Source organism: Pseudomonas sp. P4_C1 (assembly GCF_056402155.1).
The window spans coordinates 1-57,126 of record NZ_JBFUHY010000022.1 but is presented as its reverse complement, the minus strand read 5'-3'; the positions used below and the strand labels follow the sequence as shown (position 1 = coordinate 57,126).

Sequence of the window (57,126 nt, the reverse complement as noted above, 5' to 3'; positions counted from 1 at the left end):
ATCGTGACGGTCACCAGCGCCAGTGCCACGATAATTCCAGGCAAGGAGCTGGTGATGTAGTTGCAGCTTTCCAGCACCCGCTGCAGTCGGCCGGGGTAGCGGATCGACAGCCAGGCGATCGGGATCGCCGCGCAGGTGGTCAGCGCCGCGCCGGCGATACCGAGCAACAGGGTTTGCTCCAGCGCGGGCAACAATTCGGCCATGTCCCAGACTTCCACGCCCCCGGCGATCAGCCATTTACCCAAGGTGATCAAGGGCACGCCCAGGGCCAGGGCGCAGGTCACGATTTGCAGGGTCAGTGAGAGCAGGGTGGATACCGGTTTCAGGCACACGACCCGTTGCTCCCGGGCGCTTCCCGAGCCGACGCGAGCGTAACGCGCCGAACCCCGGGCGGCGGATTCGGCCGTCAACATCGCCAGGCAACACAACGCCAGCACGCTGGCCAGCATGTGCGCCGCCGCGCCGTTGAAGGTCGACTTGAACTGGTCGAAGATCGCGGTGGTAAAGGTGTCGAAGCGGATCATCGCGTACAGGCCGTATTCGGCCAGCAGGTGCAGGCCGACCAGCAAGGCGCCACCGCAGATCGCCAGACGCAATTGCGGCAGTACCACGCGGAAAAACACTTTCCAGGGTTTTAGCCCCATGGATTCGGCGACGTCTTCAATGGCCGGGTCGAGCCGGCGCAAGGTGGCTGCCACCGGCAAATACAGGAACGGGAAGTAGGCGATGACCGAGACCAGGACACCGGCAAACAAGCCGTGAATAGGCGGCACCAGGCTGACCCAGGCGTAGCTGTGAACGAACGCGGGCACCGCCAGCGGTGCGGTGGCCAACAACGACCACCAGCGCCGTCCGGGCAAATTTGTACGTTCTGTGAGCCACGCCAGTGTCACCCCCAGCGCAACGCACAATGGAATCGTCAGCAGTACCAGCAATACGGTATTGATCAGCAGCTCGCCAACCCGGGGGCGGAACACCAGGGTCACGACGGTTGACCAGCCTGTCTGCAGGGACACGCCAATAACGTAAGCGATCGGTAGCAGTGCCAGTAATGAAACCAGCACCGATAAACCGATCACCCATACACCGCCACGTCCCGCAAAGACTCCGCGGGATCGTCGGCGCAAATGTGCGGGTGTCGCCTCAACGACCCCCGCAGGCAGGGTTTCAGGTATCAATTAGAGCAGTCCGGCCTGTGTCATCAGCTCCACGGCTTTTTTGCTGTCGAGTTTTGAAGCATCGACAGTCGGCGCATCGAGTTGCTGCAGGGGCACCAATTTAGGGTTGGATTCAGCGTTCTTGCCCACGGCGTACTCAAACGACTTGCCGTTCTTCAGGACAGCCTGGCCATCCTTGCCGGTAATGTATTTGAGAAACGCCTGGGCTTGTTCTTTGTGTTGGCTGGAAGCGAGGACGCCGCCGCCGGAGATGCTAACAAAAGCGCCCGGATCTTTGTGCTTGAAATAGTGCAGGGCGGTGTTTTTGCTGTTTTCGCCGGTCTTGGACTGATCCACCAGGCTGTAATAGTGGTAGATCACGCCGCTGTCGATCTGCCCGGCATTCACTGCTTTGAGTACCGAGCTGTTGCCACGGTAGTTGGCGTAGTTGGTTTTCATGGCCTTGAGCCACTCAAGTGTGGCGGCCTCACCCTTTTGTTCCAGGATGGCAGCGACGATGGCCTGGAAGTCAGCACCGCCTGGCGATGCAGCCCAGCGTCCTTTCCAGCTCGGATCGGCCAGGTCCATGATCGATTTCGGCAGATTGGCTTCCGAGAGTTTGCCTGGGTTGTACACAAACACCGTGGAGCGCGCGGCGATCCCGACCCATTTGCCGTGGGCCGGGCGGTAGGCGGAATCAACCTGTTCCAGCGTGGCTTTATCGACAGGCGCAAACAGCCCGGCGTTGTCGACCAGCACCATGGCCGGGGAGTTTTCGGTCAGGAATACATCCGCCGGAGAAGCCGCGCCTTCCTGCACGATCTGATTGCCCATCTCGGTGTCATCGCCGTTGCGCAGGGTGACGGGAATACCGGTTTCTTGAGTGAAGCCCTCGACCCAGGCCTTGGTCAGGCCTTCGTGTTGCGCGTTGTACACCACGATGCCGACGGAGTCGGCTGCATAGACCTGGCCAGCGCTCAGCAAAGCGGTGGCCAGCAGGGCCTTTTTCAAGAACGAGGGGATGTTGGGAATCATTCTGCGGGCTGCTCCTGGTGCATTTTTTTGAAAGTCATACGCATTGAAACGCTTGTAAATCAATGCGAATCATTTGCATGTTTTGAATTGCAGGGAATGTAGAGATCCAAATGAGAAAATAACGTAAAAAAAACCGTAAATACATGTAATTTTCATTCAGATTAGCAGGGCTGTGCCCGCTGTGGTTCGACTCGCCGATCAAACGAGGCGAAAACGAAAAAAACCGAGAGGCCGCTTTGGCCACCCGGTTTTTTTTGCGTCTTGCCTGTCAGGGCTGGATTTGCGGGAAGATCAGGACCTGCAGGTTTCCGCGCTGATAGCGTTTTCCGTCGGTGGGCAGCGCCTCGACTTCCTGGACTTCATCGACGCTGTTGACTCTCATTACCACCCCGACCGAGCCCTTTTTACGCGCCTCGGTCATCCAGTGTCCGACCTCCTGCAGGGTCACTTTGCGCGAGGCGGCGGCGGGATCCGAGAGGCCGTATTTCATTTCACCAACGACGTTGTAGAGCGCTACTTCCGGTCGCCTGGTCAGCCACGACAAGGCCGATGCCGCACCCAGGTCGTTGCTCAGCAGCGAGGTGGTCTGGTTCAAGCTGTCCAGGTGTTCGGCGATAAACCGGTCGGGCATCTTGCTGTCGACGATCTGGCCCGGCATGGCGGCGGGCAGCAGCGCCACCAGCAGCCAGATGCCGAGGGCCGGCATCGCCCATAACGTCAATGGCCGCAGGATTTGCAGGGCGTTGGCGATGATCCAGCCCAGCAGCACGATGAACGCCAGGGACAGGCTGAACATCTCGGTGTTCTCGAAAATCTCCTTGCTCAATTGCAGGTACAGCAAAGCAATCAAGGCCGTCGTGGCAATGACGACGTTGAGCCAACCGTTGAAGCGAATCGTCCGTTCCCGTGCCTGTTCCAGCAGACCGGTCAGCGCATGGCCCATCAGCAGCGCCAGCGGCAACAGGCACGGCATGATGTAGGTCGGCAGCTTGCCGCTGCTTATGCTGAAAATCGCCAATGGCAACAACAACCAGAGCAGGAGAAAACCGCTGACGGGCTGGCGCTTGTTGTTCCAGGCCTGGATGAACGTTGTCGGCAACAACACAGCCCAGGGCAGGGCGGAAACGACCAGCATCGGCAGGTAGAACCACCACGGGCGTGCGTGTTGCGCGTTGTCGGCGGCGAAGCGGCGTACGTGCTCGTTCCAGAAGAAGAAATTCCAGAAGTCCGGTTCCTTATGATGAATGGCCAATGCCCAGGGCAAGCAGACTGCCGCGGCGACCCCAACAGCCAGTGGCCCGTAACGCAACAGTTCGCCCATGCGACGCTGCCAGAGCATGTAGGGCAGGGCGATCACCGCCGGCAGCAGCCAGGCCAGAAAGCCCTTGGTCATGAAGCCCATGCCGCAGGCGATGCCCAGGACCACCCAGGCACCCAGCCGGGCACGGGTGGTGCGGCTGTCGATGGCAAACCACAGGGAAACCAGGCTCAGGTTGACCCAGAGGGTGAACTGCGGATCGAGGTTGGCGTACCCGGCCTGACCGGCAATCAGCCCGAAGCTCATGTAGAGCAGCGCGCAGGCGAAGCTTTTGCGCGGATCGCCCCAGAACTGGCGGGCAATCATATAGGTCAGCCACACGCTCAACCCGGTACTCAGCGCTGAGGCGATGCGCACCCCGAACAGATTGTCACCAAACACCGCCTGGCCGATGGCAATCATCCAGTACCCGGCAATCGGCTTCTCGAAATAACGCAGGCCCATGAAATGCGGCGAGACCCAGTTCCCGCCCTGCAGCATTTCCTGGCTGATCTGGGCATAACGGGTTTCGTCGGGAATCCACAGGCCGTGACTCATCAGTGGCAGCAAGTAGAACGCGATGAACGCCAGTAACAACGCGAATGGCATCCAGCGCTCGCTGGTCGGCGTGGATGGGGCGTGCAGGCGGGAAGAATGGCCAGCAAGATCTGGCAGTGGCTGATTTGACGTCATGTCTCGACCTTGGCGCTCAGATGGCAGGTTGAAGAGTGATGTGCAACTAGTGAGAGAGAAAACCGGAATGATATTGAACAGCGAGAAGTTCAATCAAACTTCTCGCTGTTCTGTTCAGGTTCCATTCAGTCCGGTTTGAAACAACTTAGTGCCAAAGTTATTGATCCGTAATGATTTCAGTTCTTTTCTTGTAACAGAGTGTTCCAGTCTTCGGCATTCACAATGCCGAGCACTTTCAGTTGCCCATCACCATCGATGTGGACAAACAGCGCGCTGGCGTACTCGGCGTCCTTCGCCGAATGCTTGAAGCCGGTCTGCTTTTCAAAATCAGCGATGCAGCCGCTGTGGGTCATCAGCACCAGGTTGCGGTGCGCCACCTTGTGCGCCACGACATCGTTACGCAGGGTCGTGCCGCAGGTCGCCAGCCACTCCTGGGTCCGTGGGTCGCTGTTGAACATGTAATGCGCGGTCTGCACGGTGCGCGTCACCGGGCTGGTGAGGATGTCGGTCTGCGTCAAACCCAGGCGTGCCAGGCCTTGCCCGACACCGGCGGCCGCCTCACTGCCGACACGGGTAATGCCGTCGGCCGGGCCCAGGCAGGGATTGCTGGAACGGTCGCACCGCTCGGCATGACGAACCAGCACCGCAATCTCGCCGGCACTCCATTGTTGCAGCAATTGGGCCCGGGCTTGCGCGCCCTCATGGGCCAGGTTGGCCGGTGATTTCGGCCACAGGACAAAACCGGTGGCAAGCACGGCGAGGGTCAGTGCGACAATGGCCACGACCGGTTTAGACAGGCGCGAAGACGGTTTATGCGAGACGGAGTTGACCAAGTTTGTCCACCCATTGGAGCGCCAGGGAAGTGCTGTTAAACAAAACCTGGAACAGCGCGAAAAATGACCGCCGAGACCAAGCTCAGCGAATTAACTGCAGCCCACGTTAAATCTGCGCAGGTGTCGGAGCGGTGAAAGGAATGTGAAAAAATTGCAAGGTGGACGGGTAATTTGTCGGTTACCGGGAATTGTTATCTTTTGCTCTTGCGGGGAATGCCAACGGGAAACGGAAGGGGCATAGGGGATGGGATTAACGACGAACTTGCCGCCGTTAATCCGCAGAGAGGAAACCCGTTCAGGGCGAAGGGCAACTTGCCTGTGGTCTGGCGGCAGCCTGGCTGATCAGCGCGGCCAGGCGTTTGACGTTGTTTTGCTGGGCAAGCACCAGGTCATCGATGCTCGCACCCGATGGCGTTTGCAAGGTGCTGCGGCAAATCACCCGTGCCGTGTCGCCTTCGTCGGCACTGCGCAGACGCCATTTCACATCCATCAACGCGTATTGACCGGGGACCGAGTCAAAACGCTGCACATCGACCCGCACCGAATATTTGCCTTGTGCAGGACTGTTGCTCAATTGATCGGCCAGCGCACTGCGCAATTCGTCCACGAGAGTCGCGCCCCACCATTGGGTTTCCAGGATCGCCAGGCCACTGTTGCCCTCGCGAATGACGATCTGCGCACGATCGACCTGGGGCGGCACGCTGATCGTCTCGATCTGAATCGCCCCGACGCTGGCCCTCGAGTGATCGCCCACCTGGGCCGGGGTCAGGGTGTGGAAGTGAATCGGGTCACTGCGGCAAGCGGCGAGCAGCAACAACGCGGTGGCCAGTGTGAACTTCAGCGGAAAAGCCATGGGTGATGCTCCTGTGTTCAATTGCGCGGTGGCCCTTGCAGATCCATGGGGGCGGCATTGTTCGGACGGCCGCGAAGCAGCGATTCCGGATGCCGTCCCAGGTAATCCGAAAGATCACGCAAGGATCTCGACGTGCGTCCCAGTTCATCCAGCGTCTGCCCCAGTTTTTCCCGTTGCGGCGAGTCCTCGGCCAAGGTCGAACTGGCGGATTGCAAGGTCGAATTGGCCGTTTCCAGCGTCTTGCTGACGTCCGCCAAGGTGGTCTGCACGCCAGGCAAGATCTTGCCGTTGAATTGCATCATGCCTTTGCGCAGTTCGACGAGATTGCCATCGAGATTGCCGGCGATTCGCTCGATCGGCAGTTTGTTGATCTTGTCGACCATGGATTCGAGTTTTTCCTGCAATTGCTCGAGGCTGCCGGGAAGGGTTGGAATCATGACCGGGCGTGCATTTGCATCGAAGGCGACTTTGTCGGCCTTGGGGTAGAAGTCCAGGGAGATGTACAACTGACCGGTCAGGAAATTGCCGGTGCGAGCCTGGGCACGCAGGCCGTTTTCGATAAAGGTGCCGATCAGACGTACACTCCCTGCTTCGTCATTGGGATCATGATTGAGCGCCTTGAGCATTTTGAGGTGGGCCTGGCCCAGGCGTTGCGGGTAAATCACGATGCCGACGTTGACCGGAAAGGAACGTTTTTTCTCGTCGAAATCCAGATTGACCGCCACCACCTTGCCGATTTCCACACCGAGGAATTCCACCGGAGCATCGACCTTGAGCCCGCGCATTGCCTGGTCGAAACGCATGGCCAGATACTGCGGCTTGCCGTTTGGCGGGGCGAGGGCGGTTTGCTGGTCTTCGAACAGTTCGTAGGCGTACTCGGCAGCGGCAGGTTTATCGTCAGGGCTGTAGTCGGGCGCGCGGAAGGCAATACCGCCCACCAGCAAGGAAGACAACGATTCGGTCTTGACCGCAAAACCGTTGGCGCCGACGCTCACGTCAATGCCGCTGGCGTTCCAGAAACGGGTGTTTTCGGTGACGTACTTGTCATTGGGTGCATGGATGAACAGCTCAATGTTCACGCCTTTGCCATCCGGGTCCAGCGCGTAGGCCACCACCTGACCCACCGGGATCTTGCGGTAGTAGACCGGAGAGCCGATATCCAGCGACCCCAGATCCTGTGTGAACAGGGTGAAACGCTTGCCCGGCTCGCCGTAGGTGATGGGCGGCGGACTCTCCAGCCCCATGAAGTTTTTTGCCCGGCCGTTGGCCTGGCCGATATCGGCACCGATGTAATCGCCCGACAGCAGCGTATCGATGCCGGACACACCGCCAGCGCCAATGCGCGGCCGCACGACCCAGAACTGCGAGTCTTCACGGGTAAAGCTTTCGGCCTGCTTTTCCAGTTTGACGGTGGCGTTGACGTTCTTCTGGTCAGCGCTCAGTTCCACATCGGAGACATGACCAATCACGACATTGCGGTATTTGACCTCGGTTTTATTCGCGGTCAGGCCGTCCCCGGTCTTGAACGTGACAACGATGGTCGGGCCTTGCTGCAGAATGCTGTGAACCACCAGCGAAATACCCACCAGCACCGCGACGATCGGTACGATCCAGACCAGCGAAACGCTGAAACGGCGGGTCTTGATCGGCGCCGGCCCGGGGGCTTGTGGCCCGTCAGTGGCTTGTGACTTCATCCGTGACCTCCTCATCGTGTGGGTTTTCCCGTTCTTTATCCCAGATCATGCGTGGATCGAAACTCATGGCCGACAGCATGGTGAACACCACCACCAGACCAAAAAACAGAATGCCCGGGCGCGGTTCGATGTCAGCCAGGGCCTGGAATTTCACCAGCGAGGCCACCAGGGCGACCACGATCACATCGAGCATCGACCAGTAACCGATGACCTCGACGAAGCGGTACAGCGTCGACCGCTCTTTACGTGCCCACTCGCTGTCGCGTTGCACGGTGACCAGCAGCAGCGTGATGGCGACGAACTTGATGCCAGGCACCGCGATACTGGCAATGAAAATGATCAGGGCGATGTCCCAGGCACCGGCTTCCCAGAACTCCAGCACGCCGCTCATGATCGTGCTGTCGGCGCCATGGCCGACCATTTTGGTGTTCATCACTGGCAACAGGTTGGCCGGGATGTAAAACACCAGGGACGCGATCATGTAGGCCCAGGTGCGGGTCAGTGAGTTGGTTTTGCGCCGGTGCAGCGGTGCACCGCAACGCTCGCATTCGTGGGGCTCGAAGGTCATGTCGCAGGCGAGCCCGCAGGTGTGACACAGGCACAGGTTGAGCTCGTCGGCGTAAGGAGGCGTGCTCATACAATGTCCCATAGTTCGCGGATGTCGCGCCCGGCGATGCGGATCATCATCAGGCTCAGCGCAGCCAGGGCAAACAACCCGATACCGGGCAGCACATCGAGCAGACCGGCGAGCTTGATCACCGCGACCATGGCGCCCAGCAGGCAGACTTCGAGCATGCTCCAGGGCCTCAGGGTTTCCAGCCAGCGCATGCAGAAATTGAATCCGGGCGAGCGTTGCCGGGCGAGGGCGAAGCCCAGCACCCAGATCAGCAGCAACAACTGGAAAATCGGCGCGATGATCATGGCGATTGCCGCCACCATGGCGATGAACGTGATAGGCCCCAGACTCAGGGCCAGCACCGAGTCCCAGAGCGTTGCGCTGTTCTTCACGCCCTTGAGGTTGATGCTCATCACCGGATAGAAGTTGGCGAATATCCAGAGCATCAACGCGGTGAAGGTCAACGCAAGACGCTGTTCCACCGTGAGACCGTTATAGCGCTGGAGCACGCCGCCACAGCGCGTACACAGGGTTTTCTGATGTTTGGCGAGCGTGACTTTCTGGTAAACGCTGTCGCAGTGCTCGCAGATGATCAGTTGATCAGTAGATGCCATGGGGCAAGCTCGACAGAAGGCAGGAAGTTCAGAGCACCCCCTCAATATAGAAGTGACTTGCGATTGAGCAAATCGAAAGTCGAAACCTTAACACTATCCGCCGCCCGGGGATGACTCGACCCAAGGTATTTCATGGGGGAAACGAGTGACGAACGACTTTGAATTTTTCTGCCTGCAATGCGCGTTTTGAAAATAACCGAACTAGGCTGATTCGGGTGCCTTGAGTAGCAACAGGCTTTTCATTTTTTTGGCAGTTGAGCGCTTGGAACTAATCAGAGGGCATGGTTTGGGGGTAACTCACCAGGGTCCGGTCACGGATTACTTGAAAACAGGTAGCCGGCCACAAGGATCCGTCCCGATAAAGGAAGGTCGCCATGAAAAGACTCTCGCATCGCTCAAGGTTCTACATTGCAGGTTCATTACTGATAGCGCTTAACGGTATGGCCCAGGCTGCACAAACAGAAAAGCCCAATATCCTGTTCATCGTGTCCGACGACACCGGTTACGGTGATCTGGGGCCCTATGGAGGCGGTGTCGGCCGCGGCATGCCGACACCCAGCATCGATGAACTGGCCGCTGAAGGCACAACCTTTTACTCGTTCTACGCGCAACCGAGCTGCACGCCAGGGCGAGCCGCCATGCAGACCGGGCGCATCCCCAATCGCAGCGGCATGACCACCGTGGCCTTCCAGGGCCAGGGCGGCGGTTTGCCAGCCGCTGAGTGGACGCTGGCCTCGGTGCTCAAGACGGGCGGCTACGAGACCTATTTCACCGGCAAGTGGCACTTGGGTGAAGCGGACTATGCGCTGCCCAATGCCCAGGGCTATGACGTGATGAAGTACGTCGGCCTCTATCACCTCAACGCCTACACCTACGCCGACCCGACCTGGTTCCCTGACATGGACCCGGAAACCCGGGCGATGTTTGCCAAGGTGACCAAGGGCGCACTCTCGGGCAAGGCCGGAGAAAAGGCCGTTGAAGAGTTCAAGATCAACGGCCAGTATGTTGATACTCCAGTTATCGATGGCAAACCCGGTGTAGTCGGAATTCCCTACTTTGACGGTTATGTTGAAAAGGCCGCGCTGGAATTCCTCGACACCGCCGCCAAATCCGACAAGCCGTTTTTCATCAACGTCAACTTCATGAAAGTGCACCAGCCGAACCTGCCGGCACCGGAGTTCGTCCACAAGTCGATTTCCAAGTCCAAGTACGCCGACTCGGTGGTCGAACTGGATACGCGCATCGGCCATATCATGGACAAGCTCAAAGCGCTGGGCCTGGATAAGAACACGCTGGTGGTTTACACCACCGACAACGGCGCCTGGCAGGACGTTTACCCGGATGCCGGTTACACGCCTTTCCGTGGCACCAAGGGTACCGTGCGCGAGGGCGGCAACCGGGTCCCTGCAATCATGACCTGGCCTGGAAAAATCAAGCCCAATGCCAAAAATCACGACATTCTCGGTGGGCTCGACTTGATGGCGACCTTCGCCTCGGTGGCCGGCATCAAATTGCCGGAGAAGGATCGCGAAGGCCAGCCAATCTATTTCGACAGCTACGACATGACCCCGGTGATAACCGGCACTGGCCCCGACCCACGTAAAGAGTGGTTCTACTTCACCGAAAACGAGTTGTCGCCGGGGGCCGCCCGTGTAGGCAACTACAAGGCCGTGTTCAACCTGCGTGGCGACAATGGTGCGCTGACCGGCGGCCTGGCCGTGGACTCCAATCTGGGCTGGAAAGGTGAGTCGAAGTACGTGGCGGTCGTACCACAAGTCTTTGACTTGCTGCAAGATCCCCAGGAGCGCTACGACATCTTCATGAGTAACATCACCGAGCGCACCTGGACCATGGTGCCGATCAGTCAGGCGATCAACAAGCTGATGCAGACCTACATCAAATACCCGCCACGCAAGCTGCAAAGCATGGGCTACGACGGGCCGATCGAATTGTCCAAGTACCAGAAATTCCAGTCGATACGGGAAGAATTGCAGAAGGAGGGCGTCACTATCCCGATGCCAAACTAGCCCTGCTGCGGCGGTCTTGTTCAAGACTGTTGCATTCCTGTCAGCCAGTGGTGAGGGGAGCCCCCTCACCACAGCGGGTCAGATGTTTACCCGGTCAACCCAGCACTTCCCGCATCCGATACCAGAACATGCCAAGGGCCAGCAACGGTGAACGCAGGGCGCGTCCTCCGGGGAAGGTCATGTGCGGCACTGCGCTGAACACGTCGAAGCCTTTGCTGTGTCCGGCATGGATCGCTTCGCCCAACAACTTCGCGCACCAGTGAGTCACGTTCAGGCCGTGGCCGGAGTAGCCTTGGGCATAGAACACGTTCGGGTGCTGGCTCAAGCGCCCGACCTGCGGGAAGCGGTTGGCCGAGATGCCGATCTTGCCGCCCCACTGGAAGTCGATGCGCACATTGACCAGTTGCGGGAACACCTTGAGCATTTGCGGGCGCATGTAGGCGCTGATGTCCGAAGGATCACGCCCGGAATAATGGCACGCGCCGCCGAACAGCAAACGCCGGTCAGCCGAGAGCCGGTAGTAATCCAGTCCGACCTTCTGGTCGCACAGCGCGAGGTTGTGCGGGATCAGTTTTGCAGCGACCTCTTCCGACAACGGCTCGGTGGCGATGATGTAGCTGCCCGCCGGGAGCACCTTGCCGCTGAGCTTCGGTTCAAGCTCTTCCAGGTGCGCGTTGCAGGCCAGCACCAACGTGCCGGCGCGCACCGTGCCACCGGCGCAACGGACCTGCACCGTGCTGCCGTGGATCAACTCCAGCACCGGACTCTGCTCGAAGATCTGCACGCCAAGGGACTCGGCGACCTTCGCTTCACCGAGCGCCAGGTTCAGCGGATGCAAATGCCCCGAGCCCATGTCCACCAGGCCACCGGCATACACACCGGAGTTCACCACCTGCTCACGGATCTGCTCTGGCGCGACCAGTCGGGTTTCAAAGGCATAACCGGACTCGATCAGTTCTGCCTGCTCGGTCTTGAACGCGTTGAACTGGGCCGGCGTGTTGGCCAGTTCACAGAAGCCCCAGCGCAGGTCGCAATCGATGCCGTGTTCGCGGATGCGATTGGCCACGACTTGCACCGATTCGGTCCCGGCATGTTCCAGGTATTGCACGCCATCGGCGCCGATGTGCCTGGCAAAACCGCTGACGTCATGACCGATGCCGCGAATCAACTGGCCGCCGTTGCGCCCGCTGGCGCCCCAGCCTATCCGCCGGGCCTCCAGCAGGACCACCGAGAGCCCGCGCTGGGCCAGTTCGATGGCGGTGTTGATGCCGGTGAACCCCGCGCCGACCACGCAGACATCGGCCTCAAGGTCCGAGGTCAGCGCGGGATGCTGCCGCATGCCCCTGGCGGACGCAGCGTACCAGGAGAGGGTGTGTTCCTTGGTGTACTGATTCATTTGTTGGACTTCACTTTGCTCCACGAGCGGGTCATCAGGCGCATGATCGACTGCGGCGGCGTGGTGGAGATGTAGAGTTTGTCGAGGACTTCCTGGGACGGATAAACCTCGGGATTGCCGACCAGCTCAGGGTCCATGTACTGCTTGGCTGCCGGGTTCGGGTTGGCGTACCCGACCGAAGTGCTGACCTTGGCAATCACTTGCGGGTCCAGCAGGTAGTTGATGAAGGCGTAGGCTTCTTTCGGATTGCTGGCGTCGGCGGGGGTGGCCAGCAAGTCGAACCACAGGTTGGCGCCTTCCTTGGGAATGGCGTAGGCGATGTTCACGCCGTTCTTGGCTTCCCTGGCGCGGTTGGCGGCCTGGAACACGTCACCCGAGTAACCGAACGCCACGCAGATGTCGCCGTTGGCCAGGTCCGATACGTACTTGGAGGAGTGGAAGTAGGTGATGTAGGGACGGATCTGCAGCAGCTTGGCTTCGGCCTTTTTGAAGTCCTCGGGGTTTTCGCTGCGCGGGTCCATGCCCATGTAGTTGAGCATCGCGGGAAACACTTCGTCCGCCGAGTCCATCATCGACACGCCACAGGCGCTCAGCTTCTTGATGTTTTCCGGCTCGAACAGCACGGCCCAGGAATCGATGTGATCGATGCCCAGCACCTGCTTGACCTTGTCGACGTTATAACCGATGCCGTTGGTGCCCCACAGGTACGGCACCGAGTGCGCGTTACCCGGATCGTTTTTCTCCAGCAGCGCCAGCAGTTTCGGGTCGAGGTTCTTGAAGTTCGGCAGCTGCTCGCGATCGAGCTTGAGGAACGCGCCGGCCTTCACCTGGCGGGCGAGAAAGTGGTTGGACGGCACCACCACGTCATACCCGGTACGACCGGCAAGCAGCTTGCCTTCCAGGGTTTCGTTGGAATCGAATACGTCGTAGATCACCTTGATCCCGGTCTTGGCCTGGAAGTCGGCGAGGGTGGTTTCGCCGATGTAGTCGGTCCAGTTGTAGACGCTGACCTGGGGTTGGGCCTGGGCAACGGCGCTGAACAGGACCGCCAGCGCGACCGGGACCACGGATTTCAAAAGACGCATATCGATACCTCTTGGAATTATTGGATGCTTCAGGTGGTTTTTTAGTGTTCTGGCGGCCGCCATCGCGAGCAGGCTCGCTCCCACATTTGAAATGCATTCCCCTGTAGGAGCGAGCCTGCTCGCGATGAGGTCGTCACGGACAACGAAGATCTCAGACGCTGAGCATCAGGAACTCACGCTCCCACGAACTGATCACCCGTTTGAAGTTCTCGTGCTCGGCGCGTTTGACCGCGACATAGCCCCGTACGAACTTGCTGCCCAGGTAGCGGCTGATGGTGTCGCATTCTTCCATCTGGGTCAGGGCGTCCTCGATGGTGATCGGCAGGCGCAGGTTGCGACGCTCATAGGCGCGGCCCTGTACCGCGGCGCTCGGTTCGATGCGCTCGACCATGCCCAGGTAACCGCACAGCAAGCTGGCGGCGATGGCCAGGTACGGGTTGGCGTCAGCGCCCGGCAGACGGTTCTCGACGCGCATGGCATCCGGGCTTGAGGTCGGCACGCGCAGGCCGACGGTGCGGTTTTCTTCGCCCCATTCGACGTTCACCGGTGCCGAGGTGTCCGGCAGGAAGCGGCGGAACGAGTTGACGTTCGGCGCGAACATCGGCAGCACTTTCGGGATGTACTTCTGCAAGCCACCGATGTGATGCAGGAACAGCTCGCTCATGTTGCCATCGGCATCGGCAAAGATCGGCTGGCCGGTGGCAATGTCCACCACACTCTGGTGAAGGTGCATGGCGCTGCCAGGTTCATCGCCGACCGGCTTGGCCATGAAGGTTGCCGCCACGTTGTGCTTGAGCGCGGCTTCACGCATGGTGCGTTTGAATACGGTGATCTGGTCGGCCAGGTCCAGTGCGTTGCCATGACGGAAGTTGATTTCCATCTGCGCCGGGCCGTCTTCATGGATCAGCGTGTCGAGGTCCAGGCCCTGCAATTCACACCAGTCATAGACGTCTTCGAACAGCGGATCGAATTCGTTGGCCGCGTCGATGGAGAACGACTGGCGACCGCTTTCGGCGCGGCCCGAACGGCCCATCGGCGCCTTGAGCGGCAAGTCCGGGTCTTCGCAGCGCTGGGTCAGGTAGAACTCCATTTCCGGCGCGACAATCGGCCGCCAGCCCTTGTCGGTGTACAACTGCAGGACTTTCTTCAGCACGTTGCGCGGCGACAGTTCGATCGGGTTGCCGAACTTGTCGAAGGTGTCGTGGATCACGATGGCGGTCGGCTCGATGGCCCATGGCACCACGTAAACGGCGTCGGCGTCCGGCTTGCAGACCATGTCGATATCGGCCGGGTCGAGCAGGTCGTAGTAGATGTCGTCGTCGACAAAGTCCCCGGTTACCGTTTGCAACAGCACACTTTCCGGCAGGCGCATGCCTCGCTCATGCAGGAACTTGTTGGTGGGTGCGATTTTGCCGCGTGCAATGCCGGTCAGATCGCTGACGACGCACTCGACTTCGGTAATCTTGTGATCTTTCAGCCAAGTGAACAGCTGATCGAAAGGGACATTCATAAAGACCTCGTTATTGGTTTTATTAACGCCAGGGGAGGCCGGTTTCATCCGCCGGACACTTCCCCTGTAGCGCGTTGACGTCTATCTTGGGCGAGCCTTGCGGTTCCATCTATCCACTTTAAGCAGCACAAAGCGCACCAAAAGAGTGCGTAAGGTCGCCCCATGACAGGTTGCAATTCCCTCCAGGTCCAAGCGTTCAACACCGCCGATGTCGCCGAGCAAATCCGCGCCACACCGGGCTGGGTCCAGCATTACCAACAGATGTCGCCGGGGCATTTCGCGGGTAGGGTGCGCTATCTGGATCTGCAGGGCGTGGAGATTTACGAAGAGTCGATGAACACCCGGGTCGAGCAGAATTTCAGCGCACCCCAGGGTTCGTTGTCGTTCTGTTTCGATCGCGGCGACAACGCGCTGTACGTGTTGAATGGTGAAAGCCGCAACATCTGGATCACCCCGGAGAACTACCAGGAAATCGCCGTGGTGTTCGGGCCGGAGTTCGTAAAGCGCCACAGCCTGGACATCGCTCGGCTCGAAGGGTTGTTCCTGGCGCCGCTCAACTCCCGGCAGAATGCGTTGTTCTGCCGTTGGCTCAGCGGGACGTTGACGCGGTTGTCGCAGACCTTCGATCCACCGAGCCGCGAAGCGCTGACCCAGCAACTGCTGGAAGATTGTCTATTCATTCTCGATAACGCCTGCGTCGGTCTCGACCAGGGCGCCTTGCAGCGTCGGGCCGGGGAGCGGGCGATCATGAAGCGGGTCGGGGAATGGGCGGCGGACACCCCGGAAGAACACCTCAACCTGCTGGAGTTGTCCCAGGTTGCCGGGGTTTCACTGCGCCAGTTGCAGCATGCGTTCAAGACTTACACCGGCATGGCGCCGACCCAATGGCTGCGCCTGCGCCGACTCAACAGCGCCCGCCGCGAATTGCTCAGCCGCACGCCGACGCAAGCCACCGTGGCCGAGGTGGCCATGCACTGGTCGTTCTGGCATCTGGGGCGGTTTTCCAGCAGCTACCGCGCGTTGTTCAACGAGCTGCCGAGTGACACCCTCAAGCGTGCGAGTACCACTCAGGCAAGCGGTCGCAGCCGACGTTAGAACGTCGGTGGTGTAATCACCCAGATCACCACCGCATCGACATCGCCGGGATTGCCGTAGCGGTGCGGTTCCTGGCTGGAAAAGCTGAAGCTGTCGCCTTCGTTGAGCTGGAAATGGCGTTCGCCGACCCACAACTCGAAACTCCCCGAGAGCAAGTAACCGGCTTCTTCACCGTCGTGGCTGTAGCTTTGCTGGCTGTAGGTGCCGGGCGGGAAACGCGAGTGGAGCATTTCCAGTTGGCGGTTGGCTTGCGGGGTCAGCAACTGATCGACGATGCCGTCTTCGTAATGCACGTTCAGGCGGCTGTTCTTGCGCACCACCACACCATCGTCTTCGGGCGCGGTGACCGCTTCACTGGCGAAGAACCACTGGATAGTGACGCCCAGACTGCGGGCAATGTTGAACAGCGCCGGGATCGACGGGTAGGCAAGGTTGCGCTCCAGCTGGCTGATGTAGCCGGCGGTGAGTTCGCTCTGTTGCGCCAGTTCCGCCAGGGTCATGCCCCGGCGCTTGCGCAGGCCGCGAATGCGCGTGCCGAGGAAATGCGGCTCGGCGCTGCCGGTTGCGGGCTGTGATTTGCTGTTGTTGCTCATGGAAAATTCCGAACCGGGAGGAGGATCGCATCCCCTGTAGGAGTGAGCCTGCTAGCGATGCGGTGGGTCAGCCAACATTGATGTTGAATGTACTGACGCTATCGCGAGCAGGCTCACTCCTACAGGGGCGGTGTGAGCCGTTAAAGCCCCGGAGTATAAACAGCCTTAAAGCTCCCACGCGACTTTCAGTCCTTCATAGATCGCTTCTTCGGCGGTGCGCGGCGCCAGGCAGTCGCCGATGCGGCGGAACTCCACCAGCCCTTGCAGTTCAGCACCCAGGGTATCGACCGGTTGATGGCCCTGGCACAGCACCAGGGTGTCGATGTTCTCCATCAGCATCGGCTCACCGCTGGCGGTGTGTTGCAGGTACACCGTGTTGTCGTCGCAGCCATACAACCGCGCGTACGGCGTGATCGGTACCCCGAGTTTATGCAGCTCCCCGGCCAGTTGATCGCGCACGTACAGCGGCAAGTTTTCCCCGCAATGGGTGCCGTTGACCGCCAGTTGCACCTGGTGCCCGGCGCGAACCAGACGTTCGGCGATGCCGGGGCCGATCCAGTCGCAACGCCAGTCGACCACCACCACTGAACGGCCGATCTGGACTTCATCGCGCAACACCTGCCAGGCGTCCACCACCTGCAATTCACCGCCACGCTCGAAGGGCGGCCAGTAGGGCTCGGCACCGGTAGCGACGATCACCATGTCCGGTTTTTCCTGCTCCACCAGTGCCCGGTCGACTCGGGTATTGCGCACCACGCGCACACCGGCCAGTTGCATTTCCCGTTGCAGGTTGGTGCTCGCACCGCCGAATTCGCTGCGTCGTGGCAACAGTTGCGCGAGCAACACCTGACCACCCAATTGCGAACTGGCTTCGTACAGCGTCACCTCATGGCCACGCTGGGCCGCGACGGTGGCGGCTTTCATCCCGGCCGGACCGCCGCCGGCAATCATGATGCGTTTGCGCTGTGGCGCTTGTCGGCGTTCGCCGAAGATCAGTTCGCGCCCGGTTTCCGGGTGCTGGATGCAGGAAATCGGCAAGCCCTTGTGGAAGTGGCCGATGCACGCCTGGTTGCAGGCAATGCACGCCCGCACGTCTTCGACGCGGCCGGTGTCGGTCTTGTTGGGCATTTGTGGATCACAAATCAGCGCCCGGGTCATGCCGCACACATCGGCCTGGCCGCGAGCCAGAATCAGCTCGGCTTCCTGGGGCTGGTTGATGCGCCCGGTGACGAACAGCGGAATGTTCAAATTCGCCTTGAACGTCCCGGCTTCTCTGGTCAGGTACGCCGCTTCGATCGCCATGGGTGGCACGATGTGCACCGCGCCGCCAAGGGATGCCGAAGTGCCGGCGACGATATGCACGTAATCAAGCTGCGTTTGCAGTGACTGCACGGCGGCCAGGGATTCGTCTTCGGTCAGTCCTTCCGGGTCGCGCTCGTCGGCGGAAATGCGCAGGCCGACGATGAACTGCTCGTCGGTCGCCGCACGCACCGCGGCGATCACTTCACGGAGAAAACGCAATCGCTGTTCCAGCTCACCGTTGTAACCATCGGTACGCCGGTTGACCCGCGGATTGATGAACTGCGCCGGCAGGTAACCGTGGCTGGCCACGACTTCGACGCCATCGATGCCTGCCTGATGCAGGCGCCGGGCGGCAGCGGCGTAACCGGCGACGATCTCATCGATCATGGCCTGGTCCAGCGCGCGGGGCATCACCCGGAAGCGTTCGTTGGGCACCGACGAGGCGGAGTAGGCCACCGCCAGCAGGCCATCGCTGGACTCCATGATCTCCCGGCCCGGATGGAACACCTGGGACAACACCAGGGTGCCGTGGGCATGGCAGGTTTGCGCCAGTTTGCGGTAGCCCTCGATGCACGCATCGTCGGTGGCCATCAGCACGTGGGAGGTGTAGCGCGCACTGTCATGCACCCCGGCCACCTGCAGCACGATCAGCCCGGCACCGCCTTCGGCACGCGCCCGGTGATAGGCGATCAATTGCTCGTTGACCAGGTTGTCGGTGGGCATCGAGGTGTCATGCCCGCTGGACATGATGCGGTTCTTCAGGCGCTTGCCACGGATCTCCAGGGGTTCGAACAGGTGCGCGAAGGCGGGTGTCGAGGTCGGCATGGGGCGGGTACTCCTGGCAGGCTGACCTTTGTAGGAGCGAGCCTGCTCGCGATGGACTTGAGGGCGATGCGTTCATCCAGACAACACGCGTCATCGTTAACGTCCATCGCGAGCAGGCTCGCTCCTACAGAGGAATCAGGTTTTCGGTTGTTATTATTGGCCTATAGAAATTTACCTTAAGTAAAAAATCAACTTGTTTTTTTACTGTGCCTTGCAGTAGTTTCGTCTCGAGCCCGCTCCCGGGCCGAACCTCACAACAATAAAAAAGGGCTGCGCGGGCCTTGGGTCCTGTGGCACCTGCAAGAGGAACCACTGATGAAATCGCACACGCTCAAGCACGGTTTTTATCCCTTGGTGTTGTCCGTGGCCATGGGCCTGGGCAGCGCTCAGGCAGCATCGGACATGGTGGTGGTCGGATACGGCGGAGCCGGACAAAAAGCCCAGGACGTGGCGTTCTTTCAACCCTTTGCCGCCGTGGATCAAAGCAAGGTGATCCAGAGTGAATACAACGGCGAGATGGCGAAAATCAAAGTGATGGTCGACACCGGCAACGTCGACTGGGACGTGGTGCAGATCGAAGGCCCGGACCTGATGCGCGGCTGCGAGGAAGGCATGTATGAGCGCCTGGACTGGACCCGTCTGGGCCACGCCGACCAGTTGATCCCCGAAGCGGCACAGGAATGCGGTTCCGCCGCGCTGGTGTGGAGCGTGGCGATTGCCTACGACACCGAAAAACTGGCCCAGGCTCCGACCTCGTGGGCCGACTTCTGGGACGTGAAGAAAACCCCCGGCAAGCGTGGGCTGCGTAAACGTGCGGTGTACAACCTGGAATTCGCCTTGCTGGCCGACGGGGTGAAAACCGAAGACGTCTACAAGGTGCTCGGCACCCCGCAGGGCGTGGACCGGGCATTCGCCAAACTCACTGAACTCAAGCCTTACATCCAGTGGTGGGAGGCGGGGGCGCAACCGCCGCAATGGCTGACCGCCGGCGATGTGGTGATGACCTCGACCTACAGTGGACGCATCGCCGACGCCGCGCAAAAAGGCAGCCACCTCGGCCTGGTCTGGCCCGGCAGCCTGTACGGCATGGATTACTGGGCGATCCTCAAAGGCTCCAGACATGTGGATCAGGCCAAGCGCTTTATTGCCTTCGCCAATCAGCCGGACGCCCAGGTCAACTACGTGCAGCAGATCCCCTACGGCCCGACCAACACCCAGGCCGCCGCACGGCTGGACGACAAACTGGCGCAATGGGTGCCCACCGCGCCGCAGAACCTCAAGGGTGCGCTGTCGATGGACGTCGGTTTCTGGGTCGATCATGGCGAAGAACTCGAAGAGCGCTTCAACGCCTGGGCCAGCAAATAAACGCGGACGGCTGGACGTGTCCAAGCGTCCAGCCTTACTGTCTGCCCCAGCCGATCAGCCTGGAGAACCACAAGAATGAACAACATCGCCACCCACCGGGCACCCGAACGCAGCGCCACCGAGCAGCGCCTGCGTGAGGAACTGGCGGCCTGTTACCGTTTGATTGCGCACTTTCGCATGACCGATCTGATCTTCACCCACATCTCGGTGCGCATTCCGGGGCCGGAGCATCACTTTCTGATCAACCCTTACGGGCTGATGTTCGACGAGATCACCGCGTCCAATCTGGTAAAAATAGACCTCGATGGTCACGCCGTGGAGCCGTCGCCGTACCCGGTCAACCCGGCCGGTTTCGTGATCCACAGCGCCGTCCATGGCGCCCGCAAAGATGCGCAATGCGTGCTGCACACCCACACCAGATCCGGGTGCGCGGTGGCGGCGTTGAAGTGCGGGTTGTTGCCGGTCAATCAGATTTCCATGGAGTTCTATGGCCGCGTTGCCTACCACGACTACGAGGGCGTGGCGCTGGACCTGAGCGAGCAGCAACGGCTGGTGGCGGACCTGGGCGACAAGCCGGTACTGATGCTGCGCAACCATGGTTTGCTGACCCTCGGCGAGACGGTGAGCCAGGCATTCCTGCGCATGTATTACCTGGAAAAGGCTTGTGAAATTCAGTTGGCCGCGCAAGCCGCCGGGGAAGTGGTACTGCCTTCACACGAAATCTGCGCGCATACCGAGCGGCAGTTCAATGATCCGGGGCGTCCGTTGGAGGAGGGTGAACTGAGCGATCCCGATGCCATGCAACTGGCCTGGGCGGCGTTGTTGCGAATGCTGAATCGAGTTGCGCCGGGTTACCGCGACTGATCCAGATCCTATGTTGTATGGACTGACCTCATCGCGAGCAAGCTCGCTCCCACAGTGGTTTGGGTTGTTCGCAGATCTTGCGTACACCCACAAACCCTGTGGGAGTGGGTGTACGCAAAACCCGCGAACAACCGAGATCCTGTGGGAGCGTGGCTTGCCCGCGATGGGCGCGCCACGGTCTACCAGACTGCCAACTGACTGGAGAAATGGCCCGCTCTTGCTGTACAGTCGTTCAGCCCGCCGCTAACCCGTGTGGGCCTGAACGATTCAACCAAGGAGCGTGTCGCCGATGAATCAGGAAGCCCGTTTTTCCCGCATGGAACCGGAGTTGCGCAAAGCCAACCTGATCGAGGCGACGCTGGTGTGCCTCAAGCGTCATGGTTTCCAGGGCGCGTCGATCCGCAAGATTTCCGCTGAGGCCGGGGTCTCGGTGGGGCTGATCAGTCATCACTATTCCGGCAAGGACGAACTGGTGGCCGAGGCCTACATGGCGATCACCGGGCGAGTGATGACCCTGCTGCGCGACGCGATGGAGCAAGCCGCTCCGAATGCCCGGGAGCGCTTGTCGGCGTTTTTCCGCGGTTCGTTTTCCGCCGAATTGCTCGATCCGCAACTGATCGATGCCTGGCTGGCGTTCTGGGGCGCGGTGAAAACCGCCGAGGCCATCAACCAGGCCCACGATCATTCCTATGGCGAGTATCGCGGCATCCTGCGCAAGGTGCTGGCGGAACTGGCCCGGGAGGAGGGCTGGGAAAACTTCGACGCCGACCTCGCGGCTATCAGCCTCAGCGCCTTGCTCGACGGCTTGTGGCTGGAGTACGGGCTGAACCCGGGTACCTTCACCCCGGAGCAGGGCATCCAGATTTGCGAGGCCTGGGTCGATGGTTTGCAGGCCGGCGGACGCCAGCGCTTTTGCGTGCAGACGAGCGACTGTTGATCAGTCGTTCAGCAATCGATACTCTCTGGCGCCGATGCAGGAAAACACTCTAATAAGAAACTGGCCCCCCGGGCCTATGCCGGACACCAAGCGATGACTCCTCGGGTATTGATCGTCGATGACGATCCGCTGATTCGCGATCTGTTGCACGCCTACCTGTCCCAGGAAGGCTACGACGTCCATTGCGCCGCCACGGCGGAACTGGCGGAAACCTTCCTGGCCAGCCAGAGTGTCGACCTGGTAATGCTCGACATCCGCCTGCCGGGCAAGGACGGCCTGACCCTGACCCGTGAGCTGCGGGTGCGGTCGGAGGTCGGGATCATCCTGATCACCGGGCGCAATGACGAAATCGACCGCATCGTCGGCCTCGAATGCGGCGCCGATGACTACGTGATCAAACCCCTCAATCCAAGGGAGCTGGTGTCCCGGGCGAAAAACCTGATTCGCCGGGTACGTCATGCGCAAACGCCTGCGCCTGCCGTCGCGGTGGCCAAGCCGGTCAAGCAATTTGCCGACTGGTCACTGGACACCGACCGCCGTCGCCTGATCGATGCGTCGGGCAGCGAAACCCTGCTGACCCACGGCGAATACCAGTTGCTCAGCGTGTTCCTGCGCAACAGCGGCCACACCCTCAGCCGCGATCAGTTGATGGACCAGATCCGCAACCGCGAATGGGTGCCCAACGACCGCTCCATCGACGTGCTGGTCGGGCGCCTGCGCCGCAAGTTGCACGACGACCCGGCCGAACCGCAGTTGATCATCACCATTCACGGCGCCGGTTACCTGTTCACTGCCTGCGTGGCGGCCTGAAGCTGATGGCGCGATGGCTCTGCCTGCTGGCGATGCTGGTGGCCGGCCATGCCGTCGCGGCGGACAAGGTTCGCTATTGCGATTACCCGGTGTACCCGCCGATCTCCTGGAGCGACGGCAAGCAGGTGCGCGGCCTGGCGCCGAGCGTGGTGAAAAGCCTGTTTGGCCAGTTGGGTTACGAGGTCGAGATAGTCGTGCTGGGCAACTGGAAACGCTGCCTGCTGGACGCCGCCGAAGGCCGGGTCGATGTGGTGCTGGCCTACAGCACCGCGCAACGGGAGCAAAGCATGCTGTTCTCGACGGTGCCGGTATTGCGTGAAGAAGTGGCGCTGTTCATCAACCGCCAACACCCGGTGAAATTCGAACAACTGGACGATCTGGCCCATTACCGTGGCGGCCTGTTGTTCGGCGAGAGCTACGGTGTGGAGTTCGATCGCATGGTTGCGCACAACAACAATATCGAATGGGTGTCCGACAGCCACCAGAACTTCGGCAAGCTGATTCGCGGGCGCATCGATTTCATCACCCAGGAGCGACGCACCGGCCAGTTGTACGTGGAAAACCTGCCCGGCGGCCAGGACATCGTTGCCTTGCCCAAGGCATTGAGCGTGGACTATCTGCGGGTCGCTGTGTCGCGGCGCTCGCCCTTGGCCACTCGCATGCCCGAGATCAATGCGCAGTTGCAGCGCATGGTCGATGCCGGTGACATCGAGCGCTGGCTCAACGAGAGCGAAGTGACCTACCGCGACATGATCAACCTGCCGGCAGATGCGCAATGATTCGCGCGCGCCCCGGTGGACTGTTGCGGCGCCTGTTGCTGTTCATTCTGTTGTTCAGCCTGTGCTTCACCGTGCTGGCCAGCAGCGTGCAACTGTACATCGAGTATCGGCGGGAAATGCGCGACATCGATTCGCGCATGGAGCTGATCCGCGCCGGCTACCTGGCCAGCCTGGAACGCAGCCTCTGGGATTTGAACCAGGAGCAGTTGAACGTGCAGTTGCGCGGGCTGGTGGACTTCTCCGACGTCGCGCGGGTGCACTTGACCAGCGCCGATTTCGACCTGGTACAGGGCAATCCAACCCCGGCGGGACCGCTGCGTATCGAGCGCTTTGCCCTGGACTATCAGCCGCCGTCCGGCCCGCTACGTAACCTTGGCGAACTGGAAGTGAGCACGGATCTGGGCGCGGTGTACCAGCGTCTCTACGCCACCGGTTTGACCAGCCTGTTGTGGATGGCGGTGTTTCTCTGCGGTCTGGCCGTGGCGCTGTCAGGATTGTTTTATCGACTGGTGACCCGGCACCTGAAAGTCATGGCCGAGTTTGCCCGGCGCATCGCCGCCGGTGAATGGCAGGAACCCCTGCACCTGGACAAGCGCCGCGGCAGCGACGAAATCGACACCGTGGCCCATGCGCTGGACGACATGCGCCGGGCGATCCTGCGGGACATCGAGCGCCGGGAAACCGATCGCCTGGCCTTGCAGGACAACCGCGATGAATTGCTGAAAATGGTCGAGCGCCGTACCGCCAGCCTGATGCGCGCCAAAGACGAGGCGGAAGCGGCCAACCTCGCCAAGTCGCGGTTTCTGGCGACCATGAGCCACGAACTGCGCACGCCCCTCAATGGCATTCTCGGCATGGCCGAACTGCTGCGCGGCGCGCGTCTGGATGCCCGGGACGGCAAACGCCTGGACGCCTTGCACAAGGCCGGTGAAGGCTTGCTGACGATCCTCAATGAAGTGCTGTATTTCGCCAAGCTGGAGGAGGGCGTCAGCCATCCCGAGCCGGTGGATTTCTCGCTGCGCCAGTTACTCGATGAGGTACTGACACTGTTGGAACCGCGAGCGCTGAACAACGATACGATCCTCAGTTGCCGCATCGATCAGCGCATTGCCGAACATCATCACGGCGCCGAGCAATTCCTGCGCCAGGTGCTGAGCAACCTGCTGGCCAACGCGATCAAGTTCACCGAAGGCGGCGAGGTCAGCGTCGAGGTCGCGCTTCTCTGCGAAACCGGCGAACGGGCGGGGCAGCGGCTGCGGGTCAGTGTCACTGACGACGGCATCGGCATTGCCCCTTTGATGCAGGCGAAGATTTTCGAGCGTTTCACCCAGGCCAGCGAAGAAGTCGCCCAGCGCTTTGGTGGCACCGGGTTGGGGTTGGCGATCTGCAAACATCTGGTGGAGCAGATGGGCGGCTGCATCGGCGTGGACAGTGAAGTGGGGCGCGGCAGTTGTTTCTGGTTCGAGCTGTCCTTGCAGCCGGCCAGCGGCGTGGCTGAGGCCCCGCCGGTTCGCGCGGCGGGGCCGGCACTGAACATCCTGGTGGTCGAAGACGTGGCGCTCAACCGCGAAGTGGCCAAGGGTTTGCTGCAGCGGGACGGTCACCGGGTATGGCTGGCCGAAGAGGCAGAGCAGGCGTTGCAACACTGCGCGGCGCGGGCTTTCGACCTGCTGTTGCTGGACGTGCATCTGCCGGGCATCAGCGGAGTCGAGTTATGCCGGCAGATCCGCAACAGCGATGGGCCGAATCGCCACACCCGCATCTTCGCCCTGACCGCCAGCGTGCAGCCGGCGCTGGTGCGCGGTTATCTGGAGGCCGGCATGGACGGTGTCCTGGCCAAGCCCTTGAAGCTGGAAAACCTGCGCCAGGTGCTGGAAGGTCATGCGCCGGTCGCCGAGTCGCTGCTGAGCGACGAGGCAATGGACTGGCCGTTGTTGCAGACCCATCGCAACCTGCTCGGCGAGCAAAAGGTCCAGGGCCTGCTGTCGGTACTGCGCGACTCGATTCTGCAACACCGCGATGCGTTGAATGAAGCCATGGCCGCCGATGACTGCACAGAGATCGCGCAACTGGCGCATCGTCTGGCTGGCAGTTGCGATTCTCTGGGCTTTCGCTCACTGGCCGCGACGCTCAGGGCGCTGGAGACGTTGGCCCTGGGCAACGATGAGTCGGCGATCCGCCACATGAACCCCGCGTTGAATGAACAATTGCAGCAGGCACTGACTACCCTCAAAGGCCTGTTGCAGAGCTGACGTACAAGTTTGTTACGACTTTGTACAACTTCGATCGTTACGGTCAACGCGAACTTACATGGCTTTCCAATAATCGACGCAACCGCCGCAGCGCGGTCTTCGAAGCTTATTGGAGATAATAATAATGAATTGCCGTAAAGCTGATCCCACCCTGCGCCGTGACGTCCCGTCGCGCGCTGTACACCTCACTGACTGTTGAGGTGCCGACATGAACGAAAACACTGATCGCAGCACTGATCATAAAGGCATCCAGCTGACCCGCGCCCTCAAGAGCCGGCACATCTTCATGCTGTCTTTGGGCGGCGTCATCGGCACCGGGTTGTTCATGGGCTCCGGCGTGACCATCAATCAGGGCGGCCCGGTGGGGGCGATCCTGGCTTACCTGGTCGCGGGTTTCCTGATGTACCTGGTGATGGTCTGCCTGGGCGAACTGTCGGTGCAGATGCCGGTGTCCGGATCGTTCCAGACTCACGCCACCAAATACATCGGCCCGGCCACCGGGTTCATGATCGGCTGGGTGTACTGGATGAGTTGGGCCACCACCGTGGGCCTGGAGTTCACCGCCGCCGGCATGCTGATGACCCGCTGGTTCCCGACGGTGCCGATCTGGTACTGGTCGGCGCTGTTCGTGGTGGTGCTGTTCGGTATCAATGCCATGGCCACCCGCGCTTTCGGTGAGGCGGAATACTGGTTTTCGGGGATCAAGGTCGCGGCGATTCTCGGTTTCATCGTGGTCGGCGTGCTGGTGATCTTCGGCGTCATGCCCCTGAGCAGTGGCGCACCGGCACCGATGGCGACCAATCTGATCGGCGATACGCTGTTCCCCAACGGCCTGTCGGCGGTGTTCGCGGTGATGATGACCGTGGTCTACGCGTTCCAGGGTTGCGAGATCATGGGCGTGGCCGCAGGTGAAACCGATCAGCCGGAAAAGAGCATTCCCCGCGCCGTGCGCAACGTGGTGTTCCGCGTGCTGATTTTCTACGTGCTGGCGATTATCGTGCTGTCGGCCATCGTGCCGTGGCAGCAGGCAGGCTTGATGGAAAGTCCGTTCGTGCAGGTGTTCGACATGGTCGGCATTCCCTTTGCCGCCGACCTGATGAACTTCGTGATCCTCACCGCGATCCTGTCGGTGGGCAACTCCGGCCTGTATGCCTCGACGCGCATCCTGTGGGCGATGTCAAAAACCGGCATGGCGCCGAAAAGCCTGTCGCCATTGAGCAAGCGTGGCGTGCCGCTGCGCGCCTTGAGCATCACCCTGTGCTTCGCGCTGGTGTCGCTGATGACCAGCTTCGTCGCCGCCGACACCTTGTTCATGGTGCTGATGGCCGTGAGCGGCATGTCCGGCACCGTGACCTGGATTGTCATCGCGCTGGCGCAGTACAAGTTCCGCAAGGCGTACTTGCGTGAAGGCGGCAAACTCAGCGACCTGAAATACCGTGCGCCGTGGTTCCCGGTATTGCCGCTGATGTGCATCACGCTGTGCTGCTCGCTGTTCGTGTTCCTGGCACTGGATGAAACCCAGCGTCCGTCGCTGTATTGGGGCTTTGGCTTCATTGCGCTGTGCTATGGCGCGTACTTCCTGATCCATCGCAAGCGTCAGGGCGTGTTGGCGCCGAGCTTGCCGACTGCATAACACCTCCAGATAACCGTTTCCCCTGTAGGAGCGAGCCTGCTCGCGATAGCGGTGGATCAGTCAACAGAAATGTTGAATGTGATTCCCTCATCGCGAGCAGGCTCGCTCCTACAGTTGTTTTGTGCTGGGCGTAGGTAGTTGTTCGAAGTTGTAACAGCGCCAACAGCCGTTGCTCGCCATTCTTGAAATAATTCAATAAAACCAATGTGTTGCGAAGTTTTTTGGCTTGTTACAGCCAATTTCCAAGCCGATTGCCGCCTTACTGAACACTCGTTTAGTATGGCCTCAAGTCGCATCACCTCAGACCAATCACAATAACTCGAGGATTCCCATGACCACTCAATCGTCGCTGCTCAGCCAGGTCGAAGCAGGCGTTGCCTGGATCACCCTCAATCGCACTGCCCAGCGCAATGCGCTGGACATTCCGACGCTGAAAAACCTGCACGTCTTGCTCGACGCTTACAACGCCGATCCAGCGGTGCGTGTGGTGGTGCTCACCGGCAGCGGCCGCAGCTTCTGCGCCGGCGCCGACCTCGATGAATGGGCCGACGCCGAAGCCCGTGGCGCGCTGGAAACCTACGGCTGGACCGAAACCGCCCACGCCTTGATGACCCGCCTGCACAGCCTGGAAAAACCGACCATCGCCGCCATCAATGGCACCGCCGTCGGCGCCGGGATGGACCTGACCCTGTGCTGCGACCTGCGCATCGCCGGGCAATCGGCACGCTTCAAGGCCGGCTACACCAGCATGGCCTACTCGCCGGATGCCGGCGCCAGTTGGCACCTGCCGCGTCTGATCGGCAGCGAACAGGCCAAGCGCCTGCTGTTCCTCGATGAACTGTGGGGCGCTGACCGTGCCCTCGACGCCGGTCTGGTCGGCGATGTCTGCCCCGACGAGCAACTGCTGACCGTTACCAGCGAACTCGCTGCACGCCTGGCCAGCGGCCCGACCTTTGCCTTCGCCCAGACCAAAAAACTCATGCGTGAAGGCGCCGAACGCAGCCTGCCGGAACAACTGCAAGCCGAGCTCGCCGCCGGCCTGCTTTGCGGTCGCAGCGAAGACGGCACCGAAGCCCTGCGCGCGGCCATGGAAAAACGCCCGGCACGCTTCATCGGTCGTTGATTCCCCCTACATCTCCCAGAATACGAACAACAGGTAGCGCCATGAATTTCCAACTGACCCAAGAACAAGAAATGTTGGTGGACTCGGTACGCAGCTTCGTCGAGAAGGAACTGCTGCCCTATGAAGAGCAGGTCGACCGCGCCGACGAGGTCTCCCCGGAACTGGCGGCACAGATTCGCGGCAAGGCGATTGCTGCCGGTTTCTACGCCTTCAACATGCCCGAAGAAGTGGGTGGCGGTGGCCTCGATTACCTGTCCCAGGCGCTGATCGAGCGCGAGCTGTCCAAGGTGTCCTGGGCGCTCCACGTGTTTGTCGCGCGGCCGTCGAAAATCCTCATGGCCTGCACCGGCGACCAGATCAACGACTACCTGTTGCCGTGCATCCAGGGTGAAAAGATCGACTGCTTCGCCCTGACCGAACCGGGTGCCGGCTCCGACGCCAATGCGATCAAGACCCGTGCCGTGCGTGAAGGCGATGACTTCATTCTCAACGGCAGCAAGCACTTCATCAGCCACGCCGGCCATGCCGATTTCGCCATCGTCTTCGCCGTGACCGACACCTACGAACACAACGGCAAAAAGCGCAACGCCGTGACCTCGTTCCTGGTCGACCGCAACACCCCGGGCATGACCATCCGCCGTGGACCGAAGTGCGTGAGCAACCGTGGTTATCACACCTTCGAAATGTTCTTCGACGACTGCCGCGTACCGGCCAGCAAAGTGCTGGGCGAAGTCGGCAAGGGTTGGGAGGTGGCCAACGCCTGGCTGACCGCCGGGCGGGTGATGGTCGCGGCCAACTGCGTCGGTCAGGCCCAGCGCGCACTGGACGTGTCCTTGCAGTGGGCGGCGGACCGCAAGCAATTCGGCCAGCCGATCGGTACTTACCAGGGCGTGTCGTTCAAATTGGCCGACATGGCCACGCAAATCCGCGCCGCCGAACTGCTGACCCTGCACACCGCCTGGAAAATGGACCAGGGCACCATGACCGATGGCGAGGCCGGCATGGCCAAGCTGTTCGCCAGTGAAGTGCTCGGCCGTACCGCCGATGAAGCGGTGCAGATCTTCGGCGGCATGGGCCTGATGGACGAAGGTCCGGTGGAGCGCATCTGGCGCAACGCGCGGATCGAACGGATCTGGGAAGGCACCTCGGAAATCCAGCGCCACATCATTTCCCGCGAGCTGCTGCGGCCGCTGCTGCGCTGATCGGCCCGGAGAATTCCCATGTCCCAAACCATTCGTGACAACCTCAAACGCATGCTCGCGCCGCAACACGTGGCGTTCGTCGGCGGCCGCAGCATGGCCCGCGCCCTCAAGCGCTGTGCCGAGGGCGGCTACCAAGGGCAAATGTGGCTGGTCAATCCGCAGCACGACAGCCTTGAAGGTGTGCCGTGCGTGCGCAGCGTTGCCGAGCTGCCTTGCGGCCCGGACGCCGTGTTCATCGCCACCAACCGCGAACTGACCCTGACTTGCGTCGCCGAACTGGCCGCCATCGGCGCGGGCGGCGCGATCTGCTACGCCTCAGGCTTCGCCGAGACCGGCGCCGAAGGCCAGGTCCTGCAACAGCGACTGCTCAAGGCCGCTGGCGACATGGCCTTGCTCGGCCCCAACTGCTACGGCCTGCTCGACTACCTGCACAGCTCCGCGCTGTGGCCGGTGGCCCATGGCGGCAAAGCGGTGGAGAAGGGCGTGGCGGTGCTGACCCAGAGCGGTAACTTCGCCTACAACCTGTCCATGAGCGACCGTTCGCTGCCGGTGGCCTACATGGCCTCGGTCGGCAATCAGGCGCAACTGGGTGTCGCTGAACTGATGGACGTGTTGCTCGACGAGCCGCGTGTCACCGCCATCGGCCTGCACCTCGAAGGCCTGAAGAATGTGCCGGGTTTTGCCCGTGCCGCGCACAAGGCACTGGAGAAGGGCATCCCGATCATTGCCCTGAAAACCGGCGTGTCGCAGATCGGCGCCGAACTGGCCTTGAGTCACACCAGTTCTTTGTCGGGTTCCGATGCGCTGTACGACGCACTGTTCGACCGCCTCGGGGTTATTCGCGTCAGCGGCCCGGTGAGTTTTGTCGAAACCTTGAAAGCCGCAGCCTGCGGCAACCTGCCGGCGGGTAACCGCCTGATTGCGCTGGCCTGTTCCGGTGGCGATGCCGGGCTGATTGCCGACTACGCCGAACGCAATGACCTGGGCTTGCCGAAACTCGATCAAGGACAGGTCGGCGAACTCGCGCAAGTACTGCCGACCTACGCCAACCTGGTCAACCCGCTGGATTTCACCACGGCGATCTGGGGTGACGGCGAAGCCTTGAACCGCATGCTCGACAGCGCGCTGCGCACCGAAGCCGATGCGGCGATGCTGGTGCTCGACTACCCGTCGGAGTTCACCGGCGAGCGCAAGGAATGCGACCTGCTGCTGGAGTTGTACTGCGCGGCACTGAAACGTCACGGCAAGACCGGTTTTGTCACCTCGGCCTTCCCCGAACTACTGCCGGCCCATGCCCGCGAGCGTCTGCACGCCCAAGGCGTTGCGGCGTTGCAAGGCGTTGAAGACGGCTTGGCCGCGTGGGGGCGCATCGCCGGTTATCAGCGCAACCGCCAGGCCTTGTTGGCTTTGGGCGAATCGGCACTGGTTCCGCTGTGCCCGCACGCGCTGGAAGGTGAGGGGCGTTTGCTCAATGAATGGGACTCCAAACAGGCCTTGAGAGCCTTTGGCCTGCCAACGCCAAACGGCGTATTGAGTACCCCGGACAAGGCCCTGAAGGATGCAGAAGCATTGGGCTATCCGCTGGTACTCAAAGCGGTCAGCGCACAGCTGCCACACAAGACCGAGGCCGGTGCCGTGGCGCTGAACCTCAAGGACGGCGCGGCATTGAGCGCTGCACTGGAGCAGATGCGTACCAGCATTGCCGCTTACGCCCCGGGCGTACCCTTCGATCAACTGTTGCTGGAACCCATGGCCAAGCCGCCACTGGCTGAGCTGATCGTCGGCATCAAACGCGAAAACGATTTTTGCCTGGCCTTGGTGATTGGCGCGGGCGGCATTCTGGTGGAGTTGCTCAAGGACAGTCGCAGTCTGTTGCTGCCGACCACCGACGGTGCGATCCGCAAGGCCTTGCTCAGCCTGCGCAGTGCGCCGTTGCTGCAAGGTTTCCGTGGTCGCGAGTCTGCTGACCTGGACGCCTTGGTGAGCGCGATCCGCGCAGTGGCCGACTACGCCTGCGAGAATGCCGCACACCTGCTGGAACTGGATGTGAACCCATTGTTGGTCGGTGCCCAAGGCACGACTGCGGTCGATGCGTTGATTCGCCTCGGCCAGGAGTGAGGACATGAATATGCAAAGCAAAACATTGACCGGTGGCCAGGCCCTGGTGCGCCTGTTGGCCAACTACGGCGTCGATACCGTGTTCGGCATCCCCGGCGTACACACCCTGGAGCTGTATCGCGGCTTGCCCGGCAGTGGCATTCGCCACGTGCTGACCCGCCATGAGCAGGGCGCCAGTTTCATGGCCGACGGCTATGCCCGGGTCAGCGGCAAACCCGGCGTGTGCTTCGTCATCACCGGCCCCGGCGTGACCAACGCCGCCACCGGCATTGGCCAGGCCTACGCCGACTCGATTCCGATGCTGGTGATTTCCAGCGTCAACCACAGCGCCAGCCTGGGCAAGGGCTGGGGTAGCCTGCACGAGTGTCAGGATCAACGGGCAATGACCGCACCGATCACTGCGTTCTCCGCAGTGGCGCTGACCGCCGAAGACCTGCCGGAACTGATCGCCCGTGCTTATGCGGTGTTCGACAGCGAGCGGCCGCGCCCGGTGCACATCTCGGTGCCGCTGGACGTGCTGTCGGCGCCGATTGCCCGTGACTGGAGTAATGAGGTGGTGCATCGTCCGGGTCGTGGCCCGGCATCCGCCACCGCCATCGATCAAGCCGTGGCCAGACTCAACGCTGCCAAGCGACCGATGATCATCGCCGGTGGTGGTGCGCTGAATGCCGTTTCGCAGCTGCAAGATATCAGCACCCGACTCGCTGCGCCGCTGTTTACCAGCGTCGCCGGAAAGGGCTTGCTGCCTCCGGATGCGCCGCTCAATGCCGGTTCATCCCTGTGCGTGGAGCCGGGCTGGAACCTGATCGCCGAGGCCGACGTAGTGCTGGCGGTCGGCACCGAAATGGCCGACACCGACTACTGGCGTGAGCGCCTGCCACTCAACGCCGAGCTGCTGCGAGTGGACATCGACCCGCGCAAGTTCAACGACTTTTATCCGTGCGCGGTTGCCTTGCACGGCGATGCACAACAAACCCTCAGTGGATTGCTTGAGCGTCTGCCGTCTGATGTGCGCGATGCCAGCGCAGCGATTGCCTCGGTCGCCGCCCTGCGTGAAGCGGTCAAGGCCAGCCATGGTCCGTTGCAGTCGATCCATCAAGCGATTCTTGACCGCATTGCTGCAGAGCTGCCGGACAACGCGTTCATCAGCACCGACATGACCCAACTGGCCTACACCGGCAACTACGCTTTCGACAGCCTGGCGATCCGCAGTTGGCTGCACCCGACCGGCTACGGCACCCTGGGTTATGGCCTGCCGGCAGGCATCGGCGCCAAGTTCGGTGCACCGCAACGGCCGGGCCTGGTGCTGGTGGGCGACGGTGGTTTCCTCTACACCGCCCAGGAGCTGGCCACGGCTGTTGAAGAACTGGACAGCCCGCTGGTGGTGCTGCTGTGGAACAACGACGCCCTGGGGCAAATCCGCGACGACATGCTCGGCCTGGATATCGAACCCATCGGCGTGTTGCCACGCAACCCGGATTTCGCCGCCCTCGCTCGTGCCTTCGGCTGCACCGTGACTCAGCCGCAAAGCCTGGCCGAGTTGCAGACCGACTTGCGCCAAGGCTTCAAGCGTAACGGCGTGACTTTGATCGAACTCAAGCATGCCTGTGCGCATTGATCTGTATTTCAAGGGGATGAAGCCATGCGCTTTTCCGATCTGACTCAACGTATCGCCGGTGACGGTGCCGCCGCGTGGGATATCCACTACCGCGCCCTGGCACTGCGCGAACAGGGTGAAGACATTCTGCTGTTGTCCGTGGGCGATCCGGATTTCGACACGCCACAGCCTATCGTGCAGGGCGCCATCGACAGCCTGCTGAGCGGCAACACTCACTACGCCGAGGTGCGTGGCAAGCGTGCCCTGCGTGAAGCCATTGCCAGGCGTCATCAGCAGCGCAGCGGCCAGTCCGTTTCGGCGGATCAGGTCACCGTGCTGGCCGGGGCGCAATGCGCGCTGTTCAGCGTGGCGCAATGTGTGCTCAATCCAGGTGACGAGGTGATCGTCGCCGAACCGATGTACGTCACCTACGAAGCGGTGTTCGGGGCTTGCGGCGCCGTGGTGGTGCCGGTGCCCGTGCGCTCGGAAAACGGTTTTCGCGTGCTGCCCGAAGACGTCGCCGCGCGCATCACTGCGCGCACCCGGGCGCTGGCACTGAACAGCCCGCACAATCCGTCCGGCGCGAGTCTGCCGCGCAGCACGTGGGCCGCGTTGGCTGAACTGTGCATCGCCCACGACCTGTGGCTGATTTCCGACGAGGTCTACAGCGAACTGCTGTTCGAAGGCGAGCACATCAGCCCGGCGAGCCTGCCCGGCATGGCCGAGCGCACCGCGACCCTCAACAGCCTGTCGAAATCCCACGCCATGACCGGGTGGCGCGTCGGCTGGGTGGTGGCGCCGCCATCCCTGGCCGCACACCTGGAAAACCTTGCGTTGTGCATGCTCTATGGCTCGCCGGATTTCATTCAGGACGCTGCCGTGGTGGCCCTGGAAAGCAACCTGCCGGAACTGGACGCCATGCGCGAAGCCTATCGCCAGCGTCGCGACCTGGTGTGCGACAGCCTGGTCGATTGCCCCGGCGTGCAGGCATTGAAACCCGATGGCGGGATGTTCGTGATGCTCGATATCCGCCAGACCGGGCTCAGCGCCCAGGCGTTTGCCGACCGTCTGCTGGATCGTCACGGTGTGTCGGTATTGGCTGGCGAGGCCTTTGGTCCGAGCGCGGCGGGGCATATTCGCCTCGGTCTGGTGGTCGGTGCCGAACCGCTGCGCGATGCCTGCCAACGCATTGCCCGTTGTGCTCAAGAACTGATGGAGGCTCAGCTACATGCTTAACCACAAAGCGTTGTTTATTGATGGTCGCTGGCAGAAACCTTCTGGGCAGGGCATCGCCGAGGTGATCAACCCGGCCACCGAAGAAGTGTGCGGCAGTGTTCCGCTCGGTGATGAACTTGATGTCGAAAACGCCGTGGCGGCTGCGCGCCGGGCCTTCGACTCATGGTCGCGCACACCGTCCAGCGTACGTGCCGGTTACATCCGAGCACTGGTCGATCAATTGCGTGCCCGCGCCGATGAGATGGCCGCGGTCATCACCACGGAACTGGGCATGCCGGTGCAATGGTGCCGCTCGGTACAGGTCGATGGGCCGATCACTGGCCTTGAGCAGTACGTCGAACTGGCTCATCTCATGGACGAAGTGCGCGAAGTCGGCAACTCGCTGGTGATCCGCGAGGCGGTGGGTGTCTGCGCGTTCATCAACCCGTGGAACTACCCGCTGCACCAGTTGATCGGCAAACTCGCCCCGGCCCTGGCCGCCGGTTGCACCGTGGTGGTCAAACCGAGCCAGGAAACCCCGCTGCATGCCTTCCTGCTGGCGCAGATGATCGAGGACATCGGCCTGCCGGCCGGGGTGTTCAACCTGGTCAGCGGCCCGGGCTCGAAAGTCGGCGAAGCGCTGGTCAAGCACCCGGACGTGGATATGGTGTCGTTCACCGGTTCCACCGGCGCCGGGGTACGGGTCGCGCAAGCGGCGGCACCTTCAGTCAAGCGCGTGTGCCTGGAGCTGGGCGGCAAGTCGCCGCTGCTGATCGCCGAGGATGCGGATCTGGCAGCGGCCGTGCGCTACGGCGTGCAGGACGTGATGATCAACTCCGGCCAGACCTGCACCGCGCTGACCCGCATGCTGCTGCCGGCCAGCCGCTACGCCGAGGCCGTCGAACTGGCGCTGGCCGAAACCCTGAACCTGCGCATGGGCGATCCCCTTGACCCGCAAAGCTTCCTCGGTCCGATGTGTTCGGCCGGGCAAAAACGCACCGTGCATGACTACATCAAGGTCGGCCAACAGGAAGGCGCACGGCTGCTGTGCGGCGGTGACATGCCGGGGCGCGGCTTCTATGTCAGCCCGACGCTGTTCGCCGATGTCGACAACCGCATGCGCATCGCCCAGGAAGAAATCTTCGGCCCGGTGCTGTGCCTGATTCCCTACAACGATGAGGCGCAAGCGATCCAGATCGCCAACGACTCGCCGTTCGGCCTGTCCAGCGGCGTCTGGGCCGGCAGTGCCGAGCGCGCCTTGCATTTGGGTCGCCAACTGCGTGCAGGCCAGTGCTTCCTCAATGGCGCAACGTTCAATTATCAGGCGCCGTTCGGTGGCTACAAACAGTCGGGCAACGGTCGCGAATGGGGTGAGGAGGGGCTGAACGAGTTCGTCGAAGTGAAGGCGATCCAGGTGTGACGGTTGGCGACTCGAACTGTTCATCACCCACTGCTCCACACCTTCAATCGATACGCTGGGAAAAGTCTAAGGAATCACCATGAAAGTACTGATCGTCCACGCCCACCCGGAGCCGCAATCCTTTACCGCCGCCCTGCGTGACCAGGCCGTCACCACCCTCGAAGCCCAAGGCCACGAAGTGCAGGTCAGCGACCTGTACAAAATGAACTGGAACCCGGTGGCCAGCGACGCGGACTTTTCCTCACGGGAAAACCCCGAGTACCTGGTCTATGCCCTTGAGCAACGCCTGGGCGTGAAGAGCCAGTCACTGGCGCCGGACATCCAGGCGGAACTGGACAAACTGCTGTGGGCCGACCTGCTGATCCTCAACTTCCCGATCTTCTGGTTCTCCACCCCGGCCATGCTCAAGGGCTGGATCGATCGGGTGCTGGTGTCGGGCATCTGCTATGGCGGCAAGCGTTTCTACGATCAGGGTGGATTGGCCGGGAAGAAGGCACTGGTGACCGTGACCCTTGGCGGCCGCGAACACATGTTCGGCGAAGGCGCGATTCATGGCCCGCTGGAGGACATGCTGCGGCCGATCCTGCGTGGCACCCTGGCTTACGTCGGGTTCGATGTGCTGGAACCCTTCGTGGCCTGGCATGTGCCGTACATCAGTGAAGAGGCGCGCCAGCAATTTCTGATTGATTACGGGCAGCGGCTGCAGCACCTGAATGATGACCAGCCGCTGGTGTTTCCGAAGTTGGCGCAGTTCGATGACAAGCTCTATCCACTGACCACCAATGCCTGACTGACACCACAACCCCCTGTGGGAGGGGCCCGCGATGAAGGTATCAGCTTCAACATCCATGTTGACTGAGCCTCCGCCATCGCGAACAGGCTCGCTCCTGCACAACTCCAACCGCTTGTTCGGAAGTCCTTCTCTGCGGGGCCGTTGAACTACACTTTTCAGTTGCTCCATCCGATCGGCAGGGCGACGCATGGCGTCGCTTGCCATCCGCCAGTCGCCCCAAGGCTTGCCCGTGTGGCAAGCCTGTCGGAGGTCATCATGAGAAGGTTTTCATCGCTTAGCCTGTGCCTTGCCTTGTCGGTTTTGAGTGCCCCGCTTTGGGCGCAATCGGTGGTGCCGATGAAAGGGCAAAGTTCGCAACAAACCCAGGCCGACATCAACGAATGCAACAGCATCGCCGCCAGCCAGAGTGCCTCGACGACTTCCACGCCTTCCGGCGGGAGGGTCAAGGGTGCCGCTGTGGGGGCTGCCGCCGGCGCGACGGCTGCCCAGGTGCGCGGCAATCGGCACGACGAGGCTTATGACCGCGTCGATAGTGATGTGCAACAGGAATACCGCCAGAACCGCGCCAAGGAAACCGCGGCCGCCGGCGTCGTGGTCGGCGGTTCGCGCCAGCGTCAGGAACGCCGGGCGGATGAGAAAACCACCCAGGCGAATACCGCGTCGGCCTACAGCAGTTGTTTGCAGGGCAAGGGTTATCAGGTCAACCCTTGAGCCAGGTACGGAACACACTGTGGGAGCGAGCTTGCTCGCGATGGCGCAGGATCAGTCGGCATAGATGTTTGATGTGCCGCCCTCATAGCGAGCAAGCTCGCTCCCACAGGTCCGGTCACGAGCACAATTTCCGGGGATTGAGCTCGCTGTTTCAAGGAAACAGACGGGTAAGGAAACTGCCTGTAGCTCTAATCTGACAACCGTTCATCGGTGAACTACGCTGCGATACGTACCCTCGATCTGAATTTCGTGACGTAAGGATCCGACACATGCGGAGCAGGCTGCTCGCTGTAATGTTTACTGTTTTCGGGATGTTTTGGTCGGTGCAACTGTGGGCCGAGGATGCACCGAAAGTGGTTGATGCTCCCGTTGAATTGAAAGTGGCCAACCGCAGCATCATGGTGTTTCGCGCGACCCTCCTCGGTGAAGCCCCGGCCTCGCGGGTCAAACGGGCGAAAGCGGTGATCGGTGAGGTGCTGGATGATACGGACGACCTCAATGTCACCATCGACCCGATCATGAAAAGCTACATGGTGCTGCTGGGAAGCCGGCGTGCCTTTATCGTTTCGCCCAAGGACTTCGACGAGACCGAATACGACTCGGTACAGCAGGCCGCCGAAGCCGCGGCTGACAAGCTGCGCCAGGTCGTGGCCGAAACCCGGGAAGCCCGCAGCCTGCAATTGATCCTGCGCTCCGTGGTCGCCGCGCTGCTCGCCACCGGCATTTACATTGCGCTGCTGTTCGGCATGTCGTACCTGCGGCGCAGAGTGCTGAAGACACTGCCCGAACTGATGCATCGGCACACCCAGGCCCTGAAAGTCGGACGGGTTCCTCTGGTCGACGCCAATTTCCTGTATCCGTTGGCCAGCCGCCTGCTGGCGCTGGTGCGCTGGATCGTCGTGATGCTGTTTACCTACGAATGGCTGGGCTTTGTCCTGTCACGCTTTCCCTATACCCGTCCCTGGGGCGAAAGCCTTAACAACTATCTGCTGGAGCTCGGCGGTTATCTGCTGCAGGGGATCGTCGGTGCCATACCCGGGCTGGGCGTGGCGCTGGCGATCTTCTTTATCGCCCGCGGCGCAACCGCGTTCATGCGGCGGATACTGCGGCGCATGGCTGTACCGGGAACCCTGAGCTGGTTGAACCATGAAACCCTGCAACCGACCCAACGCCTGACGTCCCTGGCGATCTGGCTGTTTGCCCTGGCCATGGCCTATCCGTACCTGCCGGGTGCCGGCACCGATGCATTCAAAGGGTTGTCGGTGTTGATCGGCCTGATGATTTCCCTGGGCGCCACCAGCGTGGTGGGCCAGGCGGCGGCGGGGTTGATCCTGACCTACACCCGAACCCTGCGTCCCGGCGAATTTGTGCGCATTGGCGACTACGAAGGCACGGTGACCGAACTGGGCATGTTCACCACCAGCATTCGCACCGGCCTGGGCGAGGTGCTGACCCTGCCCAACTCGATGATCACCGGCACCGTCACCAAGAACTACTCGCGGGTGGTACAAGGCCCCGGCTACGTGGTCGACACCGTCGTGACCATCGGCTACGACACGCCGTGGCGGCAGGTGGAGGCGATGCTGCTGGAGGCCGCAAAACGTACGCCAGGGGTACTCGAAGTACCGCCGGCCCAAGTGTTCCAGACGGCATTGTCGGACTTCTACCCGGAATACCGGCTGGTAGCCCAGGCCATTCCCAGTCAGCCCCGGCCGCGCGCCGTGCTGCTGAGCATGCTGCACGCCAACATCCAGGATGTGTTCAATGAGTACGGTGTGCAGATCATGTCGCCGCACTACCTGGGCGATCCGCAACAGGAGAAATGGGTGCCCAGGGACAAGTGGTACCCGGCCCCCGCGCAGGAATCGAAGGAATCCTGATTACACTTGAAAGGGCGTTCGCACCATGATCGAGTGTTGAGCGACCGGCAAGGCCGCTCGGTTGTAGCGGTGTTAAAAAAGCATATAGGCGGATGCGGTCGTCTGGTTCAGGTCGATCTCGCCGACCTCCAGCACTTCGTATTCAGCGCGCAGGCCGACGTTGCGAAAGACATCGACCTCCAGGCCGACACCGTAGGTCAGGTCAACCCCGGTATCGTCGTCGGTGGCATTGCCGTCGGCGTCCCAGGCGTGAGCACCGACACTGCCGAATACCCGCAGCCGATCGCCCAGGGGAAAGCCGACATGGGCGGCAGCCTGGGCCGATTTGCCTTCGAAATCGACATTCTTGTCCTTGAATTGACCCAGGTCGACGTAGGCCCCCTCGAAGGCCAGGTAGCTATTGACGCGATACCCTGCATAAACCTTGTAGCTGGTGTCGTCGTCGTCCAGTCTGGATTCGTCGGTCTGTATGCTGCTTACGCCAGCTCCAAGATATAAACCTTTGTCATCGGCGAGCGCCTGAAAAGACAGCAGCGATAGCAGTGAAGCGAAGCCAAGGTTTCGAAGTCGCATGTGTGGTGGAGTCCTTGTACAGGTTTGTCTGGTGTTAGGGTTCGGCGAGCATTTGAGTGGCCGAGAGGGGTTAATAGAAGTCATTGATTGATATTTTGGCGTCGTAAGGCGGGATGTTTGCCGGGCATTGAAAGTAGCGTCTTGCCAGTGCTTGAACAGGCAGCGCTTTGCAGAACAACCAGCCTTGCGCCAATACAACCCCCTCCGAAACCAGATGCGGCAGTTGCTCCTGAGTCTCCACACCTTCGGCCACGACCTTGAGCCTCAGCGACTTGGCCAACCGGGCAATATGGCGCCACAAGGCGTCCTTGGCCGCGATCTTGCCGTCTGCGATGAACGAGCGGTCTATTTTAAGAATGTCGAAAGGCACTGAATCCAGGAGCGAGAGGTTGCAATTGCCGGTGCCGAAGTCGTCCACGGCAATGCGGTGTCCGCACGCACGAAGCCGTCGCAATTGCAGGGCGGCAGGCTTCTGATCGAGCAGGGTCCTTTCGGTGATTTCAAAGGCCATGGCGGACACAGGCATGTTGTAGGTTGCCAGCACGCTGGCCACATAGTCTGGGAGGCTCGGGTCCTGAATATCCTGGGCGCAAAGATTGACCGTAATGTAGAAGTCCTTGCACGCCCAAAGGTAGGTGCTGTAATCCTCCGCGACTTGTCGAATCACCGAACGCGTAAGTTGGCGGATCAAGCCAGACTTCTCCGCCACCGGGATGAAAACATCCGCAGGCACCTGGGCGCCGTTGTCGTTCCAGTGGGAAAGTGATTCGGCGCCCACCAGATAGCCCGTCGTCAAATTGACGATAGGCTGGTAGTGAACACCCAGGGTGCTGGCTTTCAGGGCATTGCGAAGTCGTACGGCAGTAGAGGTGTAATGTCGTTGAATACACCTTGCGAGCAAAAGCAGTGCTGCGAACACGCACGTAAGGCCAATGAATAATTTGAATTTGAGACCTGTCAGGTAGCTCAACGGAAGAGAAATGACCGAGATCAGTTCATTTCGGTTGCCCGCAAAGGCGATGAGGACCTTGTCTGCCGAGATAACCAGTTCTTCAAGGTGGAAGGGCTTGCGCATCTTCAACGGCTGAGGCCCCGTGGAGGCAATGGGCGCTGCTCCGCCGGGGCCGATGAGGTCCAGTTGCAGGTCTTCGGGAAACTTCAAGTTGTCGAGCAGGATCTTCTTGTTTGCCCAGACGTAGGTTGACTGTTCCGACACAATGATGAAGTCGGTGTCCGCAGAAACTGCGTGACCAGAATCGACCCAATAGCTTCGCTTTCCAACGGAGAACTTGCGCTTCTCGTTATCGGCCAGTATCGACTGGAGTTCTTGTCCGTGGGAGGAACAGATCTTGCCATTGGGCAACTGAATTGCCGCTTGATCGACAAATCGCAGGTTTTTAATCAGGTCGGCCAGTTGTGAATATTGCTCGGCGGAGCATTCCTGGCCCGAACGATCGAGATCGCCGAGGGTTTCCAGTACTTTGTCGATCTGCGCATTGGGCTCCACTTGAGCAGCACGCAGATCGGCATATACGTTATTCAACTTCCGTGCAACGAATTGATCGGCCAGTCCTCCGGCACAGAGCCATGCGGCCCAGCACGTCGCAGCAATCAGGCATACAGTGACTGCGTGCCTTCCAGGTAACGCTTTATATGCGGCAATCATCGAAAAACCCCGAGGTATCAATATTTCACTTTGCACCCTGTAGTCGCGGATTAAAGGTCCTCAGTACCAGTCAATTACCCAGGCCAATAAGATGCCGCTGGCATAGACGGCAATGCACAGTGCGATTTTCTGCTTGAGTGGCAGTGTGTTTATTCGATGATGCATGCTTATCTCCTTGAGCGGGCAAATAAGCAATGGTGGGGCTCTGTGGTTAATCAAAGGAAATTATTAATCATCATTTGCAGGGCTTGGCTGAGTTGCGCCTGGCCGTTTCTGACGGAGTCTCCCCGTAAGCAATCTGATACGCCTTGGAAAACCGGCCCAGATGGTGAAAGTTCCAGAACATTGCGGTTTCTGTCACGGTGGGCCACGTTTTATTAATCAGGTCGCGGCGGGCACTGGCGAGTCTCAGGTTTCTGATGTAAGCGATTGGCGACATCCCGAACGTTTCAATAAAGCCAAAATGCAGGGTGCGCGTGGTGGTATCAAGTTGCCTTACGAGCGACTTTATAGTGAGCGTTTTTTTTGTGTTTTCATGGATGTACTGTATGGCTTCTATCGCCACCTTTCTTCTTGTCGGGACTTTGCGGCTGAAACCGCCAGCGGGTGTCAACGACTTCAATAGAGAAGCTAGCACTGCGCTTTCAATCGCTGAACCCTCTGCTGCGCTGCGTTGTGCTGAAGCAGCGTCGTTGATGTCGACACAGCAAGCGCTGATGGCTTGAACGGCAGATTGTATGAATTGAAAGTTTTCAGCCTGGAAACTGTGTTGTGTTCTGTTTGCAAGTATATCGATGACAGCGTGATGTTGACGGCACCGGTCATAGTTTTCCAGTGTTGTGGTTATGCTGAAAAGCGTTTCATTCGGCTCGCAAGTGTAATGCACCGATTCATCGCTGTGCAGTACGATGATTTCGTCAGGCCGTAGTTTGTGATTGTTTACGACGGGGCGACCAATCGGGGGCTGCGAGATGGCGAATGTAACGAATCCGGCAGGGACAGAACTGACCAGGGTGACGGATGAGTCGAACTCAAGGCGACTGCACTGCAGTTCGGGGCTGTGAAAGAGTTTATGTTGCCGAATGCGCGCCTCTTGCTCGGTTGGAATAAGGCTCATTTCCCATTTGCCTATTGTTCTATTCAGTTGGCTCGGCAAGGCAGAAGACAAATGAAAGATTTCGTCGGGCGGTGCGATACTCATGAAATTGAAGGCTCATCTGTTAAATGATTGGGGTCAAGCCTGACGGGCAGTCATGGAGAAGGTACGCGATTCGGCGTCCTTGCTGTCGGTGAGATCGCCCCATTGGCTTTGAGCGGATTGTCAGAGTCCCCGGATCAGTTCCAGTTCCGCCGAAAATGCGTACTTGCTGTCCAACGGTGAGTCGTCCATGTGTTGAACGTTGCGCGGGTCAATTTTCGAACTGAAGATCTGCAATTGGGGTTTCATCGGGTCAATGGCTGCAGCTGTAAAGGAGTAAAAATCGTCAATACGATAACCGTTTTTTACCTGATAGCTGTTTTTCACTGCACTTGGTACCTTCTTGTTGGTTTCGACACTCGTCAATTTGGCACTGTAGAGGCTCTTGTCGTCGGCCATGGCCTTGAGAGAAAGCAACAAACCAAACGACACGGTGACGAAGTTTTTCAGTAGCATCGAGGCGATTTCCTTATGAACAGTTTATTCAGGCAGAGCAGAATGTCAGCTGCATCTCTGCCGCGATCTGGCCTGAAAATAATCTCACCTCGATGGTGTCTGCCAAAGTCAATAACTCATATTTACGGGGTCGTCAGAAGAGGCCAGTCACCGCTTGCCCCTGCGAACACAACGCTCCTCAAAGTCGTATGAGCGAGTTGGCGTAGCTCATGCCGGTATCACTTTGTGGCGGGGCAGGGAGAGCAGAATCACTGTTCTGCTCGTCAGTATGATACTCATTCTCAGTTTGAATTTTCAGATGCGACAGTTTCTGGCTGTCATCCGGGCTTGTTTCAATTTCATAATATTCAATGGTCGTGTTTTCGACGGAGCGTTCGTCATGCGCGAACGAATAAAATGGCATGGCGGACAGAAAAAAGACCGACAGGAATCCGAAAGTCGTCGATTGATGAGTTCGCAGGAAATGCATGGCTTTCACTTGATTCTCCTGTATAGGGCATTGTCCCGGGCGAGAATCAAGCAGGCTCGATTCCAAGGATTATCGGCGAGGGATTTTTGGCAGGAGAGACGTTTGATTCAAATCAATAAGTATTATTTTTGTTTGGAAATTCTTTGATGTGAACCTTTGCCAAGTGGGCGTCGAGTCGCTGCGGGAGCCCGATTAATGGTTCATGCAGCGTAAACGGCCTAGTTCATGGATGTAAAAACACACGGCGTTTTTATCCTGGGTCGGGATCAACTCGTAGTTTAGAATGGCGCCTTCCTGCAACACATATTGGCGCCTGAAGAACAGGTCAGGAGTCTTTTCAATGGCAAAAAGTTCATTGTCCTGGCTGAGTTTGATATTGCTGACTTTTATCTCGACGTGTGTGTTGTTTTCTCCGATTATATTCGCCGAGATGGTCGCATTGCGGATTTTTCCATTCAGGCTTTCCAGCGTGGTCCCCGTGAGTCGACCATGCCCGATAGTGAGGTATTCTTCGGTGTTGAGTTGGTCGAGATCCTCCAGCCATTGTCGGGATTTTGTCTGGTAACTGGTGTTTTCCATGTAGTGCGAAGGTGAATAGACAAAAGAGAAAATGCACAGTGCATTGATCAAGCCTATCAGAGGCCAGTGAACGGCTTGCGGAATTCCGAACTTCATAAGGTGACTTCCAGACATTGACGAATCATCAAGGCGAGGTCTCTTTCGCTGCTGTTCAACTGCAGATTTGCAGTGCTTTGATCCTGGCGGATGCACGAAACGGAATAATTGGCTTTATACAGGTTGATCCAGACCTGGCCCTTCAGGTTTGGCGGTAGCTGTTCAGTTTGTTTGACCGACAGATCCATCAGCGCCTGAGCCTCGGCAAGATCGCTGCCCACGGCGTGTATGACCAGTCCATCCTTGTCGATACTGGAGATTTCAATTTTTGGCGCGTCGAAGTCGAACTGAAAGACAGTAAAGGCAACGACTGCCAGCGAAACGATATAAGCGATCAGCTGGGCTTTTGTAATGCGAGTGGATCTATTGGTTTTACCCGGGGGTGCAAGCAGTTCATCACTACCCGGGGGCGGTCGTTGTCCCGGGAGGGAGGCGGGTGGCTGCGCCGTTTCCTCTCGGGGTACTGGTACAGCCGCTTCTGCATCGACTACGCATTGCCGGTTGAAGCAATATCCTCGTCGAGGAACAGTCATCAGGATCTCGTGATCCCGACTGTCATTGAGAATATTGCGCAGCGAAAAAACCGTTTGATTCAAACTGCCGGAGGCAACCACGCGGTCATTCCAGGTGTAGTCGATGATTTCATCGCGGCTTTTAGTGACACCTGGCTCCATGAGCAGCAGGTCCAACAGACGCGACTCAGCTCTACCTAACGTGGAATTTTGTACATCTCCATGGGGTGTTGTAATGGAAAGCATGGCGCTATCCGGATCGAATACCGCCACGGCGCCATTTTTCAACTTGAAGGTGTAGCTCATATAAATCTTCCGTTCAGGCGGTGCTGGCCTGAGTATAGGGGCCGGATTTGGCTCGGTACATTCTGGTCTGGGAAGTGAACGAAGATGAGGGCCAGGCGGAAGGTGCACGGCGTGTCGCATTTACAATGCCGGACTGGCTCGTTTCAGAGGCGTGCCGTGCAGCAAACAGCCCGGTCTGTCAGAGGTATCAGTTCAATCATACAAGGGAAAAGCATTGCTGGATGACCCACGGTTTTTGATTTTGACACCGTGAATAATGCTTGGAATGGATTATCTGCGCTATCCGAAAACTGCAAGCTCGGGCAGGTGGGTTTACACGGAGCCAGGCCGGAATGAACTAACTTCGCTATTGCGACAGATTTCAATTGCAACCTGAACTATCAGGATACAAATCAATGATTGTGTTTTTGTGCGCTTGGCTCGTTGAAGACTATTTTTGATTCTTATTAGCTTTGAATCAGGGTCGCTACCGCTTTAAATGGATCTCGAGGAGCGTTGACACACATCGCGTTCATGGTTTGTTTGTCGCGATGTAAACGATCCTCACCTCTCGTTCTACAGCTTTGCCCCGCGTCCTTTCATGAAGGGGCCGGGGCCTTTTTTTGAGCGGACGAAGGCGGTCAGAAGCCAGGACGCGAGCAAAACGACAGGGACACCTACACAATCACTTCAGGCCATTGTCGTCGCCGATCAAGGCAAGACATCGTAACCACGTTGTTGCAGGCAGCTGCTGTAGACGGAGTTATTGGCGGTGAGGCTTTGTTCGCTCGCACTCAGATTCTGCCGACGCTCCTGGCGTTGCCTGGAGCCCCCTACGATGGCACCGGCAGCCGCGGCACTGTGTACGCGGTTCTGCCGATAGTCTTGCCTGGTATCGTCGTCGATCTGGTCATAGAGGTTTTCATGTTGGCGACCCCGAACTTCTGCCGCTGTCGCGCCGGCTACCGCGGCGGTTGCGGCGCCCTTGACCCGACCACCGGAGGGCACGGTGCTTTGCACCGGATGTTGCGCGTTGGCCTGGGATTGGCAGGCACTGGTGTCCTGCTGGATGGTCTGGGAGGTCTGGCCTTTGAGGGGTACCACCGTCGCCGCCTGGGCGCTGGTGCTCAAGAGCATCACAAGAATCGTCAAGGCACAGGTGCTCAGGAACACCATAAGGACCGCTAAGGTTTCAGCCAGTATTTTCATCATTGAGCCTCACGTCAGGCGTCGGCACGGCTAACGGTTTGTCAGAGGGAAAACGCGGCGGGGTGTCACATTGAAACCCCATGCCGGTCCGCTTGCCATGCCATCCAATGCCGGTGGACGGCAGGCATTTCCACGTTTGCGATGGGGTTTGCCTGAGCGTCAACGCTTGAGGAGGAGGGCCTGCATATCGTCTGTCATGCCTTTGAGTGCAACCTTGAAGTCATTGGCAACAATCGGCTGTTCGGCATTCTTGATGGTCTCGCCGAATACCTTGCGTACGATCTTCGCGACCGGCATACCGGTTTTTGCGTCGATCAGGTTGGCTTCGATGTACAACTCGGCAGTCTGATCCCTATGCCCGGTGGCTGCTTGTGTCGCCCCGACAATGGCCCCGATTGGAACGGCCTCATACCAGTGCATGCCTTCGTTGTTGGCGCTGACGTGAGTGATCGCCGCTTGCAGGATCAGCGACCGTGAATCGGTCGGTACCAACTGCGCATATGGGACGATCGTGTAGCGCTGGGCAAAGGCGGTCTTGACGCTATTGCTGGCCATCAATTGCAAGTCTTGCAGCGTCTTCAGGCTGACGCGCGCGGTCGGCTGCGGCGCTGGATACAGCTCCATCTGCCGGAACACCACAGTGGAGTACGCGCGAGGATCGAACCCCGGCGATACCCAGCGCAATACCTTCTGCTCACTTGGCGTAGTTTGCTCCTCCAGGCCCTGGTAATTGCCCAGGAAGCCCGAGTATTGCTCTTGCTGTGCCACTTTCGAGACACAGCCGACCTGAAATACACAGCTCAAAGCTATACCCGCAATCCATTTATTCGACATGCCCATGTGTTTGGTTCTCAAGTGATGAAAGTTGTCATTCGGGTTCCGACCTGGCTCCAGGCATTGGGCTGGGCGCCTCGTATTCGGGCACTGGTATTCGCCAGTCGGTTACGCAAAGCAGGTGCTTGCACGCCGGTCAATGCGGGCCGAATGCTGCCCGTAGCAGCGGGATAATCCGAATCAATAACTCTTAAAAACTGTTAAACGCACGACCAGGAAAGATTGCACATCGATCACAGTTGCCTACGCTAACCCTTTGCAACCCGGCTTTGGCGTCTACAGGTGAGTGAGCATGGATCGGAAAGAACGATGGATGGGCACCGCGTCGACACTCGTCGCTGTGTTGGGCTGCATCACGGTGGCTCAGGCTGACGATTCGGCAGAGTTGGCGAAGAAAGCCCTCAACCCGGTCGCGGCGATGTACAGCCTGCCGGTGCAGTACAACTGGGATCAGAAGATGGGGCCGACCGGGGAGGGTATGCACAGCGTCACCAATATCCAGCCTGTGCTGCCGTTTGCCTTGAACGAAGACTGGAACCTCATTTCCCGGACCATTCTGCCGATCATCGACCAGCACGGCCTGGCTCCCAATGGCGCGGCGGACAAGTCCGGCACAGGCGATATCACCCAGAGCTTTTTCTTCTCGCCGACCAAGCCCACGGACAGTGGCTGGATACTCGGCGGCGGCCCGGCGTTGTTGATACCGACCGGCAGTGACGAATTGCTCGGCAGCGAGCAATGGGGCCTGGGCCCGACGGCGGTGGCGTTGAAACAGTCCAATGGCTGGACCCGAGGCATTCTGGCCAACCATATCTGGGGCCTGGACGGCAGCCCGCCAGACGACAAGGAAAAGGTCAACCAGACCTTCCTGCAACCCTTCCTCTCGTACACCACTCATACGTACACGACCTACGGGGTGAACACCGAGTCGACCTACAATTGGCAATCGCGCGAATGGTCGGTACCGATCAACCTGACGGTCACCCAACTGCTGAGAATCGGCGGCCAGCCGCTGACGGTGCAGGCCGGCCCGCGCTACTGGCTCGACAGCCCGGAAGACGGCCCACAAGGCTGGGGCTTTCGCGCCGCCGTGACGTTCCTGTTTCCACGCTGATACGCCGTTTCGGACGGCCTGGAGGAGACACCGCATGGACCGATTCACCGGCGGTTGTCTGTGCGGCAAGGTGCGCCTTGTCGCATCGGGGCGCCCGTTCCGGGTTGGCGTTTGTCACTGCCTCGACTGCCGCAAGCATCACGGGGCGCTGTTTCATGCGTCCGCGATATTTCATCAGGATGCGGTGACGATCGAAGGCGAAACACGTGACTACGCCGGGCGGCATTTCTGTCCGCACTGCGGTTCGTCGGTGTTCTCGCGCAGCGCAGACGAAGTCGAGGTGAACCTCGGATCCCTGGATGCCCCTGACCAGTTGACCCCAACCTACGAGAGCTGGATCGTGCGGCGCGAGGCCTGGTTGCCGGCGTTTGCGCTCACCCGACACTACGAGCGCGATCGAGATGCCACGGGGCGTTTTGAGGACTAGCGGCTATAATCTTTGGCGCCCCATGGGCCATTTGATCGACGCTGTAACTGAGCCTGGGGGCATATCCTGATTGGCAAGCTAACGCTCAAAAAAGCACGAACTCGATCGTCTGGCGATACCGTTTAGTTTTTCTTCTTGATGAGTTTATTCATGTAGTACTTTAGGCTAAAACGATCTTTTGGCCTTGGTTTGTAGTGGGTTTTGTTTCTTTGTGCAGGATCGATCACCATGGTTCCTGCGGTGTAGTAATAAAGTGCGATAGACCTGCGGGTGATGTGTTCTGGAGTCGTCAAAGGCTCTGGGTGCCCATGATTACTGTCTTTGTCCGTATTGAAAATGACACATCGATTGTAAATCGGCAGGATTTTTTTAAGGCAGGTCTTCATGTCGACATCCCAAAGTTCCAGGTTGCCGCCGTATTCCTCTCGCCAGTCTTCAGTCAGATAAATTATGATATTCAGTCGGCGCTCAACATTAAGCTTTTTGTTGAGCCTGAAGTCCGAGTGCACCCCCAGGAAACCACCGCTTTTGGTTTCATGCAGGCCGCCACCGACAAAGTAGGGGTCGGGTATCAAACCTTCGATGCCGGTGAGCTTTTCAAGAAATTGCAACATGGGGGCCGAGTTAAAGATGTTGAAAACAGCCTTCAAATGGGGCGCGCATTCGTTGGGACTGATTTGACGTTTTCGTTGACCTTTATAGCCTCGCTCGTAGAGCATTTCGTTATTGGTTGGCTCGGTTGGGAAGTGCGAGCAGATACTTGCAATCAGGTCTTCGTGCAAGAAGTTGTCGATGACTATGTGCGGAAATGGCGTAGCCTGAGTATAGCGACTGGTCAATGACTCACCAAAGGCGCTGGCGGCGTTTTGGTCGAAATCAAGCTCCGGGGACAGGGTGATAGGTAGTGCTTGAGTGATGGGTGCCATTACCGCTCCAATAACTTAATATAAAAACTTATAGGTGACGTCAAGCAGCGTTGAGCGCACGGCTCGTTGCGTCTATTCGTAACTTAGCTTTTTTTGTCGTCCTTGTTCAGACGCTTAAGGATGTTGTTGTACATTTTGGTTCGTCTATGAGTCTTGTCATAGCCACCAGCCGCTGCGACAGTGCCGGCCTGAATGTGATCCAGATAACTGAAGATTTTACGCGGCGATAACATTTCAACGACATAGCCAAGCTCGGTCATGCGGTCCTGGAGTGTATAGCCTGGTACACGGTCATCCATCGAAAAATGCAAGTTGTGCTGTTTGATGAGTTTGCAGTTCCACAAGGTGCAGAAACTTTTCAAGTAGACTTCTTTGTACGGTTTTGGTTCTCTGGAACGCAATCCCATCGAGATTTTCAGGCGCCTGAAATGATGTTTGAATAGTCGCGAGCTAAAGCGCCAAAAAGTTCTGGTGGTGCCGCGGTTTAATTGCTCAACACAACCGACGGCAACGACGTTCGGGTTTTTTAAGCATTTATTCATCATCATCGGAAAAACATTTTTATCGAAAACAAACGTATCAGTGTGCATCAAGAATAAATAATCGGTTTCAATCCGCTCCAGCACCAGGTCAAGTGCCTTGCCATGCGCGATGTGGCCTGGTTCTGGTTCGGTTACAGAACGCTCGATTAAATTGATCCAGTCAAGCGTTCGTAAATACTCAGTGCTTTCATCGGCGGAGTAGTTGTCAACTACCCATATTGGGACGCCTTTGGTGCCCACATGCTGGTGCAATAAGTCCAGGCATATCTTGGTGATTTCCGGTGTTTTGTAATTCACTATGACGATGCTGAAAGCTTTAGAGCTTTCGGGCGGAGAATCAGGGTTGTTCATTGTTCAGGTGCTCAATGGTATTGTATTTAGTTGTAGAAGTAGTTGAATCTGCATGCAGATTCTGCTTGTTTTTCTACGCAAAATTTTCGTGGCTATAGAGCACATTTTGTTGGATCGCTTTGTTATGCATAACAACCATAGCTTACTCAGGCCTGATGGAGCGCAGTAGAGTGGACTTCATCGTATAAGGATCTGCTCTATAGGTAAATATCCGTGACTTGATTCGTTGAATCAGGAGGCTGCTCAGGCGAGCGTCTGCCCGGGAGCAACGTGCACGCACGAAGCCTGATATGGCGTAAAGCCAGTGACACAACAGCCCGCCATCCACTGAGAGGGTGGCGGGCTGTTGTTCAGCGTTTCAGTGGGGGCTATTGAATTCAGCTCACAGTTTGTAGCCAATCTGCCGCAACAGGTTCTTGCGCCACTGGATGTCTTCATCGCCTTCAATGTCATTGGCACGCAAGCCATCCACTACGCCCAGGATTGCTCGCCCTTGTTCCGTCTCGGCGAGAATCACTTCGGTTGGATTGGCTGTTGCACAAAAAATACGACATACCTCTGGAACCATTTTGATGGTGTTCAACACGTTCAGCGGATAGAAGCCATCGCCCAGGAAAATGATGAAGCTATGGCCTGCGCCGATGGCTTTCGCATTCTTCTGTGCAAGTTCAATCATTGAGGTATCGGTGCCAGACCATCGCACCAGGCACTTGCCAGAGGCTTCACAAAAGGCCACGCCAAACTGGATACCTGGCACGGCATTAACCAGCGCTTCGTGGATGTCCTCGACGGACTTGATGAAGTGAGTCTGACCCAAAATGAAATTCGTCATATCCGGTTTATCGATTTTCAACGTGATGAGTTGCATCTCAAACGCCTCCTTTCACGATGTTGCTACCAGAGTCTGTCAACAAACCAAGCATAGCTACTCATGGGTTATCGCTGCTTCCACTGAAGGAACTCGAGGAGACCCTGGCTGGGCCACGCTGGCCCTCAGCGCTCTGGCTACCTGGGTCTGGATCGCGTAGGCAGGCGTTTCAACGGCTGAGTAATCACGGGTATAGCGAGTGGCGAACTCGCTGACGCCCCATTGCTGGTACTGCTGCACGTGCTTCAGTTCGTGCGCCCACAGCGCGACATTGTTCAGTGCATCATCGGGACTGCGAAAGACGATGATGTCGACAAGGGTGACTGCATTGACATCGGGATTCTGCAGCATGGTGTTTGCGGCGTTCAATTCCGCATCGTCGCCAACCTTGTAGCGAGCCGAATCGAGCACTCCAATGTCATAGTAGGGTTCGAGCTGGGCCCGGATATTCAGCGGGACTGGCCGGATATCACCCGTTGCCAGGGTATTGCGCGATTGCACGATCCAGCTCTGTAAACCGGCGGCCGCTATCTGGTTCATGTTATCGAAGATCTCCCCAACGTCCCCTTTGGAGCCTGGAGCACAAAAACAAGCGCCCACGCAGACCTGGTACTGTCCTTGCGGGCAGGCGAAAGCAGAGGACGAAGTACCAACGCAGAAAAGCGCTATCGCCAAGCGGACAAGTTGGCGCATAAAGGCAGGTGACAATTGGTTCTCCCAGAGGCAATGGCGGTCGGCAGGCGATGATTCGGGCAGGTTGTCCTGCCACGTGTTGGACCGCACTGGGTGCCGTTCGATTCCCTGGGGTCCACATAATATTCAGGCCATTGCCCATATCGTTCTGGAGCTTGCATGAAAGTTGGCGTGATTTCCGATACCCACGGCTTGCTCCGTCCCGAAGCGCTTGCCGCCCTGGCGGGGTGCGAGCAGATCATTCATGCCGGCGACATCGGTAGCCCGGAAATTCTTCACCGACTGGCGTCTATCGCTGCGCTGCACGTCGTGCGCGGGAACAATGATCAAAACCAGGCATGGGCAGGAAATCTCCCTGATTTTCTGCGATTGGACCTCAACGGTTGGCAGACGCTGTTGGTGCATGACATTGCCGATGTTCCGGTCGATCTGGACCCAGGCATAAAGCTGGTGATCACCGGCCACTCCCACAAGCCACGCATGGAATGGCGTGAGGAGCGATTGTTTGTCAATCCTGGCAGCGCGGGGCGACGACGCTTCAAGCTGCCTGTCACGCTGGCCCTGCTCGAAGTAACGGCGACTTCGATTGAGCCTCGGTTGCTAGACCTGTTGGAGCAGCCCCCGGATTGATTGAACCCTTGACGATTTGAAACAGCAATATTCAGAAAATACAAATGAGAATATGTATTAAATGCTGGTGATACGTCATCAGAGTTCTTTCAGGAAGCCCAGTAGCAGTTCATTGACCTCTGTCGCGCGCTCTCGCTGTATCCAGTGGCCGGCATCTTCGAGGATATGACTCCCACGCAGGCCCGGCAGTGTCTGCGCGAAAGCTTCGATCTGCTGCGGAGCGCCCGGAAACTTCAGCACGGCGTCGCGGCTCCCGGCAATGAACATCGAGGGCTGGCGGATAATGCAACCGCGCCAGGGTGCCAGCAGTGCCCATGAGCGAGTCATGTTGCGGTACCAGTTCAAGCCGCCGCGAAATCCGCTGCGGGTGAATTCGCCGGTGTAGTAGGCAATATCCGCAAGGCTTAGCCAGGCTGGCAGGGTTTCTGGCTCGATCATCCCCCCCAGGAAACCCTGGCCTGGCTGCAGCCGGCCGAACACCGGCCCATCGGGCCCGTCACCCGAACCACTGAAGTAGATACGCCGGATCGACGACTCGACATCGCTTTCCAGCTCGGCCTCGGCCACACCCGGCGTCTGGAAGTACTGGATATAAAAGTCGCTGATACCCCGCGAGGCAAGCGCGCTCAGGAGCTCCACGCGACCCGGTGGCGAGAAGGGCACGCTCATGCCGATCACTGCGCGGAACAGATCGGGTCGCATCATTGCTGCGCTCCATGCCACCAGCGCGCCCCAGTCATGACCGACGATCACGGCTTGTTGTTCGCCGAGTGCGTTGACCAACTCCACCATGTCGCCTACCAGGTGGAGCGTGGTGTAGGCGTCGGGTTCGGCCGGCGCATCGGTGCCGCCATAGCCACGCATGTCGGGCGCGACCGCTCTATAGCCAGCGCTCGCCAACGCCGCAAGCTGGTTGCGCCACGAGTACCACAGCTCCGGGAAACCGTGGCATAGCAAGACCAACGGGCCGCAACCTTGCGTTGCTACCTGCATGCGGATGCCATTGATGTCGAGTATTTCGAGGTGTGGCTCGTTCATGTGCGCTTCCTGCCATTCAAGCGATGGACTCCAGCAACCGCGGCAGATTCGCCTGAGCCTTCTGCCGGCTGACAGAGAGCCGATACAGTTGTGCCATTTTCTCGGTGTCGGTTTCTTGCAGGCCCCTGAGCACCGCCGTCAGAAAGAATAAGCGCGACTGCCTGATCCAGCGCGACAGGCCTTCATGCTCTGCCCAGCGTAGTTGGTTACCCAGGTACACCGCCCACATTCTGATCCAGTCCGTGGGGACGTGAGGCGGGGGCACCATCGTGCAAAGCGCGTTCATTTGCGCTTGATCGGTCAGGTGGCTTTCCACATAAGCGATCAGGGCCGCGCTGAACACGGGTTGGCAACTGCTGACCATCAACAGGTTGATCCTGGCGCCGTCGAACACCTTCATTTCAGGCAGTGACGGGATGGCACTGGCGCTGCAATCAATGTGCAGAGTATCCGGGCTCGTGGCGATGCTGCCCCGGTCGAGCACGATGCGCGCTGGCTCGATAGCTCGCACCCTGCCCAGGCGCACAATGTTGCCGATGCGTCGAAGCTCGCGTAATTCCGCTTGTGTGACGGTGGCGCAGCGGTAAGCAGTGGGTTCGACGGACTTATCCAGGCGCAGGAGCTGGCCAGCCGCCTCAAGTCTTGCGAACAGGTCCGGGATCGAGCCTGCGGCTGCGATGGCCTCGAATTGTGCCATGAGGCCGCCGACTGTTCGTTCGAAGCTGTCGGGGCCGGGTTGCAGGTTGGCCCGGTCGATCAACCACGGATCGTTCGGCATGATCCAGCAGATTTTTGCGGGCGCAACACCGTTTTGCAGACACCACAGGCACGCGTCGATCCCGGTCTTGCCCGACCCCACCACTACGTAGCCAGAGTGGGGGTGCCGGATCTTCGGCAGGTCGTTCAGTGGCACGCATTGTACGCCGGCCTCCACCCTGTACCTGGGCGGGTGGGTCGAGGGAACTGCCGTCTGGGCATGGGTGGCGTCTACCACCTTTTTGTGCACCCGGACCTGATGGTTTACGCCGCTGACCTGCGAGGTAAACCGGTGGTCGTCAATGCGGTCGCCGGTGTAGTTGCACATGGGGAAGTAACGGACTTGACCTGACGGCAGAAACTGCTGATTCATCACCTGGTCGAAGTAGCTCACCACCTCGGCGCCGGAGGCCAGCTCATACAAGCCCTCGTTGAGTGCCGCCTGGTCTTTCGTTCCGCTGCCCAGTTCCCGTGAGTTGACGCCATAGAAGGCCGAGGGCTGGTGCAATCGTACGAACGGGTAGGCGTCATTCCAGTGCCCGCCAGGTCGGTCGTGTCGATCCACCATTATCATGCGTGCATTCGTTTCCTTGAGTAGCGTATCGACGAAAGCCATGGCCGTCGCGCCAGCACCGATGATCAGGTAGTCGGTTTCGATCAGGTTTGCGTCCATATGCTTTCGCCTTTCTGAAGGTTCCCCCCTCAACTTCAGAAGATTAGCCACCTGTACCGAGCCCAATAGAACGAATGCTCCTCACACAAATAACCGATGGAATTAATGGTTGGAGTGTGGGTTGCGACTCTCCAGTCGATGCAATACCTGACGTTCTGGCGTATGCACGTAGTGGCTCGACACTCGCGCATTCAAACGCCAGTTCGGTACCTCCCAAGGCGCCTGGTGCAGACAATCAGCAAGCAAAAGTCCGGTGCCGGGAATCACCCGGCCGTTACTCAATAAGCTGATCGATCAACACCGCGTTGGTATAGATCAAGCTGCCGTCGCTCGCACGGTGCCCGACCAGATGAAACTGACCGCGTTCGTCGTGCAGATAGACTCGCATTTGACAGTCGGACAAGGGGGCGTATCCCTCCGGCATGATCAACTCCATCGAGTCCATATCGACATCGACCATGGACTCACGCTCGTGGGAATTCTGCAAGCGCTCTTCGGCCTCCTCCAGACGGACATGCAGAGGGCCGTCGACGTAAAAATGGATCTCACCGATCGGGATGGACTTCTGGTCGGGGCTGGGCTTGCACCAGCCTTCGATCGTCAGGGCACTCATGACGAAACCTCCCATGTGGTTTGCTGAACGCTGTAGCTATCGTCTCTGCTCAAGGTCATCACTTACGTTTGATGACTACACAAGGGCAGGGTTCATCCTTTGGGGCCGCTTGCGGTCGCACTCTGCCGTTCGTCATCAGAAATCAAGTATAGCTGGCAACCGGAACTTCCTTGTCAGCCTCACGGTACAAGCCGATGGCTCTATACTTCTCACTGACTTTACCCGCCCGGCTGGGTGGTATTTGTCTGCCCTGCCTGGACGTAAGTGGCGATGCTGTTGCATAACCAATGAACAACAGGAATAGGATGAAGAGGAAATGGCAATAGCAATTGTCCTGATACTAATCGTTATTGCATCAGTGCTATTCAACATACTAGCGCCCTGGCAGGCGACACCGGCAGCTTCCAACTGGGGCTCTATAGACACCACCCTGTTCATCACCCTGGTCATTAGCGGAATATTTTTCATTGCCATCACGGTATTCATGGCGATAGCGGTGATGCGCTTTCGTCACAAGAAGGGGTCTCGGGCGGCCTATCAGCCAGAAAATAAAAAGCTGGAGTTATGGTTGATTATCGTTACCTCGCTAGGGATTGCCGGGATGTTGGCGCCTGGTCTGGTTGTTTATAACGATTTCATCCGGGTGCCGAACAATGCTTACGAACTTGAAGTGGTCGCCCAGCAGTGGCAGTGGGCCTTTCGTTTTCCCGGCCAGGACGGGAAGTTGGGCAAGTCGGATATCAAGTTTGTTGATTCCGCCAATCCCCTCGGCGTTGATCCCAAGGATCCTGCAGGGCAGGACGATGTGCTGGTAATGAATAATGAAGTTCGCCTTCCGCTCGATCGGCCGGTGAAAGTCTTGCTGCGCGCTAAAGATGTCCTGCACGATTTCTATGTACCGCAAATTCGCAGCAAGATGGATATGGTGCCTGGGATGGTGTCGTACTTTTGGTTTACGCCGACTAAAACCGGAAAATACGAAGTCCTTTGCGCTGAATATTGTGGCGTAGGTCATTACAACATGCGTGGCCATATGATCGTGGAGGAACAGGCCGTCTTCGATCAATGGCTAAAAGGCCAACCGACTTTTGCGCAGACATTGACGACGGCGGCCAGGCCCAGTCGGGACAGCGTGCTGGAAAAAGGCCGCCAGTTGGTCGAACAACATGGCTGCAAGGCCTGTCATAGCCAGGATGGCAGTGCCAGTCTCGGCCCGGGATGGAAGGATTTGTACGGCCGCACTGAACAGCTTGCCGATGGCTCCCGTGTGCAGGTCGACGAGGCCTACCTGAAA

At 59.2% G+C, this 57,126-nt stretch carries 51 protein-coding genes (1 of these 51 only partly in view); 22 read left to right on the top strand and 29 right to left on the bottom strand.

Features of this window, described 5'->3' with window-relative positions:
- The 8 genes from AC1DU9_RS15230 to AC1DU9_RS15195 all read right to left on the bottom strand — a co-directional run.
- Positions 1-1,127 carry the 5' portion of an ABC transporter permease gene (locus AC1DU9_RS15230; RefSeq protein ID WP_263289722.1) on the bottom strand. 424 nt of this gene lie to the left of the window's left edge, so 1,127 of the gene's 1,551 nt are visible here — the first part of the coding sequence; the start codon lies at positions 1,125-1,127; the stop codon falls past the left edge of the window.
- Between the two features lie 51 nt (positions 1,128-1,178).
- The gene (locus AC1DU9_RS15225; RefSeq protein WP_223460764.1) at positions 1,179-2,192 is read right to left on the bottom strand and encodes an iron ABC transporter substrate-binding protein; all 1,014 of its coding nucleotides are present in this window, start codon (positions 2,190-2,192) and stop codon (positions 1,179-1,181) included.
- A gap of 268 nt (positions 2,193-2,460) precedes the next feature.
- Positions 2,461-4,182 (bottom strand): lipid IV(A) 4-amino-4-deoxy-L-arabinosyltransferase, encoded by a 1,722-nt coding sequence (gene arnT, locus AC1DU9_RS15220; protein WP_477810427.1) that lies wholly within the window; start codon positions 4,180-4,182, stop codon positions 2,461-2,463.
- A gap of 176 nt (positions 4,183-4,358) precedes the next feature.
- Complete coding sequence (gene pmrG, locus AC1DU9_RS15215) at positions 4,359-5,015, bottom strand: lipopolysaccharide core heptose(II)-phosphate phosphatase PmrG (RefSeq protein ID WP_223460760.1); 657 nt, start codon at positions 5,013-5,015, stop codon at positions 4,359-4,361.
- Positions 5,016-5,310: 295 nt separating this feature from the next.
- Positions 5,311-5,868: a PqiC family protein gene (locus AC1DU9_RS15210; protein ID WP_223460758.1), complete on the bottom strand. Its 558-nt coding sequence runs from the start codon at positions 5,866-5,868 to the stop codon at positions 5,311-5,313.
- Positions 5,869-5,885: 17 nt separating this feature from the next.
- On the bottom strand, positions 5,886-7,562 hold the full coding sequence (locus tag AC1DU9_RS15205; RefSeq protein WP_223460756.1) for a PqiB family protein: 1,677 nt from the start codon (positions 7,560-7,562) through the stop codon (positions 5,886-5,888).
- Entirely contained in the window at positions 7,543-8,199 is a 657-nt protein-coding gene (locus AC1DU9_RS15200) for a paraquat-inducible protein A (RefSeq protein ID WP_223460754.1), read from the bottom strand. Before AC1DU9_RS15200 ends, AC1DU9_RS15205 begins: the two co-directional genes overlap by 20 nt.
- Positions 8,196-8,792 carry a paraquat-inducible protein A gene (locus AC1DU9_RS15195; protein ID WP_223460752.1) on the bottom strand — a complete coding sequence of 199 codons (597 nt, stop codon included), beginning with the start codon at positions 8,790-8,792 and terminating at the stop codon, positions 8,196-8,198. The genes AC1DU9_RS15200 and AC1DU9_RS15195 overlap by 4 nt, the downstream gene beginning before the upstream one ends.
- A gap of 374 nt (positions 8,793-9,166) precedes the next feature.
- On the opposite strand from AC1DU9_RS15195, the gene AC1DU9_RS15190 reads away from it, so the two are divergent.
- Positions 9,167-10,819: an arylsulfatase gene (locus AC1DU9_RS15190; RefSeq protein ID WP_477810426.1), complete on the top strand. Its 1,653-nt coding sequence runs from the start codon at positions 9,167-9,169 to the stop codon at positions 10,817-10,819.
- A 94-nt stretch (positions 10,820-10,913) separates the two neighbouring features.
- Here AC1DU9_RS15190 and AC1DU9_RS15185 read toward each other — a convergent pair whose 3' ends face one another.
- The 3 genes from AC1DU9_RS15185 to AC1DU9_RS15175 all read right to left on the bottom strand — a co-directional run bounded on the left by AC1DU9_RS15185 (position 10,914) and on the right by AC1DU9_RS15175 (position 14,810).
- Complete coding sequence (locus AC1DU9_RS15185) at positions 10,914-12,215, bottom strand: NAD(P)/FAD-dependent oxidoreductase (protein ID WP_477810425.1); 1,302 nt, start codon at positions 12,213-12,215, stop codon at positions 10,914-10,916.
- Positions 12,212-13,300 carry a polyamine ABC transporter substrate-binding protein gene (locus tag AC1DU9_RS15180; RefSeq protein ID WP_477810424.1) on the bottom strand — a complete coding sequence of 363 codons (1,089 nt, stop codon included), beginning with the start codon at positions 13,298-13,300 and terminating at the stop codon, positions 12,212-12,214. Before AC1DU9_RS15180 ends, AC1DU9_RS15185 begins: the two co-directional genes overlap by 4 nt.
- A gap of 151 nt (positions 13,301-13,451) precedes the next feature.
- Positions 13,452-14,810: a glutamine synthetase family protein gene (locus AC1DU9_RS15175; RefSeq protein ID WP_090455086.1), complete on the bottom strand. Its 1,359-nt coding sequence runs from the start codon at positions 14,808-14,810 to the stop codon at positions 13,452-13,454.
- 162 nt (positions 14,811-14,972) lie between these two features.
- Here AC1DU9_RS15175 and AC1DU9_RS15170 point away from each other — a divergent pair, with 162 nt between their 5' ends.
- Complete coding sequence (locus AC1DU9_RS15170) at positions 14,973-15,905, top strand: helix-turn-helix domain-containing protein (protein WP_223460744.1); 933 nt, start codon at positions 14,973-14,975, stop codon at positions 15,903-15,905.
- On the opposite strand, the gene AC1DU9_RS15165 is transcribed toward AC1DU9_RS15170, so the two are convergent.
- Positions 15,902-16,498 carry a cupin domain-containing protein gene (locus AC1DU9_RS15165; protein ID WP_223460742.1) on the bottom strand — a complete coding sequence of 199 codons (597 nt, stop codon included), beginning with the start codon at positions 16,496-16,498 and terminating at the stop codon, positions 15,902-15,904. The two genes, AC1DU9_RS15170 and AC1DU9_RS15165, sit on opposite strands and share 4 nt — an antisense overlap.
- 165 nt (positions 16,499-16,663) lie before the next feature.
- Entirely contained in the window at positions 16,664-18,625 is a 1,962-nt protein-coding gene (locus AC1DU9_RS15160; RefSeq protein ID WP_223460740.1) for an oxidoreductase, read from the bottom strand.
- A gap of 315 nt (positions 18,626-18,940) precedes the next feature.
- On the opposite strand from AC1DU9_RS15160, the gene AC1DU9_RS15155 reads away from it, so the two are divergent.
- From AC1DU9_RS15155 to AC1DU9_RS15080, 16 genes are all read left to right on the top strand, one after another.
- A complete protein-coding gene (locus AC1DU9_RS15155; RefSeq protein WP_223460738.1) occupies positions 18,941-19,990 on the top strand; it encodes an ABC transporter substrate-binding protein in 1,050 nt (349 codons plus the stop codon).
- A gap of 75 nt (positions 19,991-20,065) precedes the next feature.
- Positions 20,066-20,854, top strand: a complete 789-nt coding sequence (locus AC1DU9_RS15150; protein ID WP_223460736.1) for a class II aldolase/adducin family protein — start codon at positions 20,066-20,068, stop codon at positions 20,852-20,854.
- A 289-nt stretch (positions 20,855-21,143) separates the two neighbouring features.
- On the top strand, positions 21,144-21,791 hold the full coding sequence (locus tag AC1DU9_RS15145; RefSeq protein ID WP_223460734.1) for a TetR family transcriptional regulator C-terminal domain-containing protein: 648 nt from the start codon (positions 21,144-21,146) through the stop codon (positions 21,789-21,791).
- 93 nt (positions 21,792-21,884) lie between these two features.
- On the top strand, positions 21,885-22,601 hold the full coding sequence (locus tag AC1DU9_RS15140) for a response regulator (protein ID WP_223460733.1): 717 nt from the start codon (positions 21,885-21,887) through the stop codon (positions 22,599-22,601).
- Positions 22,602-22,606: 5 nt separating this feature from the next.
- A complete protein-coding gene (locus tag AC1DU9_RS15135; RefSeq protein WP_223460731.1) occupies positions 22,607-23,380 on the top strand; it encodes a substrate-binding periplasmic protein in 774 nt (257 codons plus the stop codon).
- Positions 23,377-25,632: an ATP-binding protein gene (locus tag AC1DU9_RS15130; RefSeq protein WP_223460729.1), complete on the top strand. Its 2,256-nt coding sequence runs from the start codon at positions 23,377-23,379 to the stop codon at positions 25,630-25,632. The genes AC1DU9_RS15135 and AC1DU9_RS15130 overlap by 4 nt, the downstream gene beginning before the upstream one ends.
- 208 nt (positions 25,633-25,840) lie before the next feature.
- Positions 25,841-27,265, top strand: a complete 1,425-nt coding sequence (locus tag AC1DU9_RS15125) for an amino acid permease (protein WP_223460726.1) — start codon at positions 25,841-25,843, stop codon at positions 27,263-27,265.
- Positions 27,266-27,596: 331 nt separating this feature from the next.
- Positions 27,597-28,388, top strand: a complete 792-nt coding sequence (locus tag AC1DU9_RS15120) for an enoyl-CoA hydratase/isomerase family protein (protein ID WP_223460724.1) — start codon at positions 27,597-27,599, stop codon at positions 28,386-28,388.
- 41 nt (positions 28,389-28,429) lie between these two features.
- Positions 28,430-29,590: an acyl-CoA dehydrogenase family protein gene (locus AC1DU9_RS15115; protein WP_056725048.1), complete on the top strand. Its 1,161-nt coding sequence runs from the start codon at positions 28,430-28,432 to the stop codon at positions 29,588-29,590.
- Between the two features lie 18 nt (positions 29,591-29,608).
- Positions 29,609-31,708 carry an acetate--CoA ligase family protein gene (locus tag AC1DU9_RS15110; RefSeq protein WP_223460722.1) on the top strand — a complete coding sequence of 700 codons (2,100 nt, stop codon included), beginning with the start codon at positions 29,609-29,611 and terminating at the stop codon, positions 31,706-31,708.
- Between the two features lie 10 nt (positions 31,709-31,718).
- On the top strand, positions 31,719-33,326 hold the full coding sequence (locus AC1DU9_RS15105; protein WP_223460815.1) for a 5-guanidino-2-oxopentanoate decarboxylase: 1,608 nt from the start codon (positions 31,719-31,721) through the stop codon (positions 33,324-33,326).
- A 24-nt stretch (positions 33,327-33,350) separates the two neighbouring features.
- Positions 33,351-34,541, top strand: a complete 1,191-nt coding sequence (locus AC1DU9_RS15100; RefSeq protein WP_223460720.1) for a pyridoxal phosphate-dependent aminotransferase — start codon at positions 33,351-33,353, stop codon at positions 34,539-34,541.
- The gene (locus AC1DU9_RS15095) at positions 34,534-35,940 is read left to right on the top strand and encodes an aldehyde dehydrogenase family protein (RefSeq protein ID WP_223460718.1); all 1,407 of its coding nucleotides are present in this window, start codon (positions 34,534-34,536) and stop codon (positions 35,938-35,940) included. The genes AC1DU9_RS15100 and AC1DU9_RS15095 overlap by 8 nt, the downstream gene beginning before the upstream one ends.
- 79 nt (positions 35,941-36,019) lie before the next feature.
- Positions 36,020-36,730, top strand: coding sequence for an NAD(P)H-dependent oxidoreductase (locus AC1DU9_RS15090; protein ID WP_223460716.1), 711 nt, complete (start codon positions 36,020-36,022; stop codon positions 36,728-36,730).
- Between the two features lie 258 nt (positions 36,731-36,988).
- Positions 36,989-37,444, top strand: coding sequence for a YMGG-like glycine zipper-containing protein (locus AC1DU9_RS15085; protein WP_223460714.1), 456 nt, complete (start codon positions 36,989-36,991; stop codon positions 37,442-37,444).
- 269 nt (positions 37,445-37,713) lie between these two features.
- On the top strand, positions 37,714-39,324 hold the full coding sequence (locus AC1DU9_RS15080) for a mechanosensitive ion channel family protein (protein ID WP_223460711.1): 1,611 nt from the start codon (positions 37,714-37,716) through the stop codon (positions 39,322-39,324).
- Between the two features lie 72 nt (positions 39,325-39,396).
- Here the strand turns inward: AC1DU9_RS15080 and AC1DU9_RS15075 are convergent, their stop codons facing one another.
- The 9 genes from AC1DU9_RS15075 to AC1DU9_RS15035 all read right to left on the bottom strand — a co-directional run bounded on the left by AC1DU9_RS15075 (position 39,397) and on the right by AC1DU9_RS15035 (position 47,207).
- Complete coding sequence (locus AC1DU9_RS15075; RefSeq protein WP_223460709.1) at positions 39,397-39,897, bottom strand: outer membrane beta-barrel protein; 501 nt, start codon at positions 39,895-39,897, stop codon at positions 39,397-39,399.
- A 70-nt stretch (positions 39,898-39,967) separates the two neighbouring features.
- On the bottom strand, positions 39,968-41,563 hold the full coding sequence (locus AC1DU9_RS15070; protein WP_223460707.1) for an EAL domain-containing protein: 1,596 nt from the start codon (positions 41,561-41,563) through the stop codon (positions 39,968-39,970).
- Positions 41,564-41,798: 235 nt separating this feature from the next.
- Positions 41,799-42,764, bottom strand: a complete 966-nt coding sequence (locus AC1DU9_RS15065) for a helix-turn-helix domain-containing protein (protein ID WP_223460705.1) — start codon at positions 42,762-42,764, stop codon at positions 41,799-41,801.
- Positions 42,765-42,884: 120 nt separating this feature from the next.
- Positions 42,885-43,217 carry a hypothetical protein gene (locus AC1DU9_RS15060; protein ID WP_223460703.1) on the bottom strand — a complete coding sequence of 111 codons (333 nt, stop codon included), beginning with the start codon at positions 43,215-43,217 and terminating at the stop codon, positions 42,885-42,887.
- A 178-nt stretch (positions 43,218-43,395) separates the two neighbouring features.
- Positions 43,396-43,686 (bottom strand): hypothetical protein, encoded by a 291-nt coding sequence (locus AC1DU9_RS15055; RefSeq protein ID WP_223460813.1) that lies wholly within the window; start codon positions 43,684-43,686, stop codon positions 43,396-43,398.
- Between the two features lie 192 nt (positions 43,687-43,878).
- Positions 43,879-44,361 (bottom strand): hypothetical protein, encoded by a 483-nt coding sequence (locus tag AC1DU9_RS15050; protein WP_223460702.1) that lies wholly within the window; start codon positions 44,359-44,361, stop codon positions 43,879-43,881.
- Positions 44,358-45,179 (bottom strand): transcriptional regulator, encoded by an 822-nt coding sequence (locus tag AC1DU9_RS15045; protein ID WP_223460700.1) that lies wholly within the window; start codon positions 45,177-45,179, stop codon positions 44,358-44,360. Before AC1DU9_RS15045 ends, AC1DU9_RS15050 begins: the two co-directional genes overlap by 4 nt.
- Before the next feature lie 690 nt (positions 45,180-45,869).
- Complete coding sequence (locus AC1DU9_RS15040) at positions 45,870-46,367, bottom strand: YMGG-like glycine zipper-containing protein (protein WP_223460811.1); 498 nt, start codon at positions 46,365-46,367, stop codon at positions 45,870-45,872.
- A gap of 159 nt (positions 46,368-46,526) precedes the next feature.
- Positions 46,527-47,207, bottom strand: coding sequence for a DUF3313 domain-containing protein (locus tag AC1DU9_RS15035; protein ID WP_223460698.1), 681 nt, complete (start codon positions 47,205-47,207; stop codon positions 46,527-46,529).
- Between the two features lie 307 nt (positions 47,208-47,514).
- Between AC1DU9_RS15035 and AC1DU9_RS15030 the strand changes: the two genes are divergently transcribed.
- Complete coding sequence (locus AC1DU9_RS15030; RefSeq protein ID WP_411740704.1) at positions 47,515-48,315, top strand: transporter; 801 nt, start codon at positions 47,515-47,517, stop codon at positions 48,313-48,315.
- Positions 48,316-48,349: 34 nt separating this feature from the next.
- Positions 48,350-48,742: a GFA family protein gene (locus AC1DU9_RS15025; RefSeq protein WP_223460694.1), complete on the top strand. Its 393-nt coding sequence runs from the start codon at positions 48,350-48,352 to the stop codon at positions 48,740-48,742.
- A 122-nt stretch (positions 48,743-48,864) separates the two neighbouring features.
- Here AC1DU9_RS15025 and AC1DU9_RS15020 read toward each other — a convergent pair whose 3' ends face one another.
- The 4 genes from AC1DU9_RS15020 to AC1DU9_RS15005 all read right to left on the bottom strand — a co-directional run bounded on the left by AC1DU9_RS15020 (position 48,865) and on the right by AC1DU9_RS15005 (position 51,969).
- Positions 48,865-49,668, bottom strand: coding sequence for a 2OG-Fe(II) oxygenase (locus AC1DU9_RS15020; protein ID WP_108215750.1), 804 nt, complete (start codon positions 49,666-49,668; stop codon positions 48,865-48,867).
- Positions 49,669-49,751: 83 nt separating this feature from the next.
- Complete coding sequence (locus AC1DU9_RS15015) at positions 49,752-50,561, bottom strand: glycosyltransferase (protein ID WP_223460692.1); 810 nt, start codon at positions 50,559-50,561, stop codon at positions 49,752-49,754.
- A gap of 382 nt (positions 50,562-50,943) precedes the next feature.
- Positions 50,944-51,429, bottom strand: a complete 486-nt coding sequence (locus AC1DU9_RS15010; RefSeq protein WP_223460690.1) for an adenosine-specific kinase — start codon at positions 51,427-51,429, stop codon at positions 50,944-50,946.
- Between the two features lie 57 nt (positions 51,430-51,486).
- On the bottom strand, positions 51,487-51,969 hold the full coding sequence (locus AC1DU9_RS15005; protein ID WP_317851121.1) for an eCIS core domain-containing protein: 483 nt from the start codon (positions 51,967-51,969) through the stop codon (positions 51,487-51,489).
- Between the two features lie 312 nt (positions 51,970-52,281).
- Between AC1DU9_RS15005 and AC1DU9_RS15000 the strand changes: the two genes are divergently transcribed.
- A complete protein-coding gene (locus AC1DU9_RS15000; RefSeq protein ID WP_223460688.1) occupies positions 52,282-52,752 on the top strand; it encodes a metallophosphoesterase family protein in 471 nt (156 codons plus the stop codon).
- Between the two features lie 78 nt (positions 52,753-52,830).
- On the opposite strand, the gene AC1DU9_RS14995 is transcribed toward AC1DU9_RS15000, so the two are convergent.
- The 3 genes from AC1DU9_RS14995 to AC1DU9_RS14985 form a co-directional block, all read right to left on the bottom strand.
- Positions 52,831-53,790, bottom strand: a complete 960-nt coding sequence (locus AC1DU9_RS14995) for an alpha/beta fold hydrolase (RefSeq protein WP_223460686.1) — start codon at positions 53,788-53,790, stop codon at positions 52,831-52,833.
- Between the two features lie 16 nt (positions 53,791-53,806).
- Entirely contained in the window at positions 53,807-55,219 is a 1,413-nt protein-coding gene (locus tag AC1DU9_RS14990) for an NAD(P)/FAD-dependent oxidoreductase (protein ID WP_223460684.1), read from the bottom strand.
- A 274-nt stretch (positions 55,220-55,493) separates the two neighbouring features.
- Positions 55,494-55,832, bottom strand: coding sequence for a hypothetical protein (locus AC1DU9_RS14985; RefSeq protein ID WP_223460682.1), 339 nt, complete (start codon positions 55,830-55,832; stop codon positions 55,494-55,496).
- Between the two features lie 316 nt (positions 55,833-56,148).
- On the opposite strand from AC1DU9_RS14985, the gene AC1DU9_RS14980 reads away from it, so the two are divergent.
- Positions 56,149-57,126: cytochrome B (locus AC1DU9_RS14980; protein ID WP_477810423.1), on the top strand; the 978-nt coding region annotated here is incomplete at its 3' end.

Excerpts from the sequence above, each read along its gene's own strand:
- AC1DU9_RS15225 (WP_223460764.1), bottom strand. The coding sequence starts at position 2,192 with ATGATTCCCAACATCCCCTCGTTCTTGAAAAAGGCCCTGCTGGCCACC.
- AC1DU9_RS15140 (WP_223460733.1), top strand. The coding sequence starts at position 21,885 with ATGACTCCTCGGGTATTGATCGTCGATGACGATCCGCTGATTCGCGAT.
- AC1DU9_RS15200 (WP_223460754.1), bottom strand. The coding sequence starts at position 8,199 with ATGAGCACGCCTCCTTACGCCGACGAGCTCAACCTGTGCCTGTGTCAC.
- AC1DU9_RS15175 (WP_090455086.1), bottom strand. The coding sequence starts at position 14,810 with ATGAATGTCCCTTTCGATCAGCTGTTCACTTGGCTGAAAGATCACAAG.
- AC1DU9_RS15040 (WP_223460811.1), bottom strand. The coding sequence starts at position 46,367 with ATGAAAATACTGGCTGAAACCTTAGCGGTCCTTATGGTGTTCCTGAGC.
- AC1DU9_RS15190 (WP_477810426.1), top strand. The coding sequence starts at position 9,167 with ATGAAAAGACTCTCGCATCGCTCAAGGTTCTACATTGCAGGTTCATTA.
- AC1DU9_RS14985 (WP_223460682.1), bottom strand. The coding sequence starts at position 55,832 with ATGAGTGCCCTGACGATCGAAGGCTGGTGCAAGCCCAGCCCCGACCAG.
- AC1DU9_RS15115 (WP_056725048.1), top strand. The coding sequence starts at position 28,430 with ATGAATTTCCAACTGACCCAAGAACAAGAAATGTTGGTGGACTCGGTA.
- AC1DU9_RS15095 (WP_223460718.1), top strand. The coding sequence starts at position 34,534 with ATGCTTAACCACAAAGCGTTGTTTATTGATGGTCGCTGGCAGAAACCT.
- AC1DU9_RS14990 (WP_223460684.1), bottom strand. The coding sequence starts at position 55,219 with ATGGACGCAAACCTGATCGAAACCGACTACCTGATCATCGGTGCTGGC.
- AC1DU9_RS15120 (WP_223460724.1), top strand. The coding sequence starts at position 27,597 with ATGACCACTCAATCGTCGCTGCTCAGCCAGGTCGAAGCAGGCGTTGCC.
- AC1DU9_RS15020 (WP_108215750.1), bottom strand. The coding sequence starts at position 49,668 with ATGGCACCCATCACTCAAGCACTACCTATCACCCTGTCCCCGGAGCTT.
- AC1DU9_RS15155 (WP_223460738.1), top strand. The coding sequence starts at position 18,941 with ATGAAATCGCACACGCTCAAGCACGGTTTTTATCCCTTGGTGTTGTCC.
- AC1DU9_RS15015 (WP_223460692.1), bottom strand. The coding sequence starts at position 50,561 with ATGAACAACCCTGATTCTCCGCCCGAAAGCTCTAAAGCTTTCAGCATC.
- arnT (WP_477810427.1), bottom strand. The coding sequence starts at position 4,182 with ATGACGTCAAATCAGCCACTGCCAGATCTTGCTGGCCATTCTTCCCGC.
- AC1DU9_RS15160 (WP_223460740.1), bottom strand. The coding sequence starts at position 18,625 with ATGCCGACCTCGACACCCGCCTTCGCGCACCTGTTCGAACCCCTGGAG.
- AC1DU9_RS15025 (WP_223460694.1), top strand. The coding sequence starts at position 48,350 with ATGGACCGATTCACCGGCGGTTGTCTGTGCGGCAAGGTGCGCCTTGTC.
- AC1DU9_RS15080 (WP_223460711.1), top strand. The coding sequence starts at position 37,714 with ATGCGGAGCAGGCTGCTCGCTGTAATGTTTACTGTTTTCGGGATGTTT.
- AC1DU9_RS15170 (WP_223460744.1), top strand. The coding sequence starts at position 14,973 with ATGACAGGTTGCAATTCCCTCCAGGTCCAAGCGTTCAACACCGCCGAT.
- AC1DU9_RS15125 (WP_223460726.1), top strand. The coding sequence starts at position 25,841 with ATGAACGAAAACACTGATCGCAGCACTGATCATAAAGGCATCCAGCTG.
- AC1DU9_RS15205 (WP_223460756.1), bottom strand. The coding sequence starts at position 7,562 with ATGAAGTCACAAGCCACTGACGGGCCACAAGCCCCCGGGCCGGCGCCG.
- AC1DU9_RS15035 (WP_223460698.1), bottom strand. The coding sequence starts at position 47,207 with ATGGGCATGTCGAATAAATGGATTGCGGGTATAGCTTTGAGCTGTGTA.
- AC1DU9_RS15065 (WP_223460705.1), bottom strand. The coding sequence starts at position 42,764 with ATGAGTATCGCACCGCCCGACGAAATCTTTCATTTGTCTTCTGCCTTG.
- AC1DU9_RS15150 (WP_223460736.1), top strand. The coding sequence starts at position 20,066 with ATGAACAACATCGCCACCCACCGGGCACCCGAACGCAGCGCCACCGAG.
- AC1DU9_RS15005 (WP_317851121.1), bottom strand. The coding sequence starts at position 51,969 with ATGAACCAGATAGCGGCCGCCGGTTTACAGAGCTGGATCGTGCAATCG.
- AC1DU9_RS15185 (WP_477810425.1), bottom strand. The coding sequence starts at position 12,215 with ATGAATCAGTACACCAAGGAACACACCCTCTCCTGGTACGCTGCGTCC.
- AC1DU9_RS15130 (WP_223460729.1), top strand. The coding sequence starts at position 23,377 with ATGATTCGCGCGCGCCCCGGTGGACTGTTGCGGCGCCTGTTGCTGTTC.
- AC1DU9_RS15030 (WP_411740704.1), top strand. The coding sequence starts at position 47,515 with ATGGGCACCGCGTCGACACTCGTCGCTGTGTTGGGCTGCATCACGGTG.
- AC1DU9_RS14995 (WP_223460686.1), bottom strand. The coding sequence starts at position 53,790 with ATGAACGAGCCACACCTCGAAATACTCGACATCAATGGCATCCGCATG.
- AC1DU9_RS15010 (WP_223460690.1), bottom strand. The coding sequence starts at position 51,429 with ATGCAACTCATCACGTTGAAAATCGATAAACCGGATATGACGAATTTC.
- AC1DU9_RS15060 (WP_223460703.1), bottom strand. The coding sequence starts at position 43,217 with ATGCTACTGAAAAACTTCGTCACCGTGTCGTTTGGTTTGTTGCTTTCT.
- AC1DU9_RS15055 (WP_223460813.1), bottom strand. The coding sequence starts at position 43,686 with ATGCATTTCCTGCGAACTCATCAATCGACGACTTTCGGATTCCTGTCG.
- AC1DU9_RS15090 (WP_223460716.1), top strand. The coding sequence starts at position 36,020 with ATGAAAGTACTGATCGTCCACGCCCACCCGGAGCCGCAATCCTTTACC.
- AC1DU9_RS15210 (WP_223460758.1), bottom strand. The coding sequence starts at position 5,868 with ATGGCTTTTCCGCTGAAGTTCACACTGGCCACCGCGTTGTTGCTGCTC.
- AC1DU9_RS15195 (WP_223460752.1), bottom strand. The coding sequence starts at position 8,792 with ATGGCATCTACTGATCAACTGATCATCTGCGAGCACTGCGACAGCGTT.
- AC1DU9_RS15045 (WP_223460700.1), bottom strand. The coding sequence starts at position 45,179 with ATGAGCTACACCTTCAAGTTGAAAAATGGCGCCGTGGCGGTATTCGAT.
- AC1DU9_RS15075 (WP_223460709.1), bottom strand. The coding sequence starts at position 39,897 with ATGCGACTTCGAAACCTTGGCTTCGCTTCACTGCTATCGCTGCTGTCT.
- AC1DU9_RS15180 (WP_477810424.1), bottom strand. The coding sequence starts at position 13,300 with ATGCGTCTTTTGAAATCCGTGGTCCCGGTCGCGCTGGCGGTCCTGTTC.
- AC1DU9_RS15105 (WP_223460815.1), top strand. The coding sequence starts at position 31,719 with ATGCAAAGCAAAACATTGACCGGTGGCCAGGCCCTGGTGCGCCTGTTG.
- AC1DU9_RS15070 (WP_223460707.1), bottom strand. The coding sequence starts at position 41,563 with ATGATTGCCGCATATAAAGCGTTACCTGGAAGGCACGCAGTCACTGTA.
- AC1DU9_RS15110 (WP_223460722.1), top strand. The coding sequence starts at position 29,609 with ATGTCCCAAACCATTCGTGACAACCTCAAACGCATGCTCGCGCCGCAA.
- AC1DU9_RS15145 (WP_223460734.1), top strand. The coding sequence starts at position 21,144 with ATGAATCAGGAAGCCCGTTTTTCCCGCATGGAACCGGAGTTGCGCAAA.
- AC1DU9_RS15100 (WP_223460720.1), top strand. The coding sequence starts at position 33,351 with ATGCGCTTTTCCGATCTGACTCAACGTATCGCCGGTGACGGTGCCGCC.
- AC1DU9_RS15165 (WP_223460742.1), bottom strand. The coding sequence starts at position 16,498 with ATGAGCAACAACAGCAAATCACAGCCCGCAACCGGCAGCGCCGAGCCG.
- AC1DU9_RS15085 (WP_223460714.1), top strand. The coding sequence starts at position 36,989 with ATGAGAAGGTTTTCATCGCTTAGCCTGTGCCTTGCCTTGTCGGTTTTG.
- AC1DU9_RS15135 (WP_223460731.1), top strand. The coding sequence starts at position 22,607 with ATGGCGCGATGGCTCTGCCTGCTGGCGATGCTGGTGGCCGGCCATGCC.
- AC1DU9_RS15000 (WP_223460688.1), top strand. The coding sequence starts at position 52,282 with ATGAAAGTTGGCGTGATTTCCGATACCCACGGCTTGCTCCGTCCCGAA.
- AC1DU9_RS15050 (WP_223460702.1), bottom strand. The coding sequence starts at position 44,361 with ATGAAGTTCGGAATTCCGCAAGCCGTTCACTGGCCTCTGATAGGCTTG.